Source organism: Burkholderia torrens (assembly GCF_984668525.1).
The window spans coordinates 1,466,512-1,522,678 of record NZ_OZ480211.1; the positions used below are offsets into that span (position 1 = coordinate 1,466,512).

Here is a 56,167-nt window from a genome sequence, read left to right on the forward strand (position 1 = left end):
CGCACGGCATCCGTCCGTGCGTGCCGTTCTCCAAGGAACCCGTATGGACAGTCACATTGCTCCTGTGGAGCTGAAGAAAGCGTACCGTCTCCTCAATCACGGCCCGACCGTGCTGGTGTCGGCCCGCCACGACGGCGTCGACAACGTGATGGCGGCCGCGTGGGCGTGCGCACTGGATTTCCTGCCGCCGAAGCTGACGGTCGTGCTCGACAAGTCCGCGAAGACGCGCGAACTCGTCGAGCGCAGCGGCACGTTCGTGATCCAGGTGCCGACGACCGCGCAGCTGCAGCTCACGCATGCGGTCGGCAGCCACAGTCTCGCGGAACGGCCCGACAAGCTGCGCGAAGCGGGCGTCGCGCTGTTCGACGTCGAGGGCCACGACCTGCCGTTCGTCGCCGGCTGCTCGGGCTGGCTCGCTTGCAAGCTGATTCCCGAGCCGCACAACCAGCAGACCTACGACCTGTTCATCGGTGAAGTGGTTGGTGCATGGTCCGACACGCGCGTATTCCGTGACGGCCACTGGTATTTCGAATCGGCCGACCCCGCGCTGCGCAGCCTGCACTACATCGCGGGCGGCAATTTCTATGCGATCGGCGAATCGCTGCACGTCGATCCGGACGCGCAGTAAGCGTCGGGCGACCGGCCAATTCTCATCAGGGCGCGCGGTTCACGCGCGCCTTTTCAATTCGGCCAGCATCGCCTCGGCGAACGCCTGCGCGACGCGCGGCAGCGTGCGCCCGCGTTTTGCGACGAGCGCGATCGGCCGCACGAACGCGGGATCGTCGATCGGCTTCGCGACCAGCTCGGGCTCGGCGCGCACCTCGCGTGCGGTCGCGGGCAGGATCGTCACGCCGAGGCCGCCGCGTACCATCGCGACGGCGGTCATCATGTAGGTCGGCTCGCACGCGATGTCGGGCGTGCAGCCGGCCGCTTCCAGCGCGGCGTCGACGACGCTGCGCACGCTGGTGCCTTGCGCGGTGAGCACGAGCGGCACGCCGGCGACGTCGGCGGTGGTGACGCGGCGCTTGCGCGCGAGCGGATGATCCTGCGGGCATACGGCGACGAGCCGGTCGGCGCCCGCGTACAGCACCTCCAGCGACGCGTCGAACGTGTCGCCGCCGGTCAGCCCGAGATCGGCTTCCTCGTTGCGCACGAGTGCGGTGACGAGGCTCGCGACGCCGTCGCGGATCTCGAAGCCCGCGCGCGGCACGTCGCGCCGGAACGACTGGATCAACTCCGGCAGCACGCTGGACGCGAAGGTCGGCAGGCACGCGAGCCGCACGGTGCCGCTCGTGCCTTCGCCGAGTGCACGTGCATCGCGCAGCACGCGCTCCATGTCGTCGAGCGAGCGCTGCAGGAGCGGCAGCAGCTCGCGCCCGGTCTGCGTGAGCGCGACGCTGCGGCTGTTGCGGTCGAACAGGCGCGCGCCGACGATCTCCTCGAGCCGGCGGATCTGCACGGTCAGCGCCGGCTGCGACAGGTGCAGGCGTGCCGCCGCGCGCGTGAAGTTGCCGGCGTGCGCGACGGTGACGAAGGCGCGAATGTCGCGAAGATTCAGATCCATAACGGTTCGTGATTGCTGCAATCAAATCATTTCAATTGTGCTATCGCTGCGCCGACCTTACGCTCGTCTCCAACAAAAGACAAGGTAGGAGACACGGATGCTGCCGTTACTCGGGCTTGGCACGATCGTCGTGCTGCTGGCCGCGATTCTGTCGAAGCGGATGTCGCCGCTCGTCGCGCTGATCCTCGTGCCGATCGCCGCGTCGCTGATCGGCGGCTTCGGGCTGCACACCAGCAAGTTCGTCATCGACGGGCTGAAGGGCCTAGCGCCCGTCGTCGGGATGTTCGTGTTCGCGATCCTGTATTTCGGGACGATCACCGACGCCGGCACGCTCGACCCGATCATCGACCGGATCTTGCGCGCGGTCGGCACGCGGCCGACGCGCATCGTGATGGGCACGACGCTGCTGGCGTTGCTGATCCACCTCGACGGCTCGGGCGCCGTTTGCTTTCTCGTGACGATTCCGGCCGTGCTGCCGCTGTACGACCGGCTGAAGATGGACCGGCGCGTGCTGGCCGCCGCCGTGTCGATGGCCGCTGGCATCAATTTCCTGCCGTGGACCGGGCCGATGATCCGCGCGTCGGCGTCGCTGCACCTGCCGGTGTCGGCGCTGTTCAATCCGCTGATCCCGGTGCAGGCGATCGGGCTCGTGTTCGTGTTCGGCATGGCGTACTGGCTCGGGCGGCGCGAGGAGAAGCGCCTCGGCCTGTCGCGCGACGATGCGTCGATCCCGCTGCCGAAGCGCGAACTGACGGCCGACGAGCAGGCGCTGCGCCGCCCGCACCTGTTCTGGTTCAACCTCGTGCTGACGCTCGTCGTGCTCGGCACGATGGTCGTGATGGGCGAGAAGATCCCGCCCGCGATCATGTTCATGGTGGGGCTGTGCATCGCGTTGATGGTGAATTACCCGGACGTCGACATGCAGAGAAAGCGCATCGACGCGCATGCGCGCGCCGCGCTGATGATGGCCGGCATCCTGCTCGCGGCCGGCGTGTTCACGGGGGTCATGCAGGGCAGCGGGATGCTGAAGGCGATGGCGCAAGCGGCGGTCGGCTTCGTACCGCCGTCGATGGCCGGCCACATTCCGGTCGTGCTCGGTATCGCCTCGATGCCGCTCAGCATGCTGTTCGACCCCGATTCGTTCTACTTCGGCGTGCTGCCCGTGATCGCGGAAGTGGCCGGCCAGCTCGGCGTGCCGGCCGTACAGGTCGGGCAGGCCGCGCTGCTCGGCCAGATGACGACGGGGTTCCCGGTCAGCCCGCTGACGCCCGCGACGTTCCTCGTCGTCGGCCTGTGCGGGATCGAGCTGGCCGAGCACCAGAAATTCACGTTCCCGCTGCTGTTCGGCGCCTCGATCGTGATGACGATCGCGTGCGTCGTGCTGGGCGTCTTTTGAACATTTCCGGCGGCGTGATCCGCCGGACGACGGTACGGACATGACAGCAAATCAACCTGAACCGCGCGTGCGCATCGGCGCGGGCGCCGGCTACTCGGGCGACCGGATCGAGCCCGCGGTCGAACTGGCCGAACACGGGCAGCTCGACTATCTCGTGTTCGAATGCCTGGCCGAGCGCACGATCGCGATCGCGCAGCAGGCACGTCGCCAGGATCCGGCGCTCGGCTACGACCCGCTGCTCGACGCACGCATGCACGCCGTGCTGCCGGTCGCGGCGGCGAAACGCGTGCGCATCGTGTCGAACATGGGCGCCGCGAACCCGCGCGCGGCTGCCCGGCGTACTGCGCAGATCGCGCAGTCGCTCGGCATCGCGGGACTGAAGGTCGCGGCGGTCGAAGGCGACGACGTGCTCGACGTCGTGCTGCGCGGCGCGTTCCGTTTCGAGGAATCGGGCGACGACGTCGCCGCGTATCGGGATCGCATCGTGTCCGCGAATGCGTACCTCGGCGCCACGCCGATCGTCGACGCGCTCGCGGCCGGCGCGGACGTCGTGCTGACCGGGCGCGTCGCCGATCCGTCGCTGTTCGCCGCGCCGCTGATCCACGCATTCGGCTGGCGGATGGACGACTGGGACACGCTAGGGGCTGCGACCGTCGTCGGCCATCTGCTCGAATGCGCAGGGCAGGTGACGGGCGGCTATTTCGCGGATCCCGGCTACAAGGACGTGCCGAACCTGGCGCGGCTCGGCTTCCCGATCGGCGAAGTCGCGGCCGACGGCTCGGTCGTGATCACGAAGGTGCCGCACGCGGGCGGCCGCGTGAGCGCGGCGACCTGCAAGGAACAGCTGCTCTACGAGATTCACGATCCGGCGCGCTATCTGCAGCCCGACGTCGTTGCCGATTTCACGCGTGTGGCCGTCGTCGAGGAGGCCATCGACCGCGTACGCGTGACGGGCGGGCGCGGCACCGCGCGACCCGATACGCTGAAGGTGTCGGTCGCGTATGTCGACGGGTACATCGGCGAAGGCCAGATCTCGTACGGCGGACCGGGCGCGCTCGAACGCGCGCGCCTCGCGCTCGACGTCGTTCGCGAGCGGCTGGTGCTGACCGGCGTCGCGGCGACCGAGTGGCGTTTCGACCTGATCGGCGTCGATTCGCTGTACGGCGCCGCGACACCGGCCGTGCGCGGCGAGCCGGCCGAGGTGCGCGTGCGCGTGGCCGGCCGCGCGGCGAGCGCTGCCGAAGCCGCGCGGATCGGCAATGAAGTGGAGACGCTCTATACGAACGGGCCGGCCGGCGGCGGCGGCGCGTTCAAGTCGACGCGGGAGGTGATCGCCGTGCAGTCGGTGCTGTTGCCGCGGGCGACCGTGACGCCGTCGTTCTCGTTCGTGGAGGCATGATGCAACTGCGTGAACTCGCGCATGCGCGCACCGGTGACAAGGGCAATACGCTGAACGTATCGGTCATCTGCGTCGACCCGCGTCATTACGACCATCTGCGCATGCATTTGGATGTGGAAACGGTCAAGGCATGGCTCGCGGGCATCGTGCACGGCGGCGTCGTGCGCTACGAATTGCCGTCGCTCGGTGCGTTCAATTTCGTGCTGCGCGATGCGCTCGGCGGCGGCGTGACGCGCTCGCTCGCGCTCGACGCGCACGGCAAGTCGGTCAGCTCGGCGCTGCTGGCGATCGAGGTGCCCGACCCGGCGTGACACGTGGTGCCGCCGCGGGCTTTGGTCGCGGGCGCGTCACGGAATCAGCAGCTCGCGCCGACCGTCCGCATGCTCGATGCGCTCGCCGGCGATGTGCAGGCGCTGATCTCGCCGATAGTCGTAGACCGCGCGCGACGCGGCGAGCTGGTCGAATTCGAGTTCGATCGCGTGACGCGATTCGGTGCTGCCGGCTTCGAAGATCAGGTTGCCGTATGGGTCGACCGCCAGGCTGCCGCCGGCGAACACGACGTCGTGCGCGCTGTCGCCGACGCGGTTGGCGACCGCCGCGAATACCTGGTTCTCCATCGCGCGCGCCGACACCGACGTGCGGTGAACGTTGCGGTACGGCTCCATGTTGCCGTCGGTCACGAGGATCAGCTGCGCGCCGAGCGCGGCGAGCGCGCGGCCGGTTTCCGGAAACTCGCTGTCGTAGCAGATCAGCAGGCCGATCCGCACGCCGCGCCATTCGACCGTCGCGTAGCGGTCGCCGGGCAGCACGACGCCATGCTCGCTCACCCACAGATGCGTCTTGCGGTAGCGCAGCGCGATACCGTCCGGCGTGACGAACACGGTCGTGTTGTAGAAGCGGCCGCCATCGTTCTCGATCAACCCGACCACGACCGCGACGTCACGCTCGCGTGCGGCCGCGATTACCGCGCCGACGCTCGGCCCGTCGAGCGGCTCGGCGACTGCCGCGAGATTCGACGGTTCGAGGAAGCCGGTGAGCTGCGCTTCCGGAAACATCACGATGTTGGTGCCGGGCGCGCAGGTCGCGATTGCGTCGAGCGTGCGCTGCAGGTTGTAGCGTGTGTCGCCGTCGCGGCCGGCGAGCTGCACGATGTCGAGCTTCAGTTTCATGGGCGGTTTCGGGGCAATGGCCCGTCGCGACAGGCGACAGGCGGCTGAGCGGTTGGAGCGAGGTCCCAGTATGCGCCGAACCATACCGTTGGCCATCCCGCCGACGCGTTAACCCGTCGGGGGTATTGATCTTGTGGCAGGCCGCCGATCGTCACGTGCCGGTCTGCGCCTTCAGGAACAGCGAAAACAGTTCAGACTGCGAATTGATCGCGAGCTTCGCGTAGATGTTGCGCCGGTGCACCTTGACCGTTTCGGCCGAGATTTGCAGCTTGTTCGCGACTTCCTTGTTCGAGCGTCCGCTCAGGATCAGCCGGATCACGTCGAGCTCGCGCGCGGTAAGCGGCGTGCCGAGCCGTGCCATTGCGTGCTCGAAGCTGTCCTGTGTGCCGGTGCCGCCCACGCGCCGCCGTGCGGATTCGGCAGGCGCGTGCTCGTATGCGAGGCGCTGGCGCATCAGCGCGGCGACCCACGGACGGACGAGATCGAGCAACGCGACCTGCTCGGGGCTGAAACGCCGCTTGCTGCCGAGCGACAGGCACAGCGTGCGCGCATCGTCGAGCACGACGTTGAACTGCACTTCGTCTTCGACCACGTTGTGCGTGAAATAGCGCGTGTAGTACTCGGTGTCGCGAAAGCATTCGGGCGCGACGTCGGACAGCCGGAACAGGCCGCTCGCCGGCGCGTCGCGGTTCGCGATGTAGAACGGGTCCAGCAGGTACAGGCCCTGCAGGTAGTCGCGGAACAGCGGATCGGGGCCATCGCCTTCGTACGCGCATTCGGCGAATACCTGCGGGCGGGCGTCGTCGAACATCAGTGCGACCCAGCTGTCGATCGCGACGTATTCCTCGATCAGCCGGATCAGCGACAGCCAGAAGCGCGGCTGGTCGAGCGACTCGATGAGCCGCCCGACCGAGCGGTGCCAGGCGACGTCCTGCAAGGTCAGGTTCATGCGTTTGTCCGTGTCGGGCCGGCCGATGTGCGCGTGCGGTGGCGCGTCGTGCGTGTACGCTACGGGCTCGAGGGCAGCTTCCCGCACACATCGAACGGATCCTGGATGAAGAACGAGATCGTAACGCCGGTCGGCGCGAATGGCGAGGCCGTGCGTCGCACCGGTGCACGACACAGGTATCGCGCCACGGCAACCGTGATCGTGCACACTTGCAACCCTTCGCAACGTTTCTTCCCGACCAGAACGAACCTCGTCATGACCGTCCCGCACCGGAACTCACGTCTCAAGCCGCTCGCGGCTTCGCTCGCTGCACTGGGCGCACTCGCGGTACTCACGGCGCTCTCCGCGCTGTCGCCTGTTCATGCGGCCGAGCCGGTCCAGCTTGACCCTCCGTTGAAGACCTTCGTCCACGACACGTACGGCAACTGGCGTGCCGACCGCAAGGGCTGGCAGGCAGACGGAGACGATTTCATCTACGCGCCTTGCGGTTCGCTGCGCGTCGCGACCGCGGACGGCCCACGCACGCTGCTCGCGATGTGCGGCGAGACCGAGGCGGCGGTGCAGAACGGGATGCCGGGTATGGATTCGGACGCGACGCCCGGCACGATCGACCTGTACGTGCTGAAACCGACGGCCGACGGCAAGGCGCTCGAGCCGGTCGTGAAGAAGACGGAGATCGCGTCGGGTCAGCGCGGCGAGCCGGGCACGGTGCGTATCGAGCAGCTCGGGCCGCACGTGTTCGGCTTCGTCATCGGCGAAAGCGACTCGCGGCAAGGCTATACGCAAACCTTCCGGTCGATCTGGCTGCCGTACGGCAATGCGCTGGTGCAGGCGGCGGCACGCATCGACGAGGCGCTCGACAATGCCGAATCAAACGAATGTGCGCATGCGCGGGCACGCTGCGAGGAACGTCGCTTCGAGATCGCGCCGGACCTGACCGGCGCCGGCGACGTCTATCCGCTGACGGTCACGGAGACGGGCACGCGCGGCAACAAGGACATCCACGCGCGCCATACGGTGAAGTTCGACGCGGCGCGCGGCCGCTACGTCGTGCCGAAGGCATTGCGCGAAGGGTACTGATCCTTCGCGCGCAGGAACGGGCGGCGTCGCGCCGCCCGCGCATCACACGTACAGATAGCGTACGAGGTGGAAGAACACCGGCGCGGCGAAGCAGATGGAGTCGACGCGGTCGAGCATCCCGCCGTGGCCCGCGATCATCGAGCCCCAGTCCTTCGTGCCGAGCGAGCGCTTGACGGCCGACAGCACGAGGCCGCCGACGAAGCCAGCGATCACGATCGCGAGCGAGATGCCGAACGCCGACCAGAAGCTGAATGGCGTCACGCGATACAGCGACGCGCCGCACAGCGTGGCCAGCAGACCGCCGCCGATGAACCCCTCGATCGTCTTCGACGGCGACAATTGCGGTGCGATCTTGCGCTTCCCGAACAGCTTGCCGACCACATACTGCAGCACGTCGCTGATCTGCACGACGAACAGGAAGAAGAACAGCAGCAGCGCGTTCTGTCCCGCGTAGCGCGGAATGTCGAGGATCAGCACGGCCGGCGCATGGCTCAGGCCGTACACGCACACCATCAGCGCCCAGTTGATCTTCGCGTTGCGGCTCAGGAAGTCGCGCGTGTCCTGCGTGAGCGCGGAGACGAGCGACATCGCGAAGAACAGGTGCACGGGCACGAAGATCGAATACATCCCGTACCAGTTGATCCCGAGCAGCAGGTACTGCACGGGGATCGCGATGAAGAACGCGATGAACAGCGTCGTATGGTCGCTCGCGGTGGTCGGCGTGAGCGTGATGAATTCGCGCAGCGTCAGGTACGACAGCAGCGCGAACACGAGATACGTGACGTTGTTGCCGAGGCCGATCGCGATGGCCATGATCGCAATCATCGCCCACCATGCGCGGATGCGCTGGTTCAGGTTGACGATGGTCGCACTCTGGCCGCCGTTGCGCGCGCCGAGGATCGCGCCGATCACGGTCGCGACGACGAGCACGCCCGTGACGCCCGCGACCAGTTCCCAGAAGATTGTTCGCATGGTTGAAATCCGGAAAGGGAGAAGGGGGGCCGCGTTCAGCCGGCGGGCCGCTGCGGCGGCGCGAGCGCGACGACCGCGTCGCGCATGCGGGCGAGGAACGTCGGCTTGTCTTCCTGGGCGCCGAGTGCGTCGTTCGCGCCGAAATGCACCTTGCAGATCAGCGGCACGGGCCAGATCGCGCCCTTGGGCATGATGCGCTGCAGGTTCTCGAGGTAGACGGGCGCGAGCGCGACGTCAGGAAACTCGGTCGCGAGATGGAACAGCCCGCTCTTGAACGGCTGCGGCAGCACGTCGGCGCCGCGCGTGCCTTCCGGGAAGATGATGATCGAGTGACCTTGCCGCAGCGCGTCGCGTACGGGGTCGAGCGGGTCGCCGCCCGATTCGCGATGACGGTCGATCAGCACGACGTTCAGCAGCTTCTGCGCGATGTGGCGCTTCAGGTCGCTGCTGTCCCAGTAGTCGCGCGCCGCGACCGGCCGCACGACCGCGCGCACGTTGCGCGGCAGTGCGGCGAGGATCGCGAGCGTGTCGATATGGCTCGTGTGGTTCGAGAAATAGATCTTCTGCGTCGGGGACGGCGGCGCCTGATGCCAGACTGGATACGCGCCGGCGACGAGCCGCACGATGGACAGCAGGAAGTCGCGCTGCCAGACATTGAGAATGTTCATCGGCGCGGCGCCTCCTGCCTGCATGCGCGGCCCGCTGCGCACGCGCGGCGGGCGGAACCCCGGAATGCCGGCGCGGCAGGATGCGCGCCGGACGGCTCTTGTTTAAATTTTTTCAAATTCGTGGCTGCCTGTCGCAGGTCCGCGATAATCGGACGATTCGCCGTCACACGCTGTTGCGTCGCGGCGAATGCGCCGGTCGGCGGCGTGATAATCGGCTGTTGCACGAGTGCCCGTCTGCAGTTCGAATGGATCTCGCCGCGATCGGGCCAGCGGATTATCGCGAGTTTCCGTCAAAAACGCCAGATTGGCGCCACGCGTGCGAGCCGGGGGCGTGCTTGACGCATCGAGGCCGCTCGGCGACGATGAGGGCCGTTCAATCCAGGTCGACCAAGGCCGTTTCGCCGCCCGGGGCATGGCGGCGGGAAACGCATCCGACTGTGCCGCGCGAATAATACGAATACGAAACGATGAGCCTCTACGCACTCAAACCCAAATTCCAGAACCGTCTGCGCCCGTTCGCGAATTCGCTCGCCGAACGCGGCGTCACGGCCAACCAGGTCACGCTGTTCGCGGCCGGCGGCTCGATCGTCGTCGGCGCGCTCGCCGGCCTCGGCGTGTTCGCCCGCGCGCTGTTCCTGCTGATTCCGCTGTGGCTGTTCGCGCGGATGGCGCTCAACGCGATCGACGGGATGCTCGCACGCGAACACAACCAGAAGAGCACGCTCGGCGCGTACCTGAACGAACTCGGCGACGTCGTATCCGATATCGCGCTGGTGCTGCCGTTTCTCGCGATTCCCGCGTTCGCTCCGGCGGACGTCTGGCTGTTTGCGCTGACGGCGGTGATCGTCGAATGCGCGGGACTGATCGGCCCGCTGGTCGGCGTGAGCCGCCGCTACGACGGCCCGTTCGGCAAGAGCGACAGGGCGCTGGCCCTCGGCGCGTTCGCGCTGTGGATCGGCCTCGGGTTCCCGGTCGGCAGCGTCGCCGCATGGCTGTGGCGGCTGCTGATCGTGCTGTCGATCGTGACCGTGGTGCGGCGCGTGCAGGCCGGCATCGCGGAAAAGGGCGGTTGAAAAGGCAGTCAGCGTAGTTGCAGTACCGGGCGCCGGAGGGCGGCGCACCAAGATTCCAATAACGAAACGAGAGAAAACGCATGAGCGCACGCACGGCACGTGAGGCCGACTTCATCACGCACGACGGCGAAACGCTGTTCTATCGCCACTGGCCCGCGACGGGCCCGCATTGCCGCGGCGCCATCGTGCTGCTGCATCGCGGCCACGAACACTCGGCGCGCGTCGCACACCTCGTCGACGAGCTCGACCTGCCCGATTTCGCCTTCTTCGCATGGGACGCGCGCGGCCACGGCCGTTCGCCCGGCGCACGCGGCTACAGCCCGAGCGCGGCCGCGTCGGTGCGCGACCTGCAGACCTTCGTCGAACATATCCGCGACACGCACGGCATCGCGATCGAGGACATGGCCGTGGTCGGCCAGAGCGTCGGCGCGGTGCTCGCGGCCACCTGGGCGCACGACTACGCGCCGCCGATCCGCGCGCTCGTCGTCGCGTCGCCGGCATTCCACATCAAGCTCTACGTGCCGTTCGCGCGGCCGGGGCTGCGGCTGATGCACAAGCTGCGCGGGCTGTTCTACGTGAACAGCTACGTGAAGCCGAAATTCCTCACGCACGATCCCGAACGGATCGCGAGCTACGCATCCGACCCGCTGATCACGCGGCCGATCGCGGTCAACATGCTGCTCGACCTGCACGACACCGCGCAGCGGATCGTCGCCGACGCGGCCGCGATCACCGTGCCGACGCTGCTGCTGATCTCGGGCGCCGACTGGGTCGTGCATCGCGGCCCGCAGGACCGCTTCTTCGAACGGCTCGGCTCGGCGCGCAAGGAGCGCATCGTGCTGCCGGGCTTCTATCACGACACGCTCGGCGAACGTGATCGCGCGCAGGCGCTCGCGCCGCTGCGCGCGTTCGTGCTGCGCGAGTTCGATGCACCGAGCCCGCGCGTGTCGCTCGCCGACGCCGACCGGCGCGGCGCATTCCATGACGAATACGCGGCGCTCGGCCGGCCGCCCGCGAACGTGTTCGCGCGGGCGTACTGGGCGCTCACGCGCGCCGGCCTGAAAGCCGGCGGCGCACTATCGGACGGCATCGCGCTCGGGCTGCGGCTCGGCTTCGATTCGGGCTCGACGCTCGACTATGTGTACCGGAACCGTGCGCAGGGGCGGCTCGGCGTCGGCGCGCTGATCGACCGCACGTACCTCGATTCGCCGGGCTGGGTCGGCATCCGCCAGCGCAAGGTGCATCTGCAGGAACTGATCGGCGCGGCGATCGGCCGCCTGCGCAACCACGGCTCGCCGGTGCGGATCGTCGACATCGCGGCCGGCCACGGGCGCTACGTGCTCGACGCGATCGCGTCGGCCGCCGAGCGCGACGGCGCGGCACCCGACGACATCACGCTGCGCGACTACAGCCCGCCGAACGTCGAGGCGGGGCGCGTGCTGATCGCCCAGCGCGGCCTCGAGCCGATCGCGCGCTTCGAGCGCGGCGACGCCTTCGACGAGACGTCGCTCGCGACGCTCGAGCCGCGTCCGACGCTCGCGATCGTGTCGGGCCTGTACGAGCTGTTCGGCGAGAACGCGCTGATCGAACGCTCGCTGCGCGGGCTCGCGCAGGCCGTGCCGCCCGGCGGCTATCTCGTCTATACGGGGCAGCCGTGGCATCCGCAGCTCGAATTCATCGCACGCGCGCTGAACAATCATCGCGGCGAAGCGACCTGGGTGATGCGCCGCCGCTCGCAGGCCGAGATGGACGAACTCGTCGCGCGTGCGGGCTTCCGCAAGCTCGACCAGCGGATCGACGAAATGGGCATCTTCACGGTCAGCCTCGCGCAGCGGGTCGACGCGTCATGAGCGCGCTCGGCGGCGGCGCGGGCGCGCGCGACGCATCGTTCGCGCTGCGCTTCGGCTGGCTCGCGGTGATGGGCGCGGTGTTCTTCTCGACGTACGGCTTTGCGAACTGGCTCGCGGCGCGCCGCGCGGCGGTGCCGACGTTTGCGTTCGGCTGGGAGCATGCGATCCCGTTCGTGCCGTGGACGATCGTGCCGTACTGGTCGATCGACCTGCTGTATGCGCTGTCGTTCTTCTTCTGGACGCGCCGCGCCGATCTGCTCGATCACGTGAAGCGGCTGCTGACCGTGCAGCTGGTGTCGGTCGCATGCTTCATCGCGTGGCCGCTGCGCTTCGGGTTCGAGCGGCCCGACGCGGGCGGCGTGGCCGGCGCGCTGTTCACGCTGCTGATGGGCTTCGACAAGCCGTTCAACCAGGCGCCGTCGCTGCACATCGGGCTGCTCGTCGTGCTGTGGGCCGTCTATGCGCAGCACCTGCGCGGCACGTTCGCGCGCGCCGTGCTGCATCTGTGGTTCGCGGCGATCGGTGTGTCGGTGCTGACGACCTACCAGCATCACGCGATCGACGTGCCGACCGGCGCGGCCGTCGGCTGTCTCGCGCTGTTCCTGTTCCCGCTGCGCGATGCGGCGGGCCGGCTGCCGGGCGCCGATGCGTCGCCGAACGCGGCCGGGCGCGCGCTCGCACGGCGTTATGCGATCGGCGCGGCGCTGGTGGCGTTGGCGGCACTGTGGTGCGTGCCGCGCGCACCGGGCTGGGCGCTGGCGGCCGGGTGGGTCGCGCTGGCGCTCGCCTGTGTCGCGTGGGCCTATCGGCGCGGCGCGCCCGGCGCTTTCCAGAAGGATGAGCACGGGCGTCTTCCGGTATTCATCCGCTGGCTGCTCGCGCCGACGATCGCCGGCGCGTTCGTCAATTCGCGGCTGTGGACGTTCCGCCAGCCGGCGCCGGTGCGGATCGACGAGCGCGTGTCGATCGGCCGCACGCCGACGACGCGCGACGTGCGTCGCCACGGCTTCACCGCGCTGGTCGACCTGACCGCCGAGATGCCGCGCTGGGCGGCGGCCGATGGATCGCTCGCGTATGCGGCCGTGCCGCAGCTCGACCTCGTCGCGCCGACGGCGGCACAGCTTGCGCAGGCCGTCGCGGCGCTCGAGCGCCTGCACGGGGAAGGGCGCGACGTGCTGGTCTGTTGCGCGCTCGGCTACGGGCGCAGCGTGCTGTGCGCGGCCGCGTGGCTCGCGGCCCGACGCGGGCTGGGGGACGCGCGCGACGCGCTGGCCGCGGTGCGCGCGGTGCGGCCGCACGCGGTGTGGTCGGACGAAGGCGTCGCCGTGCTGCAGCACTGGATCGATCGTCGCCACGCAGGAGGGGCGTGATGGGCGATCCATCGGCGCCGTTCCGGATTGCCGCCGCGCGCGGCGCGCTCGATGCGGGCGCGTGGGCGATCGCGGCCGCACTGGCCGCGGCCGGCGCGGGCTGGTGGATCGCCGCAGGTTGGGCGCCGGCGACGGTCGGCCGTGTGCTGCTCGCCGTCGTCAGCACGGGGTCGGGGATTGCGGCGCTGTGGTACGCGGTGCGCATCGAGATCGATCGCCGGCTGTTCGCGGCGCTCGCGCGGGCGACGGCCGGCGATGCGTCGGTCGACGACGGGCTCGCGGCGCTCGACCGCGCACTCGCCGATCTCGGCTGGATCGATGCGGCCAAGGCCGGCCGCGCGCTCGATGCACGCGTACGCGGCGCGGTCGGGCTGTGCCGGGCCGGCGTGCTGGTCGCGATCGTGCAGTGGCTCGTGGTCGGGCTCGCGATCGCGGTGCCGCAAATCGGCTAGCGTCGCACGTGACGCGTCCGGCGTTATGCGAACGCCGTGCGCTGCGACCGCGTTCGCTTGGCCTCGTACATCGCCTGATCGGCATGCTCGATCAGCGCGGTCATGTCGGTGCCGTCTTCCGGCAACATGGCGATCCCGACGCTGACGCCCAGCCGCAGCGCGTGCCCCTCGAACTCGAACGGTTCGCCGACCTGCCGCGCGAGCCGCGTGCTTTGTACGTGCGCGTCGTCGCGGGTGCCGATGTTCGGCAGGATCACCGCGAATTCGTCGCCGCCGACGCGCGCGACCGTATCCGAGCGCCGCACCGCACCCTGCATCCGCGTGGCGATCTCGCGCAGCGCGGCGTCGCCCGCGCGGTGGCCGAACCCGTCGTTGATCGGCTTCAGCCCGTCCATGTCGATGTTGAGAATGCCGAGCCGGCCGTTCGCGCGCAGCGCCGTGTGCATCGACTGGCGCAGGCGGTCGTAGAACAGCGCGCGGTTCGGCAAACCCGTGAGCGCGTCATGGGTGGCGCGCAGGTACAGCTCGTTCGCCTCGTTGCGCGCCGCGTGGAACATCGCGGCGGCGATCAGCTCGGCCGTCAGCCGCAGCGTGCCGGCGTCGGCCGGCGAGAAGCCGTCGACTTCCGGCGACATCACCTTCAGCACGCCGACCGTCGTGTCGGCATGCGTGAGCGGCATCACGAGCATCGAGCGCAGGCCGACCCGGCGGCATGCGTCGCGATCGACGCGCGGGTCGGTTTCCGAATCGACGCAGTGCAGCAATTCGCCTTGCCGCACGCACAGGCCCGACAGGCTGCCCGAACGGCGCAGCCGCAGCCCGAGCATCCCGGCGGCGGTGCCCGACGCGGCGCGGTACACCATGTCGTCGCCCTCGGCGAATTCCACTGCGGCCGCGCTCGCGCCCGTGAGCAGCGGCACCTGCTCGGCCACGTAGGTCATCACACTTCCTAGGTCGAGGCCGAGCTTCGCGATCTCGGCCTGCACGGCGATGATGCGCAGCAGCGTGTCGGAGGACGGGGTGGCGGTGTCGACGATTTGATTCAAGTCAGTTTCCATGAAAGAAAGCGCATCCGGTGTCGCGGGATTGCGGTAGCATACGCGCCGCCTCGCGGCCGCGCGTCCCAGCCAACGGGCCGTCCGGCGGCCGGCTGCACAGCGCCGGCAGTATGCCGTTCGGCCCGTCCGGCGACAACGGCGCAATTCTTACCATTCGTCCCGCTCGTGCAGCATTTCCGACTGGATCGAGGTTTTTTTCGCTTCACCGTCACGAATTCGCGCAAGTTTTGCCCTTTTTTTGAGATAGTGTGACGAATGGGTGTGCGCCCGTGCCAGGCGCGCACAGCACGACGACGGCCATCCACGAATGCGCCGCGTCGTTTCGATAAATGCATCAGGCCAGTTCGCCATATGAGAGGAAGCAGTGGGGATGTGCACTCACGGGCATAGCTGCTTAGCGCGCGTCGGTTCCGACGTGCTTGATGACCGGATCAATCAGACGAAACGGAGCGGCGCATGAAGCCGGCCGCGTCGCTGCTCGTCCTGTCGGTCGCCATGGTTGGCGCTTTCCATACGGCCGCGCTGTCGGCCGCACCGATGCCGGCCGTGCCGGCCGCCGCGTCGGCTGCCGGGCCCGCCGACGCGTCCGCGCCGGTGCTCGCGGCTGCGCCGGGCGCGGCCAGCGCATCGTCGGCCGGCCTGCCGGCGACGACCGTGCGTCTGCCTTTCGCGTCGCTCGGCGCGTTCGATCCGCTGCGCCTGCGCGGCGCCGACGACGCGCGCACGATCAACGCAGGCGTGCGGCTCGACCGCGTGGTGACGGGCGCGCGGCTGCGCCTCACCTATGCGTATTCGCCGTCGCTGGTGTTCCCGATGTCGCACCTGAAGGTGTCGGTGAACGGCGAGGTGATCGCGACCGTCCCGTTCGACGCCGCGCGCGCGGGCCGCACGGTCACGCAAGAGATCCCGATCGATCCGCGTTACTTCTCCGATTTCAATCAGATCGGCCTGCGCCTGATCGCGCACTACACGCTCGATCATTGCGAAGATCCGACGAACTCGGCGCTGTGGGCCGACGTGAGCCCGACGAGCGAACTGATCCTCGACGAATCGCCGGTGCGCCTGCCGAACGATCTCGCGCTGCTGCCTGCGCCGTTCTTCGACCGGCGCGACAACGGCCGCGTGCGGCTGCCGTTCGTGCTGCCGGCCGCGCCCGATTCGGCGACGCTGCGCAGCGCGGGCGTGCTCGCGTCGTGGTTCGGCGCGCTGGCTGACTACCGGCATGCGCGCTTCCCGGTATCGTCCGGGCTGCCGGCCGACGACCAGGCCGTGGTGGTCGGGACGGCCGCGACGCTGCCGGCCGGCCTCGTGCTGCCGTCGATCAACGGCCCGCTGCTCGCGGTGGCCGACAACCCGGCCGCGCCGGGACGCAAGGTGCTGGTCGTCACGGGCCGCACGGCGGCCGAGGTCGACGATGCGGTCGCGACGCTCGTGCTCGGCCGCGCGGCGCTGTCGGGGCCGGCGGCGACGGTCGCGCACGTCGATCTCGGCGCGCCGCGCAAGCCGTACGACGCGCCGCGCTGGCTGCCGGTGAACCGGCCGATCACGTTCCGCGAGCTCGTCAACGATCCGCGCCAGCTCGAAGTGCGCGGCACGACGCCCGACGCGATCCGCCTGAACCTGCGCGTGCCGGCCGATCTGCATTCGTGGAACGGCGCGGGCGTGCCGATCACGCTGCGCTACCGCTACACGGCGCCGACCGTGCAGGACAATTCGACGCTCGCGGTCGAGATCAACGACCAGCTCGTGAAGTCGTACCGGCTCGGGCCGGCCCAGGCCGAGGACGCGCACGGCCGCATGCAGCTGCCGCTGCTGTCGGTGCCGGAAGGGCGCGTGACGAGCGACGTCGACATTCCCGCGTTCCGCGTCGGCAGCGGCAACCAGCTGCAATTCCGCTTCACGCTCGATTCGCAGAAGACGGGCCTGTGTTCGAGCACGGCCACCGAGCCGCAGCGCGCGGCGATCGATCCCGATTCGACGATCGACTTCTCGCACTTCGTCCACTACGCGCAATTGCCGAACCTCGCGTTCTTCGCGAACAGCGGCTTCCCGTTCACGCGCTTCGCCGACCTGTCGCAGACGGCCGTCGTGCTGTCCGACCGGCCGTCGCCGCAGGAGCTCGAGGCCTACCTGACGATGCTCGGCCACATGGGCGAATGGACCGGCTTCCCGGCGCTGCGCGTGCAGGTCGCGCGGCCCGGCGACGTCGCCGCGCTGTCGGGCCACAAGGATCTGCTCGTGATCGACGGCTCGCCCGCGTCGCCGCTGCTCGCGCACTGGCGCTCGGCGCTGCCGCTCGCGTTCGGCGAGCAGGGCGGCGCGGGCGGCGACGGCGCCACGCGCGTCGCGTTCACGGTGAAGGAACGGTGGCGCAACGGCGTCGGCCTCGCCGACGGCGGCGCGCATATCGAACAGACGGGCCCGCTCGCGACGCTCGCAGGGTTCGAGCTGCCGGGCAGCCGCGGCCGCAGCGTCGTCGCGCTGACGGCGACCGACCAGCCGCGCCTCGGCGATCTGCTCGACGTATTCGAGAACCCGGGCCTCGTGTCGCAACTGCAGGGCGACCTCGCGGTGGTGCGGCCGGGGCAGGTCGACAGCCTGCGCGTCGGCGAGCCTTACGTGGTCGGCTTCGTGCCGTGGTATGCGCGTGTGTGGACCGAGGCGGCGCGGCATCCGGTCGCGCTCGGCGCGGTCGGCGTCGTCGCGGGGCTGCTGCTGGCGCTCGGCGTGTTCAGCGTGCTGCAGAGAATCGCCGCGCGTCGACGGGGGATGTAACGGATGGCGCGGGCATTGACGAAGCGACGGGCAACGCAGCCGGCGCGACGTGTCGGCGCGGCACTCGCGCTGGCGCTGGCGATGACGTGCGCGGCGGCCGGCCTGGCCACGCGCGCGCAGGCCGCAGGCGCCGCCGCGCCCGATGCGGGATGCGGCGCGGCCTGGCCGCGCTGGGACGCGTTCAAGCGCGATTTCATCTCGGCCGACGGCCGCGTGATCGACGTCGGCTCGGCCGATTCACGCACGGTATCGGAGGGGCAGGCGTATGGACTTTTCTTCGCGCTGGTCGCGAACGACCGGCGCATGTTCGACACGATCCTCGCATGGACCGAGAACAACCTCGCGCAGGGCGACCTGAGCGCGCACCTGCCCGCGTGGCTGTGGGGCCGCGCGCCCGACGGCGCGTGGCGGGTGCTCGACGCGAACGCGGCGTCGGATGCCGACCTGTGGATCGCGTATGCGCTCGTCGAAGCCGGGCGGCTGTGGCACGAGCGCAGCTATACGGCTCGCGGCGCGCTGCTCGCGAAGCGCGTGCTCGACGACGAGACGGCGAGCGTGCCGGGCCTCGGCCTCACGCTGCTGCCGGGGCCGACCGGGTTCAGGCTCGCCAACGGCCAGTTCCGCGTGAATCCGAGCTATTCGCCGCCGCAAGTGATCCGCGCGCTCGGCGCGCGCCTGCCCGACGACCGGCGCTGGGCCGCGCTGGTCTCCAGCACCGGGCGCGTGCTGCTCGACACCGCGCCGAAGGGCTTTTCGCCCGACTGGGCGCTGTATCGCGCGGGCTCGGGCTTCGGGCCCGATCCGGACACGCATGCGGAGAGTGCGTACAACGCGATCCGCGTGTACCTGTGGGCCGGCATGCTCGATCGCGCCGATCCGCTGGCCGCGCCGCTGCTCGCGCGCTTCGCGCCGTTCGCCGACCATATCGCCGCGCATGGCGCACCGCCGGAGAAGGTCGACACGACGACGGGCGTCGCGGGACCGAACGACGGCAACGGCGGGTTTTCGGCGGCGGCCGTCCCGTTCCTCGACGCGCGCGGCCAGCGTGCGCTCGCGGATGCGCAGGCGGCCCGTGTCGAGACGCTCGCGCGCCAGTCGGCGCCCGGCTATTACACGAGCGTGCTGACGCTGTTCGGCCTCGGCTGGCGCGAAGGACGCTACACGTTCGGCGCGGACGGCACGCTCGACCCGCGCTGGGGAGGCCGCTCGTGCGCCGCCCGCTGAAGCGCGCTGTGCCGCATGTCGCGGGATTCGCGTGGCTCGCGTCGTCGGTGTGCGCGGCGGCGCCGGGGCCGGCATCCGGCACGGCGATGCCGAATGCGCCGGCGACCTCCGCGTCCACCGATGCGCGGCGTGAACTCGACACCGCGCGGATGTGGGGCACCAAGCATCGCGACGACCTCGCGCGCGACGCATTGCGCAAGGGGCTGCTGATCGCGCCGGGCGATCCCGAATTGCTGGCCGAACAGGTCCGCGTGCTGCTGCGGCTTGGCGACGCAAGGGGCGCGCAGGCGTCGCTCGCGCGCCTGCAGGCGCAGTCGCCGAATGCGCCCGCCACGCGGCGGGTGGCCGACGAATATCGTGTCGCGACGAGCGGGCGCGGCGAGATGGCGCAGATCCGCCTGCTCGCGCGCAGCGGCCGCGCGGACGAGGCGGCCCGGCGGATCGTCGCGCTGTTTCCGAACGGCGCGCCGTCGGGGGCGCTCGGCGCCGAGTACTACCAGATCGTGTCGAATGCGCCGGGCGGCCGCGAGCCGGCGATCGCCGCGCTGCGCCGCGCGGTCGCGGCCGATCCGCAGGACACGAGCGCGTCGATCGCGCTCGCGCGGCTCTTGAACCAACGCGACGACACGCGCCCGGAAGCGAACCGGATCGCGTGGTCGCTCGCGAAGCGCACCGACGCCGACCATACGGAGGCGATGGCGTTGTGGCGCCGCGTGCTGCAGTCGGCCGGCAGCGATCCCGCCTATCTCGATGCGCTGCATGCGTATCTCGCGCTCGTGCCGGACGACACCGAATTCCGCGATCGCATCGCCGGCCTCGACCAGCAGCGCGACGCGCAGCGCCGGCTCGAGCGCGATCCCGACTACATCGCGCAGCAGCGCGGGTTGCAGGCGCTCGCGCGCGGCGACCTGGCCGCCGCCGATCCGCTGCTCTCGCGCGCCGCGCGGGCGCGAGCGGACGACGCCGACGCGGTCGGCGGGCTCGGCCTGCTGCGCCTGCGCGAAGGGCGGCACGACGAAGCGCGTGCGCTGTTCACGCAGGCCGCGACGCGCGCGACCGATCAACGCGGCAAATGGCAAAGCCTCGCGCGTACCGCGCAGTTCTGGGGGCTGCTCGCGCAAGGCCGCGAAGCGGCCAACGCGGGACGTCCGCAGGACGCCGAGCGCGCGGCGCGGGCGGCGCTCGCGATGCAGCCGGGCAGCCCGGACGCGAAGCTGCAGCTTGCCGATGCGCTGCTCGCGCAGCGCGACTGGGCGCACGCGGAGCCGTTGCTGCGCGAGTTGCTGGCCGCGCGTTCGCCGGACCTGTCGGCCGTGCGCGGCACAGCCATGCTGTACGAAAACACCGGCCGCGCGGACAAGATCGGCCCGTTGCTCGACGCGCTGCAAGGGCGCGTGGCGGGGCGTGACGATCGCCGCGCGCTCGACGGCCTGCGGGCCGACCTGCTCGCGAGCCAGGCCCGCGTGCTGGCCGACAAGGGCGAACGCGGGCCCGCCGCGCAACGCTACGAAGCGGCCGTGCGCGCGGCGCCCGACGCGCCGTGGACGCGCTTCGCGCTCGCGCGTCTCTATCGAGACATGGGGTTGCCGCAGCTCGGCCGCACGGTGATGGACGACGGGCTCGCGCTGAGCGATACGCCCGAGATGCGCTACGCGACCGCGCTGTACCGCAATTCGCTCGACGACGTCACGGGTGCGCAGGCCGCGCTCGCGCCCGTCGACGACGCGCATCGTTCGGACGGGATGCGCGCGCTCGCGCGCAAGCTCGACGGCGAACACGCGCTGGCCGACGCACGCGGCGCGCTCGCGCGCGGCGATCGCGCAGCATTCGCCGCCACGCTCGCGCATGCTCAGGCGAGCGCGCCGGACGATCCCGACATGCTCGCCGCGATCGGCGCGCAGTGGATCGACGCGGGCGAACCCGATCGCGGCCTCGCGCCGCTGCACGACTGGATCGCCGCGCATCCGCGTGAAGCCGATGCGGACGTGCGGCTGCGCTACGGCGACCTGCTCGGCAGCGCGGGGCGCGACGATGCGCTCGCCGCATGGCTCGACACGTTGCGTCGCGACCCGTCGCTGACCGCTGCGCAGACGGCGCGGCTCGAGGATCAGTCGCTGCGGCTCGTGCTGCGGCAGACCGACGACGCGATCGCGCAGCAGGACTACGCACGGGCGCGCCAGCTGCTCGACCGCGCGAGCCCGGCCGGCCGCGCGGACAAGCGCCATGCGCTCGAACTGGCCGATCTCGAACGCGCGCAGGGCCATTACGGCGCGGCGCGCGACGCGCTCGCGCCGGTCGTGGCGCGTACGCCGGACGACGCCGATACGCAGCTCGCGCTCGCGCGGATCGACGAGGACAGCGGCAACCGTGCGGCTGCGCTCGCACGCGTGCAGGCCGTGCTCGCGCGCACGCCGGACGACGACGTCGACACGCAGCTGTCGGCCGTGCGCCGCCTGAACGCGCTGCGCCGCCCGGACGAAGCCGCGCAGGTGACCGACCGGCTGCAGGCCGCGTATCCGGCGCGCGCCGACGTGACGGTCGCGGCCGGGCGCGTGGCCGAGGCCCAGGGCCGCTATGACGATGCGGCGTCGCTGTATCGGCTGTCGCAGTCGCAGGAGCGCGCGACGGGCGTGAGCCCGGGCCGCGACGGATTGACGCCCGCGCAGGCCGCGTTCGCGGATCTGCAGCAGCGGCGCAATCCCGAGATCGAGACCGGCTGGCTACCCGCGTACAAATCGGGCGACGAAGGCGTCTCGTCGTATCGCGCGCAGCAAGTGCCGATCTACATGCAGATGCCGGTCCGTTACGACGGGCACGTGTTCGCGCAGATCGACACCGTGCACCTCGACCCGGGCACGCTCGATACGAGCGACCCCAACGCGTATTCGCTGAAGACGTTCGGCACCTATGCGGCGCTCAGGGCACAGGCGAATCCGTCGACCGCCGCGCTGATCGCGAATCCGCCGGGCTCGCTGCACCAGTCGACGACGGGCGTCGCGCTCGGCGCCGGCTATCTGTCGGACGCCTGGCGTTTCGACCTCGGCACGTCGCCGCTCGGGTTTCCCGTGCATTACCTCGTCGGCGGTGTGCGCTATCGTTTCGACGCGGGCCCGGCGAGCTTCAGCGTGAATGCATCGCGGCGGCCGGAAACGAGCAGCGTGCTGTCGTACGCGGGGATGCGCGACCCGTGGACGGGCGCGGTGTGGGGCGGCGTGCGTCGCGACGGCGTGAACCTGCGCGCGTCGGTCGACGTCGGCCGCACGAACCTGTTCGCGGAACTCGGCGCGGGCGTGCTGTCCGGCCGCAACGTCGAACGCAACGCGGAAGTCACGCTGCGCACCGGCTTCACGGTGCCCGTGTACGAACGTGCGACGATGAAGGTCAGCACCGGTCTCGTCGGCAATGCGTGGCACTACGCGCAGAACCTGCGCTACTACACGTACGGGCAGGGCGGTTACTACAGCCCGCAGCGCTACCTGTCGCTCGGCGTGCCGATCGAATGGGCGGGGCGGCGCGACGCGCTGTCGTGGGACCTGACTTTCACGGGCGGGATTTCGAACAGCTACGAGAAGGATTCGCTGTACTACCCGACGTTCTCGAGCCAGCGGGCCGCGCAGGTCGCGGCCGGATTCGTGTATGCGGGCAGTTCGACGCGCGGCGTGTCGTTCTCGTACGGCGTGAACGGCATCGTCGAGTACCGCGTGAACCCGCACCTGAGCGTCGGCGCGCAGTTGCAGATCGACCGGTCGCACGACTATGCGCCGAGCTCGGCGCTGGTGTACCTGCGCTATGCGTTCGAAGCGCGTGCGCCGCGCAACTGGCTCGTGACGCCTACGCCGGTGCGACTCTATTCGGATTATTAGGGGACCGTCGTGAATACGGAAATCGATGCCACCCGTTCCGCACTCGGCGCTGCCGGCCTGCTGGGCCGCCTGCGTGCGCTGCTGCGCATGGGGCCGGCCGGCGCCCGCGTCGGCACGCTGAGCCGGCTCGCGATCGACGGCCTGCCTGACGCATGGACGCAACTGGAGGCGGGCGGCCTGTACGCGATCTACGCGGCCGGCGGCACGCCGGGGTGCGACGCACTCGTCTGGGAAAGCGCGCGACAGGCGCGCACGCGCAACGTGACGGTCGTGCTCGCGCGCGATGCGGCGCACGTCGCGGACCAGATGGCGTCGCTCGGCTTCGCGGACGGCGCACAACCGGCCGGCTGGCCGCGCAACCTGAACGTGCTGGCGATGCCGGCGGCGGAGCCGGCCAAAGATGACGGCGCCGACGCACCGCGCCGCGCGGCGCCGGGCCCGTTCGCGCGGCTGACCGGCGGCCTGCGCGCGATGAAGCGCTACGGTTTTCGCGCGCGTTCGCTGTATTTCGTCGAAGGCGCCCAGCGCTGGTTCAGCTGGAACGACCCGCTCGCGCTCGCGGATGAAGCACGCGCGCTGGCCGACTGGTGCCGGACGCACCGGATCGCGCTCGTGCTGCTGCTCGATCCCGAAGCGGCGCGGGCGGGCGACGGCGTGCGCACCGACGATGCGCCGCTCGTGCGCGCGGCGGACCGTACGCCGCGCAGCGGCTTCCACGGGATCTGCTCGGGCGTCGCGCAGTTGCAGCGCACGCACGGCGAACTGCTGTGGATCGTCGATTTCTGGCGCGCGGGCGACACGCTCGCGGCCGGTGAAGTGCGGCCGCTGCGCTTTGCGCCGGGCGGTCGGTTGTCCGCGAGCGTCGACGGCGGCGCGACCGAGCCGGCGCACCGGATGAAGCTCGCGAGCGACGAGGATCGTGTCGTCGTCAGCCGCGCGGTGCTCGACGGCACGAATCGCGTGCCGGCCGACTGGGAAATCGTTGAAGACAACGCGGCCGTCGTCGCGGCGTGCGCGCATGCCCAGGCTGCCACCGCGGTGCTCGTGTTCCGTTCGCATGCGCAGCTCGAAGCGTTGTGCGCGGACGTGCATGCGTTGCGCAGGCAATGCGGCGGCGCGCTGAAGATCGCGGTCGTGGAGCGCGGCGAAGTGCTGCGCCAGCAGTTCGAGATGCTCGTGCTGAGTGTCGGCGCGAACCGTGTCGTCGCGCGCGATTTGCCGGTTTCGCGGATGCAGGCCGCCGTGCATGCGCTGCGCGGCCAGCTCTACGCACGGCCGGTCGCGCCCGACTATCGCGCGGCGCTCGCGGCCGCGCTCGGCGATTCGGTGCTCGGCTATCTACCGGTCGGCGCGTTCTGCCTGCGCATTCGCGCGGTGCTCGATCGCGGCGCCGTGCTCGCGCTGCCGCACACGCTCGCGAAGATCACGCTGTTGCCGGGCGTCTCGCACGTCGATGCATTGCGGCACTGCCGCCCGCGCCGTGCGGGCGACGTCGTGACGGCCGATCCCGGACACCTGTTCGTGTTCCTGTTCGCGTGCGAACCGGTCGACGCCGAGGACGCGCTCGCGCGGATCTTCGATGTGCCGGTCGACACGCTGTCCGATCGCGTCGTGTGCCTCGGGCAGGGCAGCATCGACACCGAGCTCGATGCGCTGAAGGCCGAGAACCGGCGCGCGCCGATCGCCGACTACAGCGACCTGTTCGCGGCGACGCACCCGGCCGGTGGCGCACGCACGCCGCCCGCGAGCGCCGATCTCGGCGTGACGCCGGCCGAAGCGAGCGAGGCGATCGATGAAATCGACGCGATCGTCGCGCTCGAGGCGATCGGCGCAACGCCGGTGCCCGATGCCGTCGACGCACCGGCGCCGCATCCCGTCATTCCCGCCGCGCGTGCGCGCGGCGCTACCCGCAGCGCGATGCCGCTGCGCAAGCAGGAGCGCGCATGATCGCCGTACTCGTCATCGGTTTCATCGCCGGCATCGTGATCGCGGTGCCGGTGTGGATCGTCGCGCAGCACCTCGGCATCGGCCGCGGCTTTCATGCGCCGCGCGGGATCGACCGGCACGACGCGGTGCCGTGCGAACTCGTGCCGGTTGCGCTGCGCGGCCGGTTGCTGCCCGGGGCCGTCGACGACAAGGCGGCGCGATGAAGACGATCGCCATCACGTCGACGACCGGCGGCGCGGGCCGCACGACGCTCGCCGCCGCGCTCGCGGTGCTGCTTGCGCGCCGCGGACGGCCGGTCGTCGCCATCGAATTCGATCCGCAGAACCTGATGGGTGCGGCGCTCGGCCTCGACACGCTGGCCGAACAGGGTCTCGCGCAAAGCGTGCTCGGCGGCGCGGAACCGTGGCACACGCATACGTGGCGCAACGCCGACGACGTGCTGTTCGTGCCGTACGGGCAAGTCGATGCCGCCGATGCAGCCGCATGCGATGCACGGCTCGCGGCCGATCCCGCCTGGCTGTCGCGCGCGCTGGACGAGATCGCGCTGCCGGCCGACGGCGTCGTGCTGGTCGACACCGCGCGCTATCCGTCGCCGCAGGCCGAGCAGGCGATTCGCCGCGCGGACCTGACGCTCGTCGTCGTGCCGCCGGAACCGGCCGCCTGCGCGACGACGGCCGCGCGGCTCGGTGCGCTGCGGGCCGGCGCCGGTGAACTGCAGATCGTCGTGAACCGGCTGAATCCGGCACGCGACATGCAGCGCGACGCGCTCGCGATGCTGCGCGCGGTCGCGGGGCCGGCATCGATGCTCGAACAGCGGATCCACGTCGACGCGGCCGTGCCCGAAGCGCTCGCGCGCGGCAGCTGGATCTTCGACGACGCGCCGTATTCGCAGGTGTCGCACGACCTGAACGGCGTCGCGAACTGGGTCCACGCATGGCTGACCGCCGTCGCCGTGGGCCGCAGCGGAGCGGCGCGATGAAGCCCGCGTTCGCGCCGCGGCTGCGCATGCTCGGCCGCCGTGTGGCCGACTGGTGCGCACGCGGCATCGGGCTGCCGGCCGAGCGCACGCTGGTCGACTGGTTCGTGCGGCTGTTCTTCCATGCACCGCCGCCCGGCCGGCCCGATCACGTGCGCCGCTGGGTGCGCGTCGCGTTCCTGCGGCTCGCGCACGACTGGGGCGTGCTGCAGCCGCTGAGCCCGCGCGAATGGCTGTGGCGCGCGATCGTGCGCGCACCGCGCGCGGCCGACGGCCGGCCTGCGCGCGATCCGCTCGCGTGGTTCGACAAGACCGTCGTGCCGGTTTACGTGGCCGGGCGCGCGGTCGGCCGGCGCATTAACGCGCTGCTCGACCGGCTGCCGTGGACGCGCTGGGGCGGCTGGCTCGATGCGCGCGCGAACGGCGTCGGCCGCCGCCGCTGGCTCGCGCCGCTGCTGCTCGTCGCCGGCGCGGTGCTGTGGGCCGCGGCCGGGATGTCGCCGCTGATGCCCGGCGCGCAGTTCGCGTTCTTCGCGATCGTCGCGGTGCTGGCGCTCGCGCTGCGCCGCCTGCCGGGCCATCTGCCGACGCTCGCGCTCGCGTCGCTGGCGCTGCTCGCGACGGTGCGCTACGTGTGGTGGCGCACGACGCAGACGCTCGACTTCCGCAGCCCGGTCGAGGCTGTCGCCGGCTACCTGCTGTACGGCGCCGAAGCCTATACGTGGATGATCCTGCTGCTCGGCTTCGTGCAGACCGCGTGGCCGCTCGACCGGCCGATCGTGCCGCTGCCCGACGACCCCGACACCTGGCCGACCGTCGACATCTACATCCCGACCTACAACGAGCCGCTGTCGGTCGTGAAGCCGACGGTATTCGCCGCGCAGAGCATCGACTGGCCGACGGAGAAGCTGCGCGTGTACCTGCTCGACGACGGCAAGCGCCCCGAATTCGAGGCGTTCGCGCGCGAGGCCGGCATCGACTACGTGACGCGCGACGACAACCGCCACGCGAAGGCCGGCAACATCAACCGCGCGCTGCCGAAGACGCACGGCGAATACATCGCGATCTTCGACTGCGATCACGTGCCGACGCGCTCGTTCCTGCAGACGACGATGGGCGTGTTCCTGCGCGACCCGAAGTGCGCGCTCGTGCAGACGCCACACCATTTCTTCTCGCCCGATCCGTTCGAGCGCAACCTCGGCACGTTCCGCGAGATCCCGAACGAGGGCAACCTGTTCTACGGGCTCGTGCAGTCGGGCAACGACCTGTGGAACGCGACGTTCTTCTGCGGCTCGTGCGCGGTGCTCAAGCGCACGGCGCTGGAGGAGGTCGGCGGCGTCGCGGTCGAGACCGTGACCGAGGATGCGCACACGGCGCTCAAGCTGCACCGGCGCGGCTATACGTCCGCGTACCTGCCGACCGTGCAGGCGGCCGGCCTCGCGACCGAAAGCCTCGCGGGCCACGTGAAGCAGCGCACGCGCTGGGCGCGCGGGATGGCGCAGATCTTCCGCATCGACAACCCGTTCCTCGGGCGCGGGCTCGGCTTCATCCAGCGGATCTGCTACGGCAACGCGATGCTGCACTTCTTCTACGGGATTCCGCGCCTGGTGTTCCTGACGATTCCGCTCGCGTACCTGTTCTTCCACCTGTATTTCATCAACGCGTCGTCGCTCGCGCTCGCGAGCTACGTGATCCCGTACCTCGTGCTCGCGAACGTCGCGAACTCGCGGATGCAGGGACGCTACCGCCATTCGTTCTGGGCCGAGGTGTACGAGTCGGTGCTCGCGTGGTACATCGCACTGCCGACCACCGTCGCTTTCTTCAGCCCGAAGCACGGCAAGTTCAACGTGACCGACAAGGGCGGAAAGATCGACGAAGGCTACGTCGACTGGTCGACGTCGAAGCCGTATCTCGTGCTGTTCGGGATGAACGTGCTCGCGATCCTCGCCGGCCTGTGGCGGCTCGCGGCCGACCAGGGCGACGAGGCGTCGACGATCCTGATCACGCTCGGCTGGACCGTGTACAACCTCGCGATGCTCGGCGCGGCGCTGGCCGTCGCGCGCGAGACCAAGCAGGTGCGCGTCACGCACCGGATCGCGATGCGCGTGCCGGCCATGTTGCTGCTGGCCGACGGCTCGACGGCCGCGTGCTTCACGAGCGACTACTCGACCGGCGGCCTCGGCCTCGAAGCCGTGCCGGGGCTGCCGCTCGCCGTCGGCGACACGCTGACGGTGTGCGTGACGCGCGGCGACCGCGCGTTCCCGTTCCCGGTGCGCGTGACCCGCGTGACGCCGACGCATGTCGGCGTGAGCTTCGAGGAACTGACGCTCGAACAGGAGCGCCAGCTCGTGCAGTGCACGTTCGGTCGTGCCGATGCCTGGCTCGACTGGCACGAGGGCGAGCGTCTCGACACGCCGCTCGGCGGGCTGAAGGAAGTGCTGCGGATCGGGCTGGACGGCTATGTGCGGATGTGGAAGGGTGCGGCGCGCGGCGTGCAGGCGATGCTGGCGCCGAAACTCGATCGGGCGCGCGACTGACGCGGCGCCCATCATGGAGTGGTTTAGATGACGTTCTGGAATCTGTATTTCATCCTGAAGTTCGCGCTGTTCGCGACCGGGCACCTGCAGCCGTTCTGGCTCGCGAACCTCGCGTTCGCGGTGGCGCTCGTGGCGAGCGCGCCGATCCGGCGGCGCGCGTGGCGCATCGTCCGGCAGGTCGTGGCGATCCTGGTCGCGGTGCCGCTGCTCGCGCGCGAGATGCATGCGCCGCCGCTCGCGCGTCTCGCCGAGGCCGCGCGCGAAGTGAGCACGTTCCGCCTCGACTACTGGATGGAACTGCTGCCGCGCCTGCTGCCGCCGGTGCTGGTGCTGACGGTCGTCGGCGCGCTGATCGTCTATTTCATCGTCAACCGCTGGCTGCGCGTCGCGACGTTCGTGCTGGCCGTGCTGATCGTGATGCCGCTGTGGCAGGCCGGCAGCGGGCTGATGGCGCGCGTCGTCACGCCCGCCCAGCAGCAGGCGAACGCAACGGGCGCCGCGCGCGCCGACCAGCCCGAGGACCACAACGCCGCGCTCGCGACGTTCCGCGCCCAGGAGTCGCAGCGGCAGGTCGCGTTCGGCCATCTCGGCAGCGATCCGGCCGCGCAGTTCGACGTGATCGTGCTGCACATCTGCTCGCTGTCGTGGGACGACCTCGACGCGGCGAAGGTGCGCAACCATCCGATGCTGAGCCACTTCGACTACCTGTTCTCGAACTTCAGCACGGCGGCGAGCTACAGCGGCCCGGCGGCGATCCGCGTGCTGCGCGCGAGCTGCGGCCAGGAAGCGCATGCCGACCTGTACAAGCCCGCGCCGCAGCAGTGCCACCTGTTCTCGCAACTGGCGAGCGCCGGCTACTCGGTGCAGTCGCTGCTGAACCACGACGGCCATTTCGACAACTTCCTGCAGGTGGTCCACGACAACATCGGCGTGGCCGATGCGCCGATGATCTCGAACGCGGCCGCGCCCGTCGCGATGCACGCGTTCGACGGCTCGGCGATCAAGGACGACTATTCGACGCTCGCGAACTGGTACGCGCAGCGCGCGTCGGTGCCGGGCCCCGTCGCGCTGTACTACAACACGATCAGCCTGCATGACGGCAACCGCATCGTCGGCAGTTCGCTGACGAGCATCGACTCGTATCCGCAGCGTGCGACGAAGCTGATGAACGACTTCGACCGGCTCGCGGACCTGATCGCGCAGTCGGGCCGCCGCGCGGTGATCGTGTTCGTGCCCGAGCACGGCGCCGCGCTGCGCGGCGACAAGAACCAGGTCGCGGGCCTGCGCGAGATCCCGACGCCGCGCATCGTGCACGGGCCGGTCGGCGTGCGGCTCGTCGGCTTCACCGGCAACCACGGCGCGACGACCGTGATCGACCAGCCGACCAGCTTCCTCGCGCTGTCGCAGTTGCTGTCGAACCTGGTGTCGAACAGCCCGTTCAAGCCGGGCACGACGCTCGCGCAGTACGCGGCGGACCTGCCGCGCACGCGGATGGTCGGCGAGAACGAGGGCACGTTGACGATGCAGACGGCCGCGGGCTACGCGGTGAAAACTCCGGACGGCGTATGGATCGACGAACAGTAATCCTTCCCGGCGACGGCGACGACGATCGCCTGTCGCAACCGAACGACGTGATCGGTCTCGCGCGGCATCTGCCCGCGCTCGATCCCGAGCGTTATGTCGACGAGCAGGCGCGCCGCGCGTTCATCGAGTCGCTCGACCGCTGGCCGACGCTCGCGAAGCTGATGGGATTGAAGCCGTAAACGCACGACGGCCGGCATGGGTGCCGGCCGTCCGTGGTCGGGGGCACGCGTCCGCCTATGGCGCCTTGCGCGCCGGCTGGCGCGTCCATTCGTCTTCTTCGCCCGGCACCTTGCCGAACGTCTGATCGGCCCACGCGGCACGCGCCGCGTCGATCTTCGCGCGTTCGCTCGAGATGAAATTCCATTCGATGAACCGCTCGCCCGGCAGGTGTGCGCCGCCGAGCAGCATCACGCGCGCGCCGTTCGCGCTGGCGAGTGCCACGGTCGCGCTCGGTTCGAGCACGGCCATCGTCGCCGGGGCGAGCGGCGTGCCGTCGACGGTGAGATCGCCGTCGATGAGATACACGCCGCGCTCGTCATGCTCCGCATCGAGCGCGAGTTGCCCGCCCGGCGCGAATTCCACGTACGCATAGAGCGTCGGCGAGAACACGGCGACCGGCGACGTGAGCCCGAACGCGGTGCCCGCGATCACGCGCACGTTCACGCCGTCGCGCGCGAACGACGGCAGCGTATCGGCCGCGTGATGAACGAACGCGGGCGTGGTGTCCTCATGCTCGACAGGCAGCGCGACCCAGGTCTGGATTCCGTGCACCGGCTGCTCGCGCGGCCGGTCCTCGTCGGGCGAGCGTTCCGAATGCACGATGCCGCGGCCGGCCGTCATCCAGTTCACGTCGCCCGGCACGATCTTCTGCCGGAAGCCGAGGCTGTCGTGATGCATCAGCGAGCCGTCGAACAGGTAGGTGACGGTCGCGAGCCCGATGTGCGGATGCGGCAGCACGTCGATGCCGCGGCCGGCCGGCAGCACGGCCGGGCCCATTTCGTCGAAGAAGATGAACGGGCCGACGAGGCGCGCGGCACGCGCGGGGAGCACGCGGCGCACGACGAGGTTGCCGATGTCGCTTTCGCGCGGCGTGAGCAGGGTCTTGATCGAGGCGGACATGATGGGGATCTCGGGAAGCGTCAGGCGATCGCCGTGTCGATCGTGATCGGGTGCGTGAGGATCTTGTGTACCGGGCACGCGTTCGCGATCTGCAGCAGGCGCTCGCGCTGCTCGCCGGTCAGGTCGCCGTCCAGCGTGATGCGGCGCACGATCGTGCTGCCCGCGCTGCCCGATTCGTGCGCGAGCTTCACGTGCACTTCGGCGAGCGGCCAGCCTTTTCGTTGCGCATACATCTTCAGCGTGATCGCGGTGCACGCACCGAGGCTCGACAGCAGCAGCGCGACGGGCGTCGGTGCCGCATCGCCGCCGCCGAGCGACGCGGGTTCATCGGCGCGCCACTGGTGGACGCCATCGCTGAAGTGGACGAGGTAATCGACCGAGCCGATGCTCGCTTCGACGGACAGTTCGCTCATTGAAATTCCAGGTGGAGAAGGAGGGCAGCCCGACGGCGTGGCCGGCCGGGCGTTACGGTTCGAGCAGCCGCTGCAGCCGCAGTTCCTCGAAATCGAGTTCCGATTCTATGCGGTGCAGCGTCGCGTCGTCGACCTTGCCGTCGCGGTGCAGGTCGAGCAGCGCGCCGCGCGACACGCCGACGAGTTCGAGCTCGACGCGCAGCATGCGGGCGCGCACGCCGGCCGGTTCGGCGCCTTGCCGGTGCGCGCGTTCGTTGAACATGACGCGGTTGCGGTATTCGGTGAGCAGGCGGTCGAGCGACGGGCGTTCGAGATCCGACCCGCGCCGCTCGCGCGCGTCGAGTTCGGCGAGCGCCGCGCCGAACGTATGCGCCCGCACCGCGTGTTCGGACATCGTGTGGCGCGCGGCCGGGCGCAGCTTCAGCACGCGGATCAGCGGCGCGAGCGTGCCGCCCTGCACGACGAGCGTCGCGATGATCAGCAGGAACGTGCTGAACAGGATCAGGTCGCGGCCGGGGAAGTTGCCCGGCAGCGCGATCGCGGCCGCGAGGCTCACGACGCCGCGCATGCCCGACCAGCCGAGCACGACGGCTTCGCGCCACGACCACGGCGCGTGACCCGTGCGCGGCGCGCGCAGGCGGCCCGGCAGCCACATCGCGACGAATACCCACACGACGCGCGCACCGATCGCGGCGGCAGTGGCCGGCAGCGCGACGCGCAGGCCGGCCATCAGCACCGCGCCTTCGTGGTTCACGCGCGCGAGGATCGCGTGCAGCGCGAGACCGATCAGGATGAACACGAGCGCGTCGAGCACGAACACGATCGCTTCCCACGTTGCCTTGGCCTTGATCCGCATGTCGGCATCGAAGACGCGATGCTGGCGTACGCCGAGCACGAGGCCGCAGGTGACGACCGACAGCACGCCCGAGCCGTCGACGGCTTCCGCGATGCCGTAGCTGCCCCAGGCCATCGCGAAGGTCACGACGATGCCGAGCATCGGGTCGCGCAGGCGCGGCAGCACCCAGCTCATCGCATGGCCGCAGGCGAGGCCGACCGCGATGCCGATCAGCGTGAGCGAGAAGAACAGGCCGGTGGCGCTCGCGGCCGTGATCGAGACGGCGAGCGCGGCCGATACGGCCATCTGGTACAGCAGCAGGCCCGATGCGTCGTTGACGAGGCTTTCGCCTTCGAGCACCGCGACGAGCCGTGCGGGCAGCGGATGGCGTTGCAGGATTGCTTTCGCGGCGACCGCGTCGGGCGGCGAGACGATCGCACCGAGCGTGAAGCACGCGGCCCAGGGCAGCGCCGGGTTCGCGGCATGCACGGCGAGCGCGACCGCGACGGTCGTGAACGCCACCGCGCCGAGCGCGAGCGACGCGATCGATGCCAGTTGCTCGCGGAATTCCTTCCACGCGGTGTAGAACCCGCTCGACATCAGCAGCGGCGGCAGCACGGCCGCGAGCAGCAGCGCCGGATCCATGTCGGGCACGCGCTTGCCGGCGACCGCGATCACGCAGCCGCCGAGCAGCAGCACGACGGCCGGCGGAATCGAGATCCGCTCGGCGAGCCACGTGAGCGCGCCCGCGCCGCAGATCAGCAACAGCAGGTAATGGAACAGTTCGACGTTGGTCATGCGCGGCCGCGAGCGAAGGGGGGCATCACGACGGCTACCGGAACGGCACCGTCAAAGTCTTGAAAGCGTAGCGGGTTTGCATAAAGAAAAAAAGGACGGCCCCGAGGGGCCGTCCTTCGTTGGTCCGGCCCGGCCGTGCGACCGGCCGGTTTGCCGTAACGGTGAGGCGATTACAGGTTCGGCGACAGCGCGAGCGCGTTCGTCAGGTCGCCCATCGGCTGCGACCCGTTCGCCTTCAGCGCGTCGTCGCGCTGTTGCAGGCCCGCGAGGCGCGGCAGCGAGAAGCGGCGCGTGACGAAGCGCAGGATCGAGCCCGTGTCGTACAGCGTGTGGTCGACGAAGCCCTTCTTCGCGAACGGCGACACGATCAGCGCCGGAATGCGCGTGCCCGGACCCCAACGGTCGGCGGTCGGCGGCGCGGCATGATCCCAGAAGCCGCCGTTTTCGTCGTACGTGACGACCACGACCATGTTCTTCCATTGCGGGCTGGCCTGCAGGTGTGCGATCACGTCGGCGATGTGCTGGTCGCCGGACGTGACGTCCGTGTAGCCCGGGTGCTCGTTCAGGTTGCCTTGCGGCTTGTAGAACGTGACCTGCGGCAGCGTGCCCGCATCGATCGCCTTGATGAACTCGGCGCCGTTCGCGCCGCCGTCGAGCAGGTGCTGCGCGCGGCTCGCGGTGCCCGGCGCCTGGTTCGCGAAGTAGTTGAACGGCTGGTGGTGCGGCTGGAAGTTCGGCGTCGACAGGTCGGCGCCGTAGATCACGTTCGACGTGCCGTTCTGGCTCGCCTGCAGCGCCTGGCCCCATGCGCCGCCATACCACGCCCACGACACACCCGCGTTGGTCATCAGGTCGCCGATGTTGGTCGCCGTCTGCGGCGGCATCGTCGACGGATTGGCGGGGTCGGCGAGCAGCGGGTCGCCGCCCGTGGCTGCCTTGTTGCCGCTCGGCTGGTACGCCGGCTGCATCGTGTTGACGCCGTAGAAGTCAGGCGTCAGCGCGCCGTCGTTGACGAACTTCGGCGGGCCGCTCAGCGCGGAGGCCGGCGAGTTCGTCGCGACCTTCAGCGACTTGCCGTCCGCGTTCAGCACGGCGATCTTGCCGGCCGCCGGGCTCTTGTCGGCGTTCGCGTAGAACGGCGCGCACGCGCAGATCAGGTACTGGTGGTTCAGGAACGAACCGCCGAACGCACCCATGAAGAAGTTGTCGGCCAGCACGTACTGCTGCGCGATTTTCCACAGCGGCAGCTTCGACGGATCAGGCGTGTAGTGGCCCATCGTCAGGCCACCCGCGTCGGTCCACGCGGCGTACATGTCGTTCTTGCCGCCGTTGATCTGCATCTGGTCCTGGTAGAAACGGTGCACGATGTCGCGCGTCGCGATGCTCATCGACTGGTTGAAGCCCTTCGGGTCGTCGATCGCGAACGGCGCGTTCGGCAGGTTCGCCGTCATCGCCTCGGTCACCGCCGGCGTGATGCCGGTCGCGGTCAGGCCGCCCCAGATCTTCGGCAGCGTCGCCATCGTCGAGCCGTCGCGATCCTTCTGCACCGAGTTCGCGGCCGTCGCGTTCTGCAGACCGTTCGCGCCCGGGAAATTGCCGTACAGGTTGTCGAAGCTGCGGTTTTCCGCATAGATCACGACGACGTTCTTGACGGCCGACAGGCCTTGCTGCGTGACATCGTCACCGCCGCAGGCGGTCAGGCTCAGCGCGGCCGCGAGGGCGATCGGCGTGTAGCGAATCCAGGCGTACTTCTTCATGCGATGTTCTCTCTCATTCGTCGTTGGTCGCGTGTGGGAACCGGGTGGCGGGAGGGCCGGCGCACGAACCTCGCGGTACCGCCCGGCTGCGCGCATTATCTGGAACCGATTTGACAGCCGGGTGTAGGCGCGCTTTCAATTGACTGTCGGTCGAACGTCATTCAACGGTCACGAAACTGACATAAGCTCCGGCCGATCGCTCACCTGCCCACCGCTACTAGAACAACGACGATGCACACCCTTCTGAAATCCTTCGCGTCCGCACGCTCGCTGATCCCCGCCGCGGCGACGCTGGCGCTGGTCGGCGCGCTCGCGACGCTCGCCGGTTGCGATGCGCAGCCCGGCACGAATGCGTCGGCCGCTTCCGTCGTACCGGCGGCCCAGGCTGCTCCGGCCGCCCCGGCGGTCGCGCCGGCCGGCCAACCGCAGACGCGCGCGCAGGTGTTCGAGGGCGTGAAGCAGATGACGGCGCTCGGCAAGCAGCTGTTCTTCGATCCGTCGCTGTCCGGGTCCGGCAAGCTCGCGTGCGCGTCGTGCCATAGCGCCGAGCATGCGTTCGGGCCGCCGAACGCGCTGTCGGTGCAGCTCGGCGGCGACGACATGCACCGTACCGGCTTTCGCGCGGTGCCGTCGCTGAAGTACCTGCGCGGCATCCCGCCGTTCAGCGAGCACTTCCACGATTCGCCGGACGAAGGTGACGAAAGCATCGACGCGGGTCCGACCGGCGGGCTGACCTGGGATGGCCGCGTCGATACGCGCGATGCGCAGGCGCGCATTCCGCTCATGTCGCCGTTCGAGATGAGCAGCTCGCCCGCGCGGGTCGCGAAGGCGGTTCGCGCCGCACCGTATGCCGACGCGTTCCGCAAGGCGTTCGGCGACCAGGTTCTCGGCGACGACCAGGCGACGTTCGGTGCGGTGCTGCGCGCGCTCGACGCATTCCAGCAGCAGCCGGCACTGTTCGATCCGTACACGAGCAAATACGACGCGTACCTGGCCGGCCACGCGAAGCTCACGCCCGCGGAGTTGCACGGGCTGCAGCTGTTCAACGACGAGAAGAAGGGCAACTGCGCGAGTTGCCACATCAGCCAGCGCACGCTCGAAGGCGGCCCGCCGCAGTTCAGCGATTTCGGGCTGATCGCGATCGCGGTGCCGCGCAACCGCGCGCTGCCCGTCAACCGCGACCCGCGCTTCTTCGATCTCGGTGCGTGCGGCCCCGAGCGCACCGACCTGAAGGGCCGCGACGAATTCTGCGGGCTGTTCCGCACGCCGTCGCTGCGCAACGTCGCGCTGCGCAAGACCTTCTTCCACAACGGCGTGTATCACTCGCTCGAGGACGTGATGCGCTTCTACGTCGAGCGCGACATCCATCCGGAGAAGTTCTACCCGGTCGTGCACGGCAAGGTGCAGATCTACGACGATTTGCCGAAGCGCTACTGGCCGAACATCAACCGCGAAGCGCCGTTCGACCGCAAGCGCGGCGAGCAGCCGGCGCTGAACGCGGCCGAGATCAAGGACGTGATCGCGTTCCTCGGCACGCTGACTGACGGATATCAGCAAACGGCCGCGCCGGCCAAGCCCTAGAAGACGTTCATTACAGCACGCATGCTATGCTCGCTCGCTGACGGGCGCGGTGCGTGCCGGAGCGCCGGCCGCCGGTTCGCCGGCACGCACCGCGCCGTTCGATCGAACATCCAAGGAGAAAAACATGTCGATGCGTGCATCCCTTTCCGTCGTCACGCGTGTGCTGGCCGGCGCCGCGTGCGCAGCCGCGATGCTGCCCGCCCATGCGCAGAACAACCTGAACTTCCTGAACGACACGCCGATCAGCTATTTCAGCAAGACCGATCGCGCGTCGCTTTCCAAGGCGGTCGTGCAAGTGCGCGACGAAGGCAAGGACGGCGAAACCACGACGTGGCAGAGCAGCGGTCGCGGCACGCAGATCGACGCGAAGCTCACGCCGACCACGTCCGAGAGCGACGGCAAGACCTGCCGCGAGATCGCCACCGAAATCACCGCGAAGGGCCAGACGATGACGCTCAAGCCCGTCTACTGCAAGACGGCCGCGGGCAAGTGGCAGCTGCAGAAGCGCTGAGCACGCGTGTGATGAGACGGGGCGGTGCGCCGCGCACGGTGTCGTGCGGCGTCGTGATCCTCGATGCGGCCGGCCGCGTGTTCCTCGCGCACGCGACGGATACCACGCACTGGGACATCCCGAAGGGGCAGGGCGAGCCGGGCGAGACGCCGGCCGACGCCGCGCTGCGCGAGCTGCTCGAGGAAACCGGCATCGAATTCGCGCCGGCCAGGCTGCTCGATCTCGGCCGCTTTGCGTACCGGCACGACAAGGACCTGCACCTGTTCGCGGTGCAGGTGGCCGAAGGGGAGATCGATCCTGCGCACTGCACGTGCACGTCGCTGTTCCCGAGCCGTCGCGACGGTTCGATGATTCCCGAGATGGATGCGTACCGCTGGACCGTGCCGGGCGACGTCGACGCGTATGCGAGCCGCAGCCTCGCGCGGCTGTTTCGCACGAAGCTGTCGCTGGCTGAGTTGCATCGGCGGTTGTCGGGCGGGTGAGCGGGCCTTGCGCTGTCGCGTTCCGCTTCGATACACGCAATAAAAAAACCGGCCTGAGTGCCGGTTTTTTCATGGTCACGCGACGGCGGCCGTCGAAGCCGCGCGCCGCGTGCGGGAGCAGGCCGTCAGGCCGGCTTGCCCCAGCTGTCGCGCAGCCCGACGATCCGGTTGAACACCGGCTTGCCCGGCTTCGAATCGACACGGTCCGCAACAAAGTAGCCGTGCCGCTCGAACTGCAGGCGCGTTTCCGGCGCGATGTCGCCGTTGCCCGGCTCCAGATAAGCCTGCACGATCTTCTTCGAATCGGGATTCAGCGCTTCGAGGAAGTTCGCGCCGCCCGCGTCCGGGTGGGGCTCCTTGAACAGGCGGTCGTAGATCCGCACTTCGGCCGGCTGCGCGTGCTTCGCGCTGACCCAGTGGATGTTGCCCTTGACCTTGTACGTGTTCGCGCCTTCCGTGCCCGACTTGCTGTCCGGGAAGTAGTTGCAGTGCACGGCCGTCACGTTGCCGTCGGCGTCCTTGTCGAAGCCCGTGCATTCGATCACGTAGCCGTAGCGCAGGCGCACCTTGTTGCCCGGGAACAGGCGGAAATAGCCCTTCGGCGGGTTTTCGACGAAATCCTCGCGCTCGATCCACAGCTCGCGCGAGATCGGGAACGTGCGCACGCCGCGGTCCGGGTGGTGCGGATGCACGGGCGCCGTGCACGCTTCCTCGAGGTCTTCCGGATAGTTGTCGATCACGAGCTTCAGCGGATCGAGCACCGCGACCGTACGCGCGGCCTTGTCGTCGAGGTCGTCGCGCAGCGCGCCTTCGAAGATGCTCATGTCGATCCACGAATCGATCTTCGTCACGCCGATCCGTTCGCAGAACAGGTGGATGCTCTCCGGCGTGAAGCCGCGACGGCGCACGCCGACGATGGTCGGCATCCGCGGATCGTCCCAGCCGTCGACGTGGCCTTCGGTGACGAGCTGCAGCAGCTTGCGCTTGCTGGTGATCGCGTACGTGAGGTTCAGGCGCGAGAATTCGATCTGTTGCGGCAGCGGGCGCGTGAACATGCCGGCTTCCGCGAGTTCGTTCAGCACCCAGTCGTACAGCGGGCGGTGATCCTCGAATTCGAGCGTGCACAGCGAATGCGTGATGCCTTCGAGCGCATCCGAGATGCAGTGCGTGTAGTCGTACATCGGATACACGCACCATGCGTCGCCGGTGCGGTAGTGATGCGCGTAGCGGATCCGGTAGATCACCGGGTCGCGCATGTTCATGTTCGGCGAAGCCATGTCGATCTTCGCGCGCAGCACATGCTCGCCTTCCTTGAACTCGCCGGCCTTCATGCGGCGGAACAGGTCCAGGTTCTCTTCCGGCATGCGGTCGCGGAACGGCGACGGCTTGCCGCCTTCCGTCAGCGAGCCGCGGTTCGCGCGCATTTCATCGGCGCTCTGGCTGTCGACGTACGCCTTGCCGCGCTTGATCAGCAACTCGGCGAACTCGTACAGCTTGTCGTAGTAGTCGCTCGCGAAATACTGGTGATCGACCGCGTCCTTGCGCCAGTCGAAACCGAGCCAGCGCACCGCGTCGACGATCGAGTCGACGTACTCGACGCTTTCCTTTTCCGGGTTCGTGTCGTCGAAGCGCAGGTGGCACACGCCGCCGTAGTCGCGCGCGACGCTGAAGTTCAGGCAGATGCTCTTCGCATGGCCGATGTGCAGATAGCCGTTCGGCTCGGGCGGGAAGCGCGTCTCGACGCGTCCGCCCCATTTGCCGGTGCGGTTGTCGTCGTCGATGATGTTGCGGATGAAATTGGAAGCCGCGGGGGCGTCGTTGCGTTCGGTGCTCATGCGGTTGGCGTCAGGTTGTGTCGGCGCGTCGCGCCGGTTTAATCCTGTAATTCTACCTGACCGGGGTCCGTCCCGCGCGGCTCGCGGGTCCGGCACCGTGCGTTCGCGATGCGTACCGCAATATATCGAGTGTGTGTCGGCTGTAACACGACGTAAATCGGATTGCTGGCGCCGTTCGGGTTTTCCTATGATGGCTTTACCGATACAACGCCGCCATTCGTATATTTTTCCGGGCGGAAGGAAGCCAATAACCATGATGAAGAAGACCACTTTTCTCGTTCGTACCGCGGTGATCGTCGCGGCCCTGTCGCAACTCGGCGCGTGCGCGATGACGCATACGCAGCGTAATGCCGGTATCGGCGCGGCCGCCGGCGGCGCGCTCGGCTACCTGATCACGGGCGGCCCGGTCGGCACGGTGGCCGGTGCGGCGGCAGGCGGCCTGGTCGGCGCCGGCGTACGCTGATCGCAGCCGGCAGGCGCCCGCGATGCGGGCGCCATTGAACGCCGGACGGTCGTGACGTCGACCTGAACACGCATCACGGCCCGCTCGGCCTTCTCGCACATCCCTCCGGTTTTCGACAGGCAGCATCAGGGAGAGGAGGGTGTGCGACACTGCGTCGACGCCACAACACGATTCCATTCGTCGACGCATTCCTCCATGAGCGCCCCCTTCGTTTTCGTCCTGCCGGGCTACGCCAATTCGGGCCCGCTTCACTGGCAAAGCCGCTGGGAGCGCGCCGACGCGCGCTTCTCGCGGGTCGCGATGCCCGACTGGGACCGCGCGTTCCGCAACGGCTGGTGTCTCGCGCTCGATCGTGCGGTCGAAGCCGCGCGCGGGCCCGTGCTGATCGCCGGCCACAGTCTGGGCACGCTGACCACGGCATGGTGGGCGACACGCTATGCGCGTCCGGCCGCGCTCGCGAAAGTGCGCGGGGCGCTGCTCGTCGCGTTGCCCGATCCCGCCGCGCCGGCGTTTCCGGTCGACGCGCACGGTTTCGGCCCGGTGCCGCACGAGCGGCTGCCGTTTCCGACCTGCGTCGTCGCGAGCAGCGACGATCCGTACGGTTCGCTTGCGTTCGCGCGCGGCTGCGCGCACGCGTGGGGCAGTGAATTCCGTGACATCGGCCCGCGCGGCCACATCAACGCGGACAGCGGGCTCGGCGACTGGCCGGCCGCCCGCGGCTGGCTCGACGCGCTGGCGGTCGCAGGTTGACCGTGTTGCGCAGGGCGGATCGCAGGACCGTCAGATCGTCTGCTTCGCCTTCAACGCCGCGATCCGTTCGTCGTCGTCGCCGAGCAGCGGGGGGAGCCACGCGCTTCGGCAGTCCCCCGACGCATGTCGCGCCATCCGGGTTCATCGCTTGGTGGGCGTGTGCGGCAGCAGGCACGTCTGCCGTTGGGCAGCGCTCCGAATTTCTGACGTGTCCCATATCGCTTGAAGTCGGTAATGGGTAGTCTGGCGGGCCATTCGACCAGACTGAAAGCCTCCATGCCAGTCCAGCCCGCTCAATATCACGGACCAATGCCGCTCGGCGTCGTGCGGCTGGCTCGCCATTCGCTGAGTGACCGGTTCGGCTCGCGCGGATGTGTGCGGCTGAGCGAAGCCGATGCGCGGCAACTGTACGAATGGACACCGGTCGGAACAATGGTGCACGTGTCATGACGCGCGCGGCAACAGGCCGGGTTGTCCGCGCGACCGGCGTCGTGTTCGTCGCCGTGCTCGTTGGATTAGCTTGGCGAAGCATGATCGGAAGCACGGGCAGTCCCGCGCCTATCGCGCCGGGTACCGAAATACTCAGCGTGCAGCCGGATGAGGTGATGTCGTTTGTCTACACCGCGGGTACGCTGAGCGTGAACGCGCATCGCGTGCAGCCGGCGGCACCGTTCTCCGTGCGCGTCACGTTTGCCGATGGCCGCGCTTCCCGGCAGTGTGTCGCGCCACCTGGGCTGGCCGACCGGCTCGCGCCGCTCACCACGCTGATCGCGCGCGGTGGTGTGTCCGGCGCCGAGCTCGAGACGGCGTTCCCGGCGCCGCTCGGCACGCTGGAAATGCGCGATCGCATCGCCTCCGAACCGCTTCCGACATTAGTGTTCCGGGGGGCGGCCGACACGGACGCGGTGGTGGTCACCGGCCTCCCGGGCGCGGGCGATCGCGCAATCGTCATCGGTCCGGCCGCGCGTGCGGCGCTCGCACTGCTTGCTGGTGGGTGCGATACGCTTGCGCAGCGCTGACTCCCGATATACCCGGCCGACGCTCCTTACGTGGGCAGTCGGGCCGGGTGTCACGCGCGCTCAAATCGCCTGCTTCGCCTTCAGCGCGGCAATCCGTGCGTCGTCGTAGCCGAGCATGTCGCGCAGCACGTCGTCGGTCTGCGCGCCGAGCAGCGGCGGGGCCGTGCGCGCATCGGGCGGCGTCGCGCTCATCCGGATCGGGTTGCGCACGAGCTTCACGTCCGCGCCGCACGGGTGCGGCAGCGATACCTGCATCCCGCGCGCGACCACCTGCTCGTTGTCGAACACTTCGTCGAGATTGTTGATCGGCCCGCACGGCACGCCGGCCGCTTCGAGCACGGCGATCCAGTCGGCCTTGTCGCGTGCCTTCACCATCTCCGCGAGGATCGGCACCAGCGTGTCGCGGTGGCGCACGCGCGACGGGTTCGTCGCGAAGCGCTCGTCGTCGGCCAGTTCGGACCGGCCGCCGGCTTCGACGAACTTGCGGAACTGCCCGTCGTTGCCGACCGCGACGATGATCCAGCCGTCGCGCGTCTGGAACGTCTGGTACGGCACGATGTTCGGATGCGCGTTGCCCCAGCGTGCCGGCGGCTTGCCGCTCGCGAGGAAGTTGGTGTTCATGTTCGCGAGCAGCGCGACCTGCACGTCGAGCAGCGCCATGTCGATGTACTGGCCAACGCCTGTGCGGTCGCGGTGCGCGAGCGCGGCAAGCACCGCGATCGTCGAATAGAGGCCCGTCGCGAGGTCGGCGATCGCGACGCCGGCCTTCTGCGGGCCGCCGCCCGGCTCGCCGTCGCGCTCTCCGGTGATGCTCATGAAGCCGCCGATCCCCTGCACGATGAAGTCGTAGCCCGCGCGGTGCGCGTACGGGCCCGTCTGGCCGAAGCCGGTGACCGAGCAGTAGACGAGATCGGGCTTCACCGCACGCAGCGAGTCGTAGTCGAGCCCGTATTTCTTCAACTGGCCGACCTTGTAGTTCTCCAGCACGACGTCGCTTTGCGCGGCGAGCTCGCGCACGATCTGCTGGCCTTCGGGCGTCGCGATGTCGATCGTCACCGAGCGCTTGTTGCGGTTCGCCGCGAGGTAGTACGCGGCCTCGGCGGTATCCGCGCCGTCCGCGTCCTTCAGGTACGGCGGCCCCCAGTGACGCGTGTCGTCGCCGGCGCCCGGGCGCTCGACCTTGATCACGTCCGCACCGAAATCGGCAAGCGTCTGCGCGCACCACGGGCCCGCGAGCACGCGGGTGAGGTCCAGCACGCGGATATGGCTCAGGGCACCCATCGTCGAATCGTCTCCTTTCATGGCTGGCCCGTCTTGTCCGGCAGGGCCGATTGGCATGCCAAGCATCTTAAGGCGAATCGGCCGCGCGGGTGGCCCAGCCGGGCCGGCCGGATGGCCGAGCCGCTTTGCCGGCGCTTTGCCCGGAAGCCGGCCCCGATCCCGTATAATCGATCGTTTCCGAATCCATGCCGCCGCGCGCCCCGCCTGGGGCGCCGGCGTTTGAAGCCGTCTTTGCCAGACTGTCCCCGCACGCCATGAAAGCTGCCGAAATCCGCGAGAAATTCCTCAAATTCTTCGAATCGAAGGGCCACACGATCGTCCGCTCGTCGAGCCTCGTGCCCGGTAACGACCCCACGCTGATGTTCACGAACTCGGGCATGGTCCAGTTCAAGGACGTCTTCCTCGGCACGGATCCGCGCCCGTACTCGCGCGCCACGACGGCGCAGCGCAGCGTGCGCGCGGGCGGCAAGCACAACGACCTCGAGAACGTCGGCTACACGGCGCGCCACCACACGTTCTTCGAGATGCTCGGCAACTTCTCGTTCGGCGACTACTTCAAGCACGACGCGATCAAGTTCGCGTGGGAGCTGCTGACCACGGTCTACCAGCTGCCGAAGGACAAGCTGTGGGTCACGGTCTACCAGGAAGACGACGAGGCGTACGACATCTGGGCGAAGGAAGTCGGCGTGCCGACCGAGCGCATCATCCGCATCGGCGACAACAAGGGCGCGCGCTACGCGTCGGACAACTTCTGGACGATGGGCGATACGGGCCCGTGCGGCCCGTGCACCGAAATCTTCTACGACCACGGCCCGGACGTGTGGGGCGGCCCGCCGGGGTCGCCTGAAGAAGACGGCGACCGCTACATCGAGATCTGGAACCTCGTGTTCATGCAGTTCAACCGCGACGCGCAGGGCAACATGACGCGCCTGCCGAAGCAGTCGGTCGACACCGGCATGGGCCTCGAGCGCCTCGCCGCGGTGCTGCAGCACGTGCACAGCAACTACGAGATCGACCTGTTCCAGAACCTGATCAAGGCCGCCGCGCGCGTGACCGAGATCAGCGACCTCACGAACAACTCGCTGAAAGTGATCGCCGATCACATCCGTGCGTGCTCGTTCCTGATCGTCGACGGCGTGATCCCCGGCAACGAAGGCCGCGGCTACGTGCTGCGCCGGATCGTGCGCCGCGCGATCCGCCACGGCTACAAGCTCGGCCGCAAGGGTTCGTTCTTCCACAAGCTGGTGGCCGACCTCGTCGCCGAGATGGGCACGGCCTATCCGGAGCTGAAGGAAGCCGAGCAGCGCGTGACCGACGTGCTGCGCCAGGAAGAAGAGCGCTTCTTCGAGACGATCGAGCACGGGATGTCGATCCTCGAAGGGGCGCTGGCCGACGTCGAGGCGAAGGGCGGCAAGGTGCTCGACGGCGAACTCGCCTTCAAGCTGCACGATACGTACGGCTTCCCGCTCGACCTCACGGCTGACGTGTGCCGCGAGCGCGGGATGACGGTCGACGAGCCGGCATTCGACGACGCGATGGCGCGCCAGCGCGAGCAGGCGCGCGCGGCCGGCAAGTTCAAGGCCGCGCAGGGTCTCGAATACTCGGGTGCGAAGACCACCTTCCACGGTTACGAGGAAATCGCGTTCGACGACGCGAAGGTCGTCGCGCTGTACGTCGACGGTTCGGCCGTCAACGAAGTGAAGGCCGGCCAGGATGCGGTCGTCGTGCTCGACCATACGCCGTTCTACGCGGAATCGGGCGGCCAGGTCGGTGACCAGGGCGTGCTCGCGAACGCCGCGACGCGCTTCGCGGTGGCCGACACGCTGAAGGTGCAGGCCGACGTGATCGGTCATCACGGCACGCTGGAGCAGGGCACGCTGAAGGTCGGCGACGTGCTGCGCGCGGAAATCGACGCGCATCGCCGCGCCCGCACGCAGCGCAACCACTCGGCCACCCACCTGATGCACAAGGCGCTGCGCGAAGTGCTCGGCGCGCACGTGCAGCAGAAGGGGTCGCTGGTCGACGCGGAAAAGACCCGCTTCGACTTCGCGCACAACGCGCCGATGACCGATGACGAAATCCGTCGCGTCGAGCAGATCGTCAACAACGAGATCCTGGCCAACGCGCCGGGCATCGTGCGCGTGATGCCGTACGACGAAGCGGTGAAGGGCGGCGCGATGGCGCTGTTCGGCGAGAAGTACGGCGATGAAGTGCGCGTGCTCGACCTCGGTTTCTCGCGTGAACTGTGCGGCGGCACGCACGTGCAGCGCAGCGGCGACATCGGCTTCTTCAAGATCGTCGTCGAAGGCGGCGTCGCGGCCGGCATCCGCCGTGTCGAGGCGATCACCGGCGACAACGCGGTGCGCTACGTGCAGGAGCTCGACGCGCGCGTGAACGAAGCGGCGGCCGCGCTGAAGGCGCAGCCGTCGGAACTCACGCAGCGCATCGCACAGGTGCAGGACCAGGTGAAGTCGCTCGAGAAGGAGCTGGGCGCGCTGAAGTCGAAGCTCGCATCGAGCCAGGGCGACGAGCTCGCGCAGCAGGCCGTCGAAGTGGCCGGCGTGTACGTGCTGGCCGCGACGCTCGACGGCGCCGACGCGAAGACGCTGCGCGAAACGGTCGACAAGCTGAAGGACAAGCTGAAGAGCGCGGCGATCGTGCTGGCGGCCGTCGAAGGCGGCAAGGTCAGCCTGATCGCAGGCGTCACGCCGGACGCGAGCAAGAAGGTCAAGGCCGGCGAACTCGTGAACTTCGTCGCGCAGCAGGTCGGCGGCAAGGGCGGCGGCCGTCCGGACATGGCGCAGGCAGGCGGCACCGAGCCGGCCAACCTGCCGGGCGCGCTGGCCGGCGTGAAGGGCTGGGTCGAAGAGCGGCTCTGATCGTCACGTCGTCGAGGCGATGCCGTTTCACTGACGGCATTGGCTGACCAAAAAAACGACCCGATCGGCACGCGCCGGTCGGGTCGTTTTGTTTATGCGCGTCGCTCCGTGCGGCGACGCGCGAACACGGGTCAGGCCGTCACGGTCGCCGTCGGCTGCGTCGCATCGGCGGGCGGCCGCCCGGCTTCCGTGAGCGCATCGCGCAGCGCGGCGAGGGCGGCCGATGCATAGCCCTGCCGCCACGCGAGCAGCGTGTCGATGCCTTCGAGTTCGGGGATCGTGTGCGCGGCGATGTTGCCGGTTTCGGGCTGCAGATCGAGTACCGAACGCGGCGCGACCGCGACGCCCGCGCCGGCCGCCACACACGCGACGATCGCGTGATACGAGCCCAGTTCGAGCACGCGCGCCGGCTTCACGCCATGCGTCGCATACCACCGCTCGACGTACTTGCGATATGTGCAGCCGCGCTCAAACGCGATCAGCGTCGGCAGGATCACGTCGCGCGGCGTGCGCACCGGCGGATGGCCGCGCGGCGTCAGCAGCACGAGATCCTCGCGGAAGATCGGCACCGTCTCGAACGTGTCGGGCAGCGCGTCGGGCTCGGGCGGGCGGGCGAACAATGCCGCATCGACCTCGAAGTCGCGCACGCGATCGATCAGCCAGCCCGTCGTGCCCGTTATCAGTTCGAGCGACACGTCGGGCCAGGCGTGGTGATAGCGTGCGAGTATCGTCGGCAGCCGGCTCGCGGCCGTGCTTTCCATCGTGCCGAGCCGCAGACGGCCGCGCGGCGTGTCCTCGCGCACCGCGTCGCGCGCTTCGTCGGCGAGCGCGAGCAGGCGCTCCGCATACGGCAGCAGCGTGTGGCCGGCCGGCGTCAGCACCAGTCGGCGCCCGTCGCGCACGAACAGCGCCGCACCGAGTTCCTCCTCGAGCTGCTTGATGCGCGTCGTGACGTTCGACTGCACGCGATTGAGCTTGGCCGCCGCACGCGTCACGCCGTTCTCGCGCACGACCGCCCGGAATATCGCCAGCGCGGCCAGATCCATGATTCTCTCCAGGGGATGAGTCGATTCTCAATTATTCATTTTTCGAGAACGTTTGGTCAAGCTACGATGAAGGCATTCCGATTTCCGATCCGGTCGGCGCGCTGAGTGCCGGCCGATGCCGCCATGTCCCGCTTCGATGCCCCGACCGCCGCTGCAGGCGTGCTTTCGTCAGACCAGGCCGACCGTCGTGCCCGCGCGGCCGCGCTGGCCTGCATGGTCGGCCTCGCCGTCGTTCTCGGCGTCGGCCGCTTCGCGTTCACGCCGTTGTTGCCGCTGATGCTCGCCGACGGCTCGATCGGCCTGAAGGCCGGCGGCTGGCTCGCGTCGGCAAACTACGCGGGGTACTTCGCCGGCGCAGTCAGTTGCGCGGCGCTGCGTGTCGCGCCCGCGCGGATGGTGCGCTTCGGGCTCGCGGCCACCGTGCTGCTGACGGCCGCGATGGGCGTCGGGCACCTGTTGCCCGTGTGGCTCGCGGTGCGCTTCGTCGCGGGTGTCGTCAGTGCCTGGACGTTCGTGTTCGTGTCGCAGTGGGGATTGCGGCGCCTGGCCGAGCTGCACGCGCCGGAATGGAGCGGGGTGATCTACGCGGGGCCCGGCGTCGGCATCGTGCTGACGGGGCTGATCGGCAGCGCGCTGGCCGGTCAGCGCGCGGCGTCAGGATGGCTGGGCTTCGCGGCGCTATCGGCCGTATTGTCGGTGGCGATCTGGCGCACGTTCGGCACCGTGCCGGCACCGGCGCACGCGGCACCGCCGGCCGTTGCCGCACCGCATGCGGCCGCTGCAGCGGCGGCCGCTTCGACGGCGCCTGCCGCCGGCCTGCGAAGCCGCCGCCTGGATGCCGCGTGGCTCGTCGTGCTGTACGGGGCGCCAGGCTTCGGCTACATCATCACCGCGACGTTCCTGCCGGTGATCGCGCGCGCCGCGCTGCCGGCCGGGTCGCCGTGGCCCGACTTGTTCTGGCCGATGTTCGGCGCGGCGCTGATCGTCGGCGCGATCTCCGCCGCGCGGCTGCCCGCGCACTGGGACAACCGGCTGCTGCTCGCGGCCGGCTGCGCGACGCAGGCGCTCGGCATCGTGGCCGGAATCGTGTGGCCGAACGCGGCCGGTTTCTCGGTCGGCAGCGCGCTGCTCGGCCTGCCGTTCACCGCGATCACGCTGTTCGCGATGCGCGAGGCGCGGCGCCTGCACGGCGAGCGCGCAGCCGGGCTGATGGGCTATGCGACTGCGTCATACGGCATCGGGCAGATCCTCGGGCCGCTCGTCGCGGCGCCGCTGGCCGCGCGTTTCGGGTCGTTCACGCCGGCGTTGTGGGTCGCGGTGGCCGCGCTGCTCGCCGGTGCGGCCGGTTTCGCGGCGACTGCCGTGGGCGGGCGCCGGCAACCCTGACGGCGGCGGGGACGGATCGTCTGCGGCGCGGGCAAACTCGCTAGAATGAAGCCTTTCCCGCGCCGAGCGGGTGCGCGGGCAGCCGGGAGGCGGCCGTCCGGCGCTCGCCAGATCCTCACCGATGACCACCGCCGACTACCGCTTTTGCCCGCGCTGCGCGAGCCCGCTGACCGAGCGCGCCGATCCCGAACATGAAGGCGGCCGCGTGCGCCAGGCTTGCCCCGACGATACCTGCGGCTATGTGCACTGGAACAACCCGCTGCCCGTCGTCGCCGCGATCGTCGAGCTCGACGGCAAGATTCTGCTCGCGCGCAACGCGGCCTGGCCCGAAGGGATGTTCGCGCTGATCACCGGCTTCCTCGAAAACGGTGAGACGCCGGAGGACGGCATCGCGCGCGAGGTGTTCGAGGAAACCGCGCTGAAGGCCGAGCACGTGTCGCTCGTCGGCGTGTACGAATTCATTCGCAAGAACGAGTTGATCATCGCGTACCACGTGCGTGCGTCGGGCACGGTCGCACTGTCGCCGGAGCTGCTCGAATACAAGCTCGTCGATCCGCCGCTGCTGCGCCCGTGGCGTGCCGGCACGGGCATCGCGCTCGCCGACTGGATGCGCGCGCGCGGCCTCGATTTCGAGTTCGTCGACCGGCCGGGGCAGTGACGGGCCGGCCTGTCCGCAGGGTGTCTGCCGCCGCGCCGCGAGCGATCGCGACGCGGCGTTCCGCTTCTCGCCGGCGTGCCGTGCCGCATGGCCGTCGCGCGTCGTCCTCGCCGTTCCCATCGTCCTGACCGCCATCGCCATGTCCGACAAGCCGCAGCCGCGTCCGCGCGACGCCTATCGCCACTTCCTGCCGATCACGACCCGCTGGATGGACAACGACGTCTACGGGCACGTGAACAACGTCGTCTACTACAGCTACTTCGACACCGTCGTGAACGAGTACCTGATCCGCGCCGGCGTGCTCGACGTCGAGCACGGGCAGACGATCGGGCTGGTCGTCGAGACGCAGTGCAACTACTTCGCGCCGCTCGTGTTCCCGCAGTCGGTCGACGCGGGGCTGCGGGTCGTGAAGCTCGGCACGTCGAGCGTGCGCTACGAGGTCGGCCTGTTCGCGCAAGGCGACGCGGCGCCGGCCGCGCAGGGGCATTTCGTGCACGTGTACGTCGATCGCGAGACACGCCGCCCCGTGCCGCTGCCCGATGCGTTGCGCGCCGCGCTCGAGCCGCTCACGGCCTGACGGCACGCGGTGCACGCGTTCGCGCTCCAGGCCTTCAACGGCCTCAGCTACGGCTTGCTGCTGTTCATGCTGTCGGCCGGCCTCACGCTGATCTTCAGCGTGCAGGGCGTGCTGAACTTCGCGCATGCGAGCTTCTACATGCTCGGCGCGTATGTCGGCTACAGCATCGCGGCGTACGCGGGCTTCTGGCCCGCGCTGGTGCTCGCGCCGCTCGCGGTCGGGCTGCTCGGCGCCGGCTGCGAACGCGCGCTGCTGCGCCGCGTGCAGGCGCGCGGCCATACGAGCGAACTGCTGCTGACCTTTGGCCTCGCGTACCTGATCGGCGAGGGCGCGAAACTCTTCTGGGGCCTCGCGCCGCTGCCGGCGCCCGTGCCGCCGCTGTTCGACGGCGCGCCCGTGACCGTCTTAGGCCTCGCATTGCCGCGCTACCGGCTGTTCATGATGGCGATGTCCGCGACGATGCTGGTCGCGCTCGGCGCGCTGCTGCGCGTGTCGCGCATCGGGCTCGTCGTGCGCGCGGCGCTCACGCATCGCGCGGCCGTCGAGGCGCTCGGCTACGACGTGCCGCGCGTGATGACGGGCCTGTTCGGCGCCGGCACCGCGCTCGCGGCGCTGGCCGGCGTGATCGGCGCGCCGCTCGCGGTGATCGAACCCGCGCTGGCCGAGACCGTCGGGTCGGTCGTGTTCGCGGTCGTCGTGATCGGCGGGCTCGGCTCGCTCGGCGGCGCGTTCGTCGCGTCGCTCGCGGTCGGCTTCGCGCAGACCTTCGCGGCCGCGAGCGATACGTCGCTGCGCGACCTCGCGCAATGGGCCGGCGTCGCGCTGCCCGATCGCGTCGCCGCGGTGACGATCGCGCAACTCGCGCCGCTGGTGCCGTACCTGCTGCTCGTCGCCGTGCTGGTCGCGCGGCCGCGCGGGCTGTTCGGCGAGCGTGTCGATGCGTAGCCGCGTGCTCGCCGGCTGCGCGCGCTGGGCGCTGTTCGCCGCATGCTTCGCGCTGCCCGCGTGGCTGTGGCCGCATGGCGCGGTGCTCGGCTATCTCGCGCAGACGGCCGCGCTCGTCGTGCTCGCGCTGTCGTACAACCTGCAGCTCGGCACGACCGGGCTGCTGTCGTTCGGGCACGCGGCGTTCGCGGGCCTCGGCGCGTTCGCGGCCGCGCACTGGTTCAATCATGTCGGCGGCCCGCTGCCGCTGCTGCCGCTCGTCGGCGGCGCGGCCGGCGCGGGCTTCGGGTTCGTCGCCGGGCTGCTGGCGACGCGCCGCTCCGGCACCGCGTTCGCGATGATCACGCTCGGTCTCGGCGAATGCGTCGCGGCCGCCGCGTGGAGCGTGCCCGCGTGGTTCGGCGGCCTGGGCGGCGTGCCGATCGACCGCGCGAGCGGCGCGCCGTGGGGCAACTGGCATTTCGGCGCGCCGGCACATGCCTATGCGGTGATCGCCGCGTGGTGTGTCGTGTCGGCGTGGACCATGCATGCGCTGACGCGCACGCCGCTCGCGCGGCTCGCGAACGCGGTGCGCGACAACCCCGCGCGCGTCGCTGCGCTCGGCACCGATCCGCGCCGCGTGCGGCTCGCGATGGTCACTTGCGCGTCGTTCTTCGCGGGCGTTGCCGGCACGCTGACGCTGATCGACATCGAGATCGCGACGCCCGACAGCGTGTCGATGGCGCGCTCGGCAACCGTGCTGATCGCCGCGGTGATCGGCGGCACCGGCGCATTCTTCGGGCCGGCGGCCGGCGCTGCCGTGCTGACCGCGCTGAGCATTGGCGTCGCGGGCGTGTCGCGCGCATGGGCGCTGTATCTCGGCGTGCTGTTCGTCGCGATCGTCGTGGCCGCGCCGCGCGGGCTCGCGGGCATCGCACAGGCGCTCGCGCACGCGATGCGGCGCGATGCGCCGGCGGCCGAGCGGTGGCGGATGCTGTGTGCGCTCGGCGCGTGCGTGTTCTGGGGCGTCGCGATCGTCTGCGCGGCCGAGCTCGGCTACGCGTGGCGCTTCGCGCAGGACGACGGCACGGGCCTCGCGTTCGGCGCATGGGCGATCGATGCCGATACGCCGGCCGGCTGGGCCGTCGCAGGCTCGGCGGCCGGCATCGGCACGCTGCTGTGGGGCTGGCGCGCGCGGTTCGTGCAGGGCAGGCAGGCCGGCAAGCGGGAGGACGCACGATGAACGGCAATGCGATCGCGCTCCACGGCGTCGTGCAGCGCTTCGGCGCGCAGACGGTGCTCGACGGCGTCGAACTGAGCATCGCGGCCGGCGAGCGTCACGCGCTGATCGGGCCGAACGGCGCCGGCAAGTCGACGCTGTTCGGCGTGATTGCCGGTGCGACGCGGCCGACGCGCGGGCGCGTCGTGCTGCATGGCGTCGAGCTGCGCGGGCGCGGGCCGGTCGTCGCGAGCCGCCTCGGCATCGGCCGCAGTTTCCAGCAAACCAGTGCGTTCGCGCGGCTGACCGTGTTCGACAACCTGCGCTGCGCGGCGCTGCATGCGCCGGCCGAACGGCGGCGATGGTGGAACCGGCTGCGCGAATCGGCGTCGGTCGATCGCGCGGCCGCGCGCGTGCTGCACGACATCGGCCTCGATGCGCGGCGCGACACGCCGGCCGCTGAACTGAGCTATGCGGAGCAGCGCGCGCTCGACCTCGGGATCGCGCTCGCGAGCGGTGCGCGCACGCTGCTGCTCGACGAGCCGACGGCCGGCATGAGCCGCGCGCAGGCGGCACGGATGATCGCGCTGATCCGTGCGACGACGCAGGGTCGCACGGTGCTGATGATCGAGCACGACATGGACGCGGTGTTCGACTTCGCGGAACGTATCACGGTGCTCGTGCGCGGCACGGTGGTCGCGACCGGCGCGCCCGATGCCATCCGTGCCGATCCGCGCGTGCGTGCGGCGTACCTGGGCGAGGGTCGCGCATGAGCGCACTGCTCGACATTCGCGGCCTGCGCGCGTGGTACGGATTGCAACCCGTGCTCGACGGCGTCGATCTCGCGCTCGCGCCGGGCGAGACGCTCGCGCTGCTCGGCCGCAACGGCTCGGGGCGCTCGACGCTCGCGAAGGCCGTGATGGGGCTCGTACGCACGGCCGGCTCGGTGCGCATCGCCGGCGCCGAATGCGCGGGCGCACGCACGTTCGAGATCGCGCGGCGCGGCGTCGCTTACGTGGCCGAAAGCCGCGACGTGTTCCCGCTGCTGACCGTCCGCGACAACCTGCGGCTCGGCTTGCGCGGCGCACGCGGCCCGGCCGAACGCGCGGCGCTCGACCGCCTTTTCGACCGCTTTCCGCTGCTGGCCGCGCGCGCGGACGTGAAAGCCGGGCGCCTGTCGGGCGGCGAGCAGCAGGTGCTCGCGCTGGTGCGCGGGCTGGCCGGGAGCCCGCGCGTGCTGATCGTCGACGAGCCGGCCGAAGGGCTTGCGCCGCTCGCGGTCGACGAAGTCGGCGCCTGCCTCGCCGCGCTGCAGGCCGACGGCGTCGCGATCCTGCTGATCGAGCAGCGGCTGCAGTTCGCGCCGCGGCTCGCGCGGCGCGTCGCGGTGATGGGGCGCGGACGGATCGTCTACGACGGCGCGCTCGACGGACTGGGCGGCGAGGTCGCCAACGCGTGGCTGAGCGCCGGCTGACGGCGCGCGATCGATTGTTCGGCAAACTCCGCCAGTAAATTCGTCTCGAGCCGCTTTATCGCTGCGGTGCCGCAACGTAAATTTCCAGTCAGGCCGATTGCCGCGGCCACGCATCGACGCGGCAACCGGCGCCAACCATCGAAGGTCTTCTGACTGAGGAATGAAATCATGAGCAAGCTGACAGGCAAGGTAGCGATCGTCACGGGCGGATCGAAGGGCATCGGCGCGGCAATCGCGAAGGCACTGGCCGACGAAGGCGCGGCGGTCGTCGTCAACTACGCGAGCAGCAAGGCGGGCGCGGACGCGGTCGTGAGCGCGATCACCGAAGCGGGCGGCCGCGCAGTGGCGGTCGGCGGCGACGTGTCGAAGGCGGCCGACGCGCAGCGCATCGTCGATACCGCAATCGAAACGTATGGCCGACTCGACGTGCTCGTCAACAATTCGGGCGTGTACGAATTCGCGCCGATCGAAGCGATCACCGAAGAACACTATCGCCGCCAGTTCGACACGAACGTGTTCGGCGTACTGCTGACCACGCAGGCGGCCGTCAAGCATCTCGGCGAAGGTGCGAGCATCATCAACATCAGCTCGGTCGTGACCAGCATCACGCCGCCGGCCAGCGCCGTGTACAGCGGCACGAAGGGCGCGGTCGACGCGATCACCGGCGTGCTCGCGCTCGAACTCGCCCCGCGCAAGATCCGCGTGAACGCGATCAACCCCGGCATGGTCGTGACCGAAGGCACGCACAGCGCGGGCATCATCGGTTCCGATCTCGAAGCGCAGGTGCTCGGCCAGACGCCGCTCGGCCGCCTCGGCGAGCCGAACGACATCGCGTCGGTGGCCGTGTTCCTCGCGTCGGACGATGCGCGCTGGATGACCGGCGAGCACCTCGTCGTGAGCGGCGGGTTGAACTGACCCATCCTGCGTGACTGCGCGATCGGCGCGCGTGCGCCGATCGCGTCGTTACGCCAGCATTGCCAGCGCGTTCGCGCCGACGTGCCACTGCAGGCACTCGACGACGAGCGCGTGATTGTCTGCGGAGTCGAGCCCCGCGATCGTCATCGCGCCGACGATACCGGCCCCGGCGAGCCGCAGCGGCACACCGCCGCCGTCGAGCGCATAGTCGTCGTCGGACAGTCCCTGCGACTGCAGCGACCAGCCGGCACGCCGAAAGCACGCGCCGACCGCGAGCGAACTCTGGCCGAAACGCAGCACCGTGTTCTGTCGGCGGCGGATCGCGTCGCTGTCGTGCGCGCCGCTGCCGTCGAGCGCGCAGTAGAACAGCGGCGCCTGTCCGCCGACGATGCTCACCGCGATCGGCAGCCCGCGCCGCGATGCGAGATTGACCGCGATTTCCCCCATCTGCCGTGCGGCGGCCGCGTTGAAGCGCGGCAGCGCCGGATTCGATGCGTCGTCGTCGAAGGCGTGGGGTTCGAGGCGAAAATGGGTCGTCACCATGGCGGCTCCGTGGCGTCGCCGGCTCAGTGTGCGCGTGCCGGGCGTCGCATCGTCACGGGCCGCGCGGGCCCGTCTTCCGTTCAATGCGTCAGCATTCCTCAGCGTTTCGGCGCCGCATCGATCATCCACTCGTGCGCGGGATCGTTCTTGAATGCCCACGCGCGGCTCGGTCCGGCCATCACGTTCAGGTAGTACAGGTTGTAGCCGTGAGGAGCTACGACCGGGTGGTAGCCGCGCGGCACCATCACGACGTCGTGGTTCTCGACCGCGCACGCTTCGTCGAGGCTGCGGTCGTCCGTGTACACGCGCTGAAACGCGAAGCCCTGCGGCGGATCGATCCGGTGATAGTAGGTTTCCTCGAGCGACGTCTCGTCGGGCGCCGCGTCGCGATCGTGCTTGTGCGGCGGATAGCTGCTCGAATGGCTGGCCGGTGTGACGACTTCGACGACGAGCAGCCGGTCGGCCGCCGGGTTGTCGCCCATCAGGATGTCGCAGACGTAGCGCGTGTTGGTGCCTTGCCCGCGCACCGACCGGCGCATCCGTTCGCCGTCGAGGCGCCGCACGGGCTTGTCGCCGGTTGCGTACGGTGCGGTGCACAGCGCGATTTCCGCATCGCGCGTCGCAACCAGCGTGACGGTCTTGCCGCCCGGCACGTACAGCGCGTCCGGCGACACTTCCTCGAAGACGCTGTCGCGCTTGCCGAGCGCATCGTAGGTTTCGCCGTCGACTTCGGCACGCACGGTGCCCGTCAGTACGACGACGCACAGCTCGCGTGCGCCGGTGTCGAGCGTTTCGGTGTCACCGGCCTTCAGGCGCAGCGCCCGAAAGCCGACGTGCTTCCAGCCGGCCGATTCGGGCGTGACGTTGCAGATTTCGCGGTCGGCCGAGGCCTTGACCAGCAGGGGAGAAATCGTCATGGGGTGGGGCTCCGCAATAGAGTAGGGCTCACGCGTTCACGCGCTCATGCACTCAACCGGTCGACGATCGCGCGCAGCGACTCGTAGCCCTTTTTCGCATACGCATAGCTCGGCGCGACGGCCGGATCCTGCTCGGCCTCGACGACGAGCCAGCCTTCGTAGCCTGCGTCCTTCAGCGTGCGCAGCGTCGCGTCGTAATCGAGCGCGCCGTCGCCCGGCACCGTGAACGTGCCGTTGATCACGCCGTTCAGGAAGCTCCAGCCGCCGTTGCGCGCCTGCGTGACGACCTGCGGCCGCACGTCCTTGCAATGCACGTGTGCGACACGCGCCACGTGCTTCTTCAGCAGCGTGACGGGGTCGGCCGCGCCGCCGAAATAGGCATGGCCCGTGTCGAACAGCAGGAATACCTTCGCCGGGTCGGTCAGCGCCATCAGGCGGTCGACGTCGTCGGGCGACTCGACGTACGCGCCCATGTGGTGATGGTAGGCGAGCTTGATCCCGTACGTGTCGAGCAGGTGTGCGCCGAACGCGTCGAGGCGTGCCGCATAGCGCCGCCAGGCGTCGTCGTCGACGAAGCGCGGCCGTTTCGCGACCGGCGTGTCGATGCTGCCCTGGATCGTGCCCGCGCATTCGCCGTACACCACGACCTTCACGTCGTTGAACTGCAGCTTCGTCAGGTGCGCGCGGCAGCGCTCGATCTCCGCCGCGACCGCATCGGCGTCGCTCATGCCCGGCGTGACTTCCGCGAGGAAGCCCGAATACCAGCCCGACACGCATACGAGGCCGAACTCGGCGAGCTTCGCCTTCAGCTCGGGGCCCGTCTTCGGAAACTTGTTGCCGAGCTCGAAGCCCGCGTAGCCGATTTCGGCGCCTTCCTTC

50 protein-coding genes (1 of these 50 cut by a window edge) are annotated in these 56,167 nt (G+C 69.7%); 34 read left to right on the forward strand and 16 right to left on the reverse strand.

The window, feature by feature from the left end:
• The first annotated feature begins 43 nt into the window (after nt 1–43).
• Nucleotides 44–628 carry a flavin reductase family protein gene (locus AC5LXX_RS06800; RefSeq protein WP_493410902.1) on the forward strand — a complete coding sequence of 195 codons (585 nt, stop codon included), beginning with the start codon at nt 44–46 and terminating at the stop codon, nt 626–628.
• Nucleotides 629–667: 39 nt separating this feature from the next.
• Here the strand turns inward: AC5LXX_RS06800 and AC5LXX_RS06805 are convergent, their stop codons facing one another.
• Nucleotides 668–1,564, reverse strand: a complete 897-nt coding sequence (locus AC5LXX_RS06805) for a LysR family transcriptional regulator (protein ID WP_493410903.1) — start codon at nt 1,562–1,564, stop codon at nt 668–670.
• 97 nt (nt 1,565–1,661) lie between these two features.
• Here AC5LXX_RS06805 and AC5LXX_RS06810 point away from each other — a divergent pair, with 97 nt between their 5' ends.
• The 3 genes from AC5LXX_RS06810 to AC5LXX_RS06820 are packed head-to-tail and all read left to right on the forward strand — an operon-like array spanning nt 1,662 to nt 4,670.
• Nucleotides 1,662–2,960, forward strand: coding sequence for a CitMHS family transporter (locus AC5LXX_RS06810; RefSeq protein ID WP_493410904.1), 1,299 nt, complete (start codon nt 1,662–1,664; stop codon nt 2,958–2,960).
• Nucleotides 2,961–3,000: 40 nt separating this feature from the next.
• Nucleotides 3,001–4,359, forward strand: a complete 1,359-nt coding sequence (locus AC5LXX_RS06815) for an acyclic terpene utilization AtuA family protein (RefSeq protein WP_493410905.1) — start codon at nt 3,001–3,003, stop codon at nt 4,357–4,359.
• Nucleotides 4,359–4,670 carry an AtuA-related protein gene (locus tag AC5LXX_RS06820; protein WP_493410906.1) on the forward strand — a complete coding sequence of 104 codons (312 nt, stop codon included), beginning with the start codon at nt 4,359–4,361 and terminating at the stop codon, nt 4,668–4,670. The genes AC5LXX_RS06815 and AC5LXX_RS06820 overlap by 1 nt, the downstream gene beginning before the upstream one ends.
• 36 nt (nt 4,671–4,706) lie before the next feature.
• Here the strand turns inward: AC5LXX_RS06820 and AC5LXX_RS06825 are convergent, their stop codons facing one another.
• Together AC5LXX_RS06825 and AC5LXX_RS06830 are read right to left on the reverse strand one after the other, a co-directional pair.
• A complete protein-coding gene (locus tag AC5LXX_RS06825) occupies nt 4,707–5,528 on the reverse strand; it encodes a carbon-nitrogen hydrolase family protein (protein ID WP_493410907.1) in 822 nt (273 codons plus the stop codon).
• 151 nt (nt 5,529–5,679) lie between these two features.
• Nucleotides 5,680–6,477 carry a LuxR C-terminal-related transcriptional regulator gene (locus tag AC5LXX_RS06830; RefSeq protein ID WP_493410908.1) on the reverse strand — a complete coding sequence of 266 codons (798 nt, stop codon included), beginning with the start codon at nt 6,475–6,477 and terminating at the stop codon, nt 5,680–5,682.
• A gap of 255 nt (nt 6,478–6,732) precedes the next feature.
• On the opposite strand from AC5LXX_RS06830, the gene AC5LXX_RS06835 reads away from it, so the two are divergent.
• A complete protein-coding gene (locus AC5LXX_RS06835; RefSeq protein ID WP_493410909.1) occupies nt 6,733–7,557 on the forward strand; it encodes a topoisomerase IV in 825 nt (274 codons plus the stop codon).
• A gap of 42 nt (nt 7,558–7,599) precedes the next feature.
• On the opposite strand, the gene AC5LXX_RS06840 is transcribed toward AC5LXX_RS06835, so the two are convergent.
• Both AC5LXX_RS06840 and AC5LXX_RS06845 read right to left on the reverse strand, forming a co-directional pair.
• The gene (locus AC5LXX_RS06840; RefSeq protein ID WP_493410910.1) at nt 7,600–8,529 is read right to left on the reverse strand and encodes a phosphatidate cytidylyltransferase; all 930 of its coding nucleotides are present in this window, start codon (nt 8,527–8,529) and stop codon (nt 7,600–7,602) included.
• A gap of 35 nt (nt 8,530–8,564) precedes the next feature.
• Nucleotides 8,565–9,197 (reverse strand): lysophospholipid acyltransferase family protein, encoded by a 633-nt coding sequence (locus AC5LXX_RS06845; protein WP_493410911.1) that lies wholly within the window; start codon nt 9,195–9,197, stop codon nt 8,565–8,567.
• Between the two features lie 467 nt (nt 9,198–9,664).
• On the opposite strand from AC5LXX_RS06845, the gene AC5LXX_RS06850 reads away from it, so the two are divergent.
• The 4 genes from AC5LXX_RS06850 to AC5LXX_RS06865 all read left to right on the forward strand — a co-directional run bounded on the left by AC5LXX_RS06850 (nt 9,665) and on the right by AC5LXX_RS06865 (nt 13,942).
• Nucleotides 9,665–10,270, forward strand: coding sequence for a CDP-alcohol phosphatidyltransferase family protein (locus AC5LXX_RS06850; protein ID WP_493410912.1), 606 nt, complete (start codon nt 9,665–9,667; stop codon nt 10,268–10,270).
• An 80-nt stretch (nt 10,271–10,350) separates the two neighbouring features.
• Nucleotides 10,351–12,120, forward strand: a complete 1,770-nt coding sequence (locus AC5LXX_RS06855) for a bifunctional alpha/beta hydrolase/class I SAM-dependent methyltransferase (RefSeq protein ID WP_493410913.1) — start codon at nt 10,351–10,353, stop codon at nt 12,118–12,120.
• Nucleotides 12,117–13,490, forward strand: coding sequence for a phosphatase PAP2 family protein (locus AC5LXX_RS06860; RefSeq protein ID WP_493410914.1), 1,374 nt, complete (start codon nt 12,117–12,119; stop codon nt 13,488–13,490). The genes AC5LXX_RS06855 and AC5LXX_RS06860 overlap by 4 nt, the downstream gene beginning before the upstream one ends.
• The gene (locus AC5LXX_RS06865) at nt 13,490–13,942 is read left to right on the forward strand and encodes a hypothetical protein (protein WP_493410915.1); all 453 of its coding nucleotides are present in this window, start codon (nt 13,490–13,492) and stop codon (nt 13,940–13,942) included. Before AC5LXX_RS06860 ends, AC5LXX_RS06865 begins: the two co-directional genes overlap by 1 nt.
• Before the next feature lie 23 nt (nt 13,943–13,965).
• Here the strand turns inward: AC5LXX_RS06865 and AC5LXX_RS06870 are convergent, their stop codons facing one another.
• Nucleotides 13,966–14,988 carry a diguanylate cyclase domain-containing protein gene (locus tag AC5LXX_RS06870; protein WP_493410916.1) on the reverse strand — a complete coding sequence of 341 codons (1,023 nt, stop codon included), beginning with the start codon at nt 14,986–14,988 and terminating at the stop codon, nt 13,966–13,968.
• A gap of 468 nt (nt 14,989–15,456) precedes the next feature.
• Here AC5LXX_RS06870 and bcsB point away from each other — a divergent pair, with 468 nt between their 5' ends.
• The 9 genes from bcsB to AC5LXX_RS06915 are packed head-to-tail and all read left to right on the forward strand — an operon-like array spanning nt 15,457 to nt 30,085.
• Nucleotides 15,457–17,775 carry a cellulose biosynthesis cyclic di-GMP-binding regulatory protein BcsB gene (gene bcsB, locus AC5LXX_RS06875; RefSeq protein WP_493410917.1) on the forward strand — a complete coding sequence of 773 codons (2,319 nt, stop codon included), beginning with the start codon at nt 15,457–15,459 and terminating at the stop codon, nt 17,773–17,775.
• Nucleotides 17,776–17,778: 3 nt separating this feature from the next.
• Nucleotides 17,779–18,999, forward strand: coding sequence for a cellulose synthase complex periplasmic endoglucanase BcsZ (bcsZ, locus tag AC5LXX_RS06880; protein ID WP_493410918.1), 1,221 nt, complete (start codon nt 17,779–17,781; stop codon nt 18,997–18,999).
• A complete protein-coding gene (locus AC5LXX_RS06885; protein ID WP_493410919.1) occupies nt 18,984–22,862 on the forward strand; it encodes a cellulose synthase subunit BcsC-related outer membrane protein in 3,879 nt (1,292 codons plus the stop codon). The genes bcsZ and AC5LXX_RS06885 overlap by 16 nt, the downstream gene beginning before the upstream one ends.
• Before the next feature lie 9 nt (nt 22,863–22,871).
• Nucleotides 22,872–24,809, forward strand: a complete 1,938-nt coding sequence (bcsE, locus tag AC5LXX_RS06890; protein WP_493410920.1) for a cellulose biosynthesis protein BcsE — start codon at nt 22,872–22,874, stop codon at nt 24,807–24,809.
• On the forward strand, nt 24,806–25,012 hold the full coding sequence (locus AC5LXX_RS06895) for a hypothetical protein (protein ID WP_124455924.1): 207 nt from the start codon (nt 24,806–24,808) through the stop codon (nt 25,010–25,012). The genes bcsE and AC5LXX_RS06895 overlap by 4 nt, the downstream gene beginning before the upstream one ends.
• Nucleotides 25,009–25,788: a cellulose biosynthesis protein BcsQ gene (gene bcsQ / locus AC5LXX_RS06900; RefSeq protein WP_493410921.1), complete on the forward strand. Its 780-nt coding sequence runs from the start codon at nt 25,009–25,011 to the stop codon at nt 25,786–25,788. The genes AC5LXX_RS06895 and bcsQ overlap by 4 nt, the downstream gene beginning before the upstream one ends.
• The gene (gene bcsA / locus AC5LXX_RS06905) at nt 25,785–28,322 is read left to right on the forward strand and encodes a UDP-forming cellulose synthase catalytic subunit (protein ID WP_493410922.1); all 2,538 of its coding nucleotides are present in this window, start codon (nt 25,785–25,787) and stop codon (nt 28,320–28,322) included. Before bcsQ ends, bcsA begins: the two co-directional genes overlap by 4 nt.
• 27 nt (nt 28,323–28,349) lie before the next feature.
• Nucleotides 28,350–29,906 carry a cellulose biosynthesis protein BcsG gene (gene bcsG / locus AC5LXX_RS06910; protein ID WP_493410923.1) on the forward strand — a complete coding sequence of 519 codons (1,557 nt, stop codon included), beginning with the start codon at nt 28,350–28,352 and terminating at the stop codon, nt 29,904–29,906.
• Entirely contained in the window at nt 29,888–30,085 is a 198-nt protein-coding gene (locus tag AC5LXX_RS06915) for a hypothetical protein (RefSeq protein ID WP_493402863.1), read from the forward strand. Before bcsG ends, AC5LXX_RS06915 begins: the two co-directional genes overlap by 19 nt.
• 55 nt (nt 30,086–30,140) lie before the next feature.
• Here AC5LXX_RS06915 and AC5LXX_RS06920 read toward each other — a convergent pair whose 3' ends face one another.
• From AC5LXX_RS06920 to AC5LXX_RS06935, 4 genes are all read right to left on the reverse strand, one after another.
• On the reverse strand, nt 30,141–31,025 hold the full coding sequence (locus AC5LXX_RS06920) for a pirin family protein (protein ID WP_493410924.1): 885 nt from the start codon (nt 31,023–31,025) through the stop codon (nt 30,141–30,143).
• 20 nt (nt 31,026–31,045) lie between these two features.
• On the reverse strand, nt 31,046–31,438 hold the full coding sequence (locus tag AC5LXX_RS06925; RefSeq protein WP_309286585.1) for an OsmC family protein: 393 nt from the start codon (nt 31,436–31,438) through the stop codon (nt 31,046–31,048).
• A 52-nt stretch (nt 31,439–31,490) separates the two neighbouring features.
• Nucleotides 31,491–33,071, reverse strand: coding sequence for a cation:proton antiporter (locus AC5LXX_RS06930; protein ID WP_493410925.1), 1,581 nt, complete (start codon nt 33,069–33,071; stop codon nt 31,491–31,493).
• Nucleotides 33,072–33,241: 170 nt separating this feature from the next.
• On the reverse strand, nt 33,242–34,828 hold the full coding sequence (locus AC5LXX_RS06935) for an acid phosphatase (RefSeq protein WP_493410926.1): 1,587 nt from the start codon (nt 34,826–34,828) through the stop codon (nt 33,242–33,244).
• Nucleotides 34,829–35,059: 231 nt separating this feature from the next.
• On the opposite strand from AC5LXX_RS06935, the gene AC5LXX_RS06940 reads away from it, so the two are divergent.
• The 3 genes from AC5LXX_RS06940 to AC5LXX_RS06950 all read left to right on the forward strand — a co-directional run bounded on the left by AC5LXX_RS06940 (nt 35,060) and on the right by AC5LXX_RS06950 (nt 37,402).
• On the forward strand, nt 35,060–36,409 hold the full coding sequence (locus AC5LXX_RS06940; protein ID WP_493410927.1) for a cytochrome-c peroxidase: 1,350 nt from the start codon (nt 35,060–35,062) through the stop codon (nt 36,407–36,409).
• A 124-nt stretch (nt 36,410–36,533) separates the two neighbouring features.
• A complete protein-coding gene (locus AC5LXX_RS06945) occupies nt 36,534–36,920 on the forward strand; it encodes a hypothetical protein (RefSeq protein ID WP_124455934.1) in 387 nt (128 codons plus the stop codon).
• A gap of 11 nt (nt 36,921–36,931) precedes the next feature.
• The gene (locus AC5LXX_RS06950; protein WP_493410928.1) at nt 36,932–37,402 is read left to right on the forward strand and encodes an NUDIX hydrolase; all 471 of its coding nucleotides are present in this window, start codon (nt 36,932–36,934) and stop codon (nt 37,400–37,402) included.
• A 125-nt stretch (nt 37,403–37,527) separates the two neighbouring features.
• Here the strand turns inward: AC5LXX_RS06950 and AC5LXX_RS06955 are convergent, their stop codons facing one another.
• Nucleotides 37,528–39,237, reverse strand: a complete 1,710-nt coding sequence (locus AC5LXX_RS06955) for a glutamine--tRNA ligase/YqeY domain fusion protein (protein WP_493410929.1) — start codon at nt 39,235–39,237, stop codon at nt 37,528–37,530.
• Between the two features lie 253 nt (nt 39,238–39,490).
• Here AC5LXX_RS06955 and AC5LXX_RS06960 point away from each other — a divergent pair, with 253 nt between their 5' ends.
• The 4 genes from AC5LXX_RS06960 (at nt 39,491) to AC5LXX_RS06975 (ending at nt 41,469) form a co-directional block, all read left to right on the forward strand.
• Nucleotides 39,491–39,700: a YMGG-like glycine zipper-containing protein gene (locus AC5LXX_RS06960; RefSeq protein ID WP_006497729.1), complete on the forward strand. Its 210-nt coding sequence runs from the start codon at nt 39,491–39,493 to the stop codon at nt 39,698–39,700.
• A 195-nt stretch (nt 39,701–39,895) separates the two neighbouring features.
• Nucleotides 39,896–40,450, forward strand: a complete 555-nt coding sequence (locus AC5LXX_RS06965; protein ID WP_493410930.1) for an RBBP9/YdeN family alpha/beta hydrolase — start codon at nt 39,896–39,898, stop codon at nt 40,448–40,450.
• 309 nt (nt 40,451–40,759) lie between these two features.
• The gene (locus AC5LXX_RS06970) at nt 40,760–40,900 is read left to right on the forward strand and encodes a L,D-transpeptidase (RefSeq protein ID WP_493411096.1); all 141 of its coding nucleotides are present in this window, start codon (nt 40,760–40,762) and stop codon (nt 40,898–40,900) included.
• Nucleotides 40,897–41,469 (forward strand): hypothetical protein, encoded by a 573-nt coding sequence (locus AC5LXX_RS06975; RefSeq protein ID WP_493410931.1) that lies wholly within the window; start codon nt 40,897–40,899, stop codon nt 41,467–41,469. Before AC5LXX_RS06970 ends, AC5LXX_RS06975 begins: the two co-directional genes overlap by 4 nt.
• A 60-nt stretch (nt 41,470–41,529) precedes the next feature.
• Here the strand turns inward: AC5LXX_RS06975 and AC5LXX_RS06980 are convergent, their stop codons facing one another.
• Nucleotides 41,530–42,750: a CaiB/BaiF CoA transferase family protein gene (locus AC5LXX_RS06980; RefSeq protein WP_493410932.1), complete on the reverse strand. Its 1,221-nt coding sequence runs from the start codon at nt 42,748–42,750 to the stop codon at nt 41,530–41,532.
• A 254-nt stretch (nt 42,751–43,004) separates the two neighbouring features.
• Between AC5LXX_RS06980 and alaS the strand changes: the two genes are divergently transcribed.
• Entirely contained in the window at nt 43,005–45,629 is a 2,625-nt protein-coding gene (gene alaS, locus AC5LXX_RS06985; RefSeq protein ID WP_493410933.1) for an alanine--tRNA ligase, read from the forward strand.
• A 131-nt stretch (nt 45,630–45,760) separates the two neighbouring features.
• On the opposite strand, the gene AC5LXX_RS06990 is transcribed toward alaS, so the two are convergent.
• Nucleotides 45,761–46,675: a LysR family transcriptional regulator gene (locus tag AC5LXX_RS06990; RefSeq protein WP_493410934.1), complete on the reverse strand. Its 915-nt coding sequence runs from the start codon at nt 46,673–46,675 to the stop codon at nt 45,761–45,763.
• Nucleotides 46,676–46,798: 123 nt separating this feature from the next.
• Between AC5LXX_RS06990 and AC5LXX_RS06995 the strand changes: the two genes are divergently transcribed.
• From AC5LXX_RS06995 to AC5LXX_RS07030, 8 genes are all read left to right on the forward strand, one after another.
• A complete protein-coding gene (locus tag AC5LXX_RS06995) occupies nt 46,799–48,061 on the forward strand; it encodes a YbfB/YjiJ family MFS transporter (protein ID WP_493410935.1) in 1,263 nt (420 codons plus the stop codon).
• A 121-nt stretch (nt 48,062–48,182) separates the two neighbouring features.
• Nucleotides 48,183–48,719, forward strand: coding sequence for an NUDIX domain-containing protein (locus AC5LXX_RS07000; protein ID WP_493410936.1), 537 nt, complete (start codon nt 48,183–48,185; stop codon nt 48,717–48,719).
• A 139-nt stretch (nt 48,720–48,858) separates the two neighbouring features.
• Nucleotides 48,859–49,296 (forward strand): acyl-CoA thioesterase, encoded by a 438-nt coding sequence (locus AC5LXX_RS07005; protein ID WP_493410937.1) that lies wholly within the window; start codon nt 48,859–48,861, stop codon nt 49,294–49,296.
• A gap of 9 nt (nt 49,297–49,305) precedes the next feature.
• Entirely contained in the window at nt 49,306–50,241 is a 936-nt protein-coding gene (locus AC5LXX_RS07010) for a branched-chain amino acid ABC transporter permease (protein ID WP_493410938.1), read from the forward strand.
• Nucleotides 50,234–51,463, forward strand: a complete 1,230-nt coding sequence (locus tag AC5LXX_RS07015; protein ID WP_493410939.1) for a branched-chain amino acid ABC transporter permease — start codon at nt 50,234–50,236, stop codon at nt 51,461–51,463. The genes AC5LXX_RS07010 and AC5LXX_RS07015 overlap by 8 nt, the downstream gene beginning before the upstream one ends.
• The gene (locus tag AC5LXX_RS07020; protein ID WP_493410940.1) at nt 51,460–52,212 is read left to right on the forward strand and encodes an ABC transporter ATP-binding protein; all 753 of its coding nucleotides are present in this window, start codon (nt 51,460–51,462) and stop codon (nt 52,210–52,212) included. Before AC5LXX_RS07015 ends, AC5LXX_RS07020 begins: the two co-directional genes overlap by 4 nt.
• On the forward strand, nt 52,209–52,913 hold the full coding sequence (locus tag AC5LXX_RS07025) for an ABC transporter ATP-binding protein (protein WP_493410941.1): 705 nt from the start codon (nt 52,209–52,211) through the stop codon (nt 52,911–52,913). Before AC5LXX_RS07020 ends, AC5LXX_RS07025 begins: the two co-directional genes overlap by 4 nt.
• Nucleotides 52,914–53,081: 168 nt before the next feature.
• Complete coding sequence (locus AC5LXX_RS07030; RefSeq protein ID WP_493410942.1) at nt 53,082–53,828, forward strand: SDR family NAD(P)-dependent oxidoreductase; 747 nt, start codon at nt 53,082–53,084, stop codon at nt 53,826–53,828.
• Between the two features lie 48 nt (nt 53,829–53,876).
• On the opposite strand, the gene AC5LXX_RS07035 is transcribed toward AC5LXX_RS07030, so the two are convergent.
• The 3 genes from AC5LXX_RS07035 to iolE all read right to left on the reverse strand — a co-directional run.
• Nucleotides 53,877–54,371, reverse strand: a complete 495-nt coding sequence (locus AC5LXX_RS07035; protein ID WP_493410943.1) for a heme-degrading domain-containing protein — start codon at nt 54,369–54,371, stop codon at nt 53,877–53,879.
• 98 nt (nt 54,372–54,469) lie between these two features.
• A complete protein-coding gene (gene iolB / locus AC5LXX_RS07040) occupies nt 54,470–55,288 on the reverse strand; it encodes a 5-deoxy-glucuronate isomerase (protein WP_493410944.1) in 819 nt (272 codons plus the stop codon).
• Nucleotides 55,289–55,332: 44 nt separating this feature from the next.
• A protein-coding gene (iolE, locus tag AC5LXX_RS07045) for a myo-inosose-2 dehydratase (protein ID WP_493410945.1) crosses the window boundary here: on the reverse strand, nt 55,333–56,167 show its 3' portion. The gene runs 95 nt beyond the window's last position; only the last 835 of its 930 coding nucleotides appear in the window; its start codon lies off the right edge, out of view; it ends in the stop codon at nt 55,333–55,335.

Coding starts and splice junctions, on each gene's coding strand:
- AC5LXX_RS06800 (WP_493410902.1), top strand. CDS start 44: ATGGACAGTCACATTGCTCCTGTGGAGCTGAAGAAAGCGTACCGTCTC.
- AC5LXX_RS06805 (WP_493410903.1), bottom strand. CDS start 1,564: ATGGATCTGAATCTTCGCGACATTCGCGCCTTCGTCACCGTCGCGCAC.
- AC5LXX_RS06810 (WP_493410904.1), top strand. CDS start 1,662: ATGCTGCCGTTACTCGGGCTTGGCACGATCGTCGTGCTGCTGGCCGCG.
- AC5LXX_RS06815 (WP_493410905.1), top strand. CDS start 3,001: ATGACAGCAAATCAACCTGAACCGCGCGTGCGCATCGGCGCGGGCGCC.
- AC5LXX_RS06820 (WP_493410906.1), top strand. CDS start 4,359: ATGCAACTGCGTGAACTCGCGCATGCGCGCACCGGTGACAAGGGCAAT.
- AC5LXX_RS06825 (WP_493410907.1), bottom strand. CDS start 5,528: ATGAAACTGAAGCTCGACATCGTGCAGCTCGCCGGCCGCGACGGCGAC.
- AC5LXX_RS06830 (WP_493410908.1), bottom strand. CDS start 6,477: ATGAACCTGACCTTGCAGGACGTCGCCTGGCACCGCTCGGTCGGGCGG.
- AC5LXX_RS06835 (WP_493410909.1), top strand. CDS start 6,733: ATGACCGTCCCGCACCGGAACTCACGTCTCAAGCCGCTCGCGGCTTCG.
- AC5LXX_RS06840 (WP_493410910.1), bottom strand. CDS start 8,529: ATGCGAACAATCTTCTGGGAACTGGTCGCGGGCGTCACGGGCGTGCTC.
- AC5LXX_RS06845 (WP_493410911.1), bottom strand. CDS start 9,197: ATGAACATTCTCAATGTCTGGCAGCGCGACTTCCTGCTGTCCATCGTG.
- AC5LXX_RS06850 (WP_493410912.1), top strand. CDS start 9,665: ATGAGCCTCTACGCACTCAAACCCAAATTCCAGAACCGTCTGCGCCCG.
- AC5LXX_RS06855 (WP_493410913.1), top strand. CDS start 10,351: ATGAGCGCACGCACGGCACGTGAGGCCGACTTCATCACGCACGACGGC.
- AC5LXX_RS06860 (WP_493410914.1), top strand. CDS start 12,117: ATGAGCGCGCTCGGCGGCGGCGCGGGCGCGCGCGACGCATCGTTCGCG.
- AC5LXX_RS06865 (WP_493410915.1), top strand. CDS start 13,490: ATGGGCGATCCATCGGCGCCGTTCCGGATTGCCGCCGCGCGCGGCGCG.
- bcsB (WP_493410917.1), top strand. CDS start 15,457: ATGAAGCCGGCCGCGTCGCTGCTCGTCCTGTCGGTCGCCATGGTTGGC.
- bcsZ (WP_493410918.1), top strand. CDS start 17,779: ATGGCGCGGGCATTGACGAAGCGACGGGCAACGCAGCCGGCGCGACGT.
- AC5LXX_RS06895 (WP_124455924.1), top strand. CDS start 24,806: ATGATCGCCGTACTCGTCATCGGTTTCATCGCCGGCATCGTGATCGCG.
- bcsQ (WP_493410921.1), top strand. CDS start 25,009: ATGAAGACGATCGCCATCACGTCGACGACCGGCGGCGCGGGCCGCACG.
- bcsA (WP_493410922.1), top strand. CDS start 25,785: ATGAAGCCCGCGTTCGCGCCGCGGCTGCGCATGCTCGGCCGCCGTGTG.
- bcsG (WP_493410923.1), top strand. CDS start 28,350: ATGACGTTCTGGAATCTGTATTTCATCCTGAAGTTCGCGCTGTTCGCG.
- AC5LXX_RS06915 (WP_493402863.1), top strand. CDS start 29,888: ATGGATCGACGAACAGTAATCCTTCCCGGCGACGGCGACGACGATCGC.
- AC5LXX_RS06920 (WP_493410924.1), bottom strand. CDS start 31,025: ATGTCCGCCTCGATCAAGACCCTGCTCACGCCGCGCGAAAGCGACATC.
- AC5LXX_RS06925 (WP_309286585.1), bottom strand. CDS start 31,438: ATGAGCGAACTGTCCGTCGAAGCGAGCATCGGCTCGGTCGATTACCTC.
- AC5LXX_RS06930 (WP_493410925.1), bottom strand. CDS start 33,071: ATGACCAACGTCGAACTGTTCCATTACCTGCTGTTGCTGATCTGCGGC.
- AC5LXX_RS06935 (WP_493410926.1), bottom strand. CDS start 34,828: ATGAAGAAGTACGCCTGGATTCGCTACACGCCGATCGCCCTCGCGGCC.
- AC5LXX_RS06940 (WP_493410927.1), top strand. CDS start 35,060: ATGCACACCCTTCTGAAATCCTTCGCGTCCGCACGCTCGCTGATCCCC.
- AC5LXX_RS06945 (WP_124455934.1), top strand. CDS start 36,534: ATGTCGATGCGTGCATCCCTTTCCGTCGTCACGCGTGTGCTGGCCGGC.
- AC5LXX_RS06950 (WP_493410928.1), top strand. CDS start 36,932: ATGAGACGGGGCGGTGCGCCGCGCACGGTGTCGTGCGGCGTCGTGATC.
- AC5LXX_RS06955 (WP_493410929.1), bottom strand. CDS start 39,237: ATGAGCACCGAACGCAACGACGCCCCCGCGGCTTCCAATTTCATCCGC.
- AC5LXX_RS06960 (WP_006497729.1), top strand. CDS start 39,491: ATGATGAAGAAGACCACTTTTCTCGTTCGTACCGCGGTGATCGTCGCG.
- AC5LXX_RS06965 (WP_493410930.1), top strand. CDS start 39,896: ATGAGCGCCCCCTTCGTTTTCGTCCTGCCGGGCTACGCCAATTCGGGC.
- AC5LXX_RS06970 (WP_493411096.1), top strand. CDS start 40,760: ATGCCGCTCGGCGTCGTGCGGCTGGCTCGCCATTCGCTGAGTGACCGG.
- AC5LXX_RS06975 (WP_493410931.1), top strand. CDS start 40,897: ATGACGCGCGCGGCAACAGGCCGGGTTGTCCGCGCGACCGGCGTCGTG.
- AC5LXX_RS06980 (WP_493410932.1), bottom strand. CDS start 42,750: ATGGGTGCCCTGAGCCATATCCGCGTGCTGGACCTCACCCGCGTGCTC.
- alaS (WP_493410933.1), top strand. CDS start 43,005: ATGAAAGCTGCCGAAATCCGCGAGAAATTCCTCAAATTCTTCGAATCG.
- AC5LXX_RS06990 (WP_493410934.1), bottom strand. CDS start 46,675: ATGGATCTGGCCGCGCTGGCGATATTCCGGGCGGTCGTGCGCGAGAAC.
- AC5LXX_RS06995 (WP_493410935.1), top strand. CDS start 46,799: ATGTCCCGCTTCGATGCCCCGACCGCCGCTGCAGGCGTGCTTTCGTCA.
- AC5LXX_RS07000 (WP_493410936.1), top strand. CDS start 48,183: ATGACCACCGCCGACTACCGCTTTTGCCCGCGCTGCGCGAGCCCGCTG.
- AC5LXX_RS07005 (WP_493410937.1), top strand. CDS start 48,859: ATGTCCGACAAGCCGCAGCCGCGTCCGCGCGACGCCTATCGCCACTTC.
- AC5LXX_RS07015 (WP_493410939.1), top strand. CDS start 50,234: ATGCGTAGCCGCGTGCTCGCCGGCTGCGCGCGCTGGGCGCTGTTCGCC.
- AC5LXX_RS07020 (WP_493410940.1), top strand. CDS start 51,460: ATGAACGGCAATGCGATCGCGCTCCACGGCGTCGTGCAGCGCTTCGGC.
- AC5LXX_RS07025 (WP_493410941.1), top strand. CDS start 52,209: ATGAGCGCACTGCTCGACATTCGCGGCCTGCGCGCGTGGTACGGATTG.
- AC5LXX_RS07030 (WP_493410942.1), top strand. CDS start 53,082: ATGAGCAAGCTGACAGGCAAGGTAGCGATCGTCACGGGCGGATCGAAG.
- AC5LXX_RS07035 (WP_493410943.1), bottom strand. CDS start 54,371: ATGGTGACGACCCATTTTCGCCTCGAACCCCACGCCTTCGACGACGAC.
- iolB (WP_493410944.1), bottom strand. CDS start 55,288: ATGACGATTTCTCCCCTGCTGGTCAAGGCCTCGGCCGACCGCGAAATC.